Origin of the sequence: Fictibacillus arsenicus (genome assembly GCF_001642935.1) — a bacterium.
GTDB lineage: Bacteria > Bacillota > Bacilli > Bacillales > Fictibacillaceae > Fictibacillus > Fictibacillus arsenicus_B.
Window position 1 is genome coordinate 1,668,747 of the sequence record NZ_CP016761.1, and the last position, 57,671, is coordinate 1,726,417.

Genomic DNA, 57,671 nt, shown 5'->3' on the forward strand with positions numbered 1-57,671 from the left:
GAGTTTTTCCTAAAATTTTTGTAAGGATAAAAAGAGCCAGAAAGCCCACAATCAGTTCTGTAGTTAGTTGTCCCACATGTATGTCCATCAACCGTATCTCCTCATAATAAACGTATTACTGTTCAGTTTTGACGAGATAGGATGTTTATAAACTAAAAAAGTATTGATTCCGTCACTCGGACGAATTCAATACTTTTTTCATGGCTACATGAGGTATGTTGGCATCTAAAAATGGTTCTGAGGATGTGGTTTGATACCCCAGTTTTTTATAAAAGTCTTCTGCCTGAATTTGTGCATATAATATAAGGCTCGGAATAGATAGATCTTTAGCTGTCTGTTCCATAGCTATCATCAATTCTTCACCTAATCCTTTTTTTCGATGTGATGAAAGGATGCAAACCCGTTCAACTTTACCTTCACCATTAACTTCGCGGAGTCTGGATGCTCCAACAGGCTTGCTGTTTTCATCGTACAAAACAAAATGAGTAGCGGAATCTTCGTACTCATCGATCTCTTCGCTTTCGTCAATTTGTTGTTCCTGTACGAATACATCTCTTCTAACTTCTAATGCATCTCTATATCCTTGTTCATCAGATGTATACTTTTTAATCAAACTTATTAGACACCCTTTCCAAGACGAAATGTTTCATATACTGTCCAGTATCCATTCTCCAGCTGGTAGAGAAGCTGGAAACGATCGATCTGTTCTTCGTGTTCAATGTCAATCATACGAAGGCGCTCCAAAACATCTGAATGCTCTTCGTCTGATAGTTTTTGTCCCAATGTTAAATGGGGAACGAAATTATAAGGCTGCTGGTGATCAAGGGGACCTGAATACAGCTGATCGTGCAGTGACTTTAATTCTTCAGCTTCGTTTACTTTTAAGTAGATTACATTATTAACAGGATGGAACGAACCAACTTTGTTAATCTTAATTGAAAATGGATTAATGTTCTGAGCTACAGATGAGATATAGGAAATCTGATCCTGAAGCTCTTCTTCAGTCGCCTCAAATGGTTCCTTTAACGTGATGTGAGGTGCGATAAGGGCATAGTGTGGATCGTACCTTTTTCGGTATGAATTTACTTTGTCTTGTAGATTTTTTGATGGAAAAATAGCAATACCATATTTCATAATTCTTCCTCCCTCATCTTTTGAAATAGTATACCAAATATTCTTTTTATTTCCCACAGTTAGCGATTATTGTAAAGAAAAGTTAATGCGGGGACTAAATCTTTTTGCCAGTTTACCCAAAGATGATTACCCTGAAACTCTGAGTATTCATAATCCAGAGCAAAATTGTTTAGCAGCTTGTTCATTCTGCGGTTTGGTGCAAGGAAATCTTTTGTTATTCCTTCAGGATTAGTGAAGCTATGTTCTTCATCGCCAATGGAATGATAGATCGTTAATGTTTGCATTTGTTCGATAGATTCAACGGTTTGCAGCAGTTCCTCTGGAATATAAGGCGATTGCACAATCACTTTTCCAAAGGTATTCGGATATAAAAGACTAAGTTTCATAGCCACATACCCGCCAAGTGAATCTCCGATTAATCCCATGCCTGCGCCTAGCTGTAATGTGTTGAATTTCTCATTTAAATAGGCTGTCAATTCATATGCCATAAACCGTATATAATTCTCGTGTTTTTCACCTGATGGATCATATTTTGCTTTTCTGTCTTCAATTCCTTTATGGTTCACCCCAATAATTATACAATCTTCTATTTGGTGTTCTTCCATCAAGCGGTCAGCCGTTTTTGCCAGCTTTCCTAATTGAAAATAATCCCTGCCATCCTGTGCTATTAATATTGGATATTTTACTAGCGGGGTGTACCGTGATGGAAGATAGATTAGTAAATCTATTGTTTCATCTAAATATTTGCTCTGAATTTTATCGTCTGTAATGGAACCTTTAAGAATGGCCATAAACGGACCTCCTTTGCTGACATCATATTAAGTAAAAGCGTTTTCATTCGGCTCGTATAATTGTAACATATAATGCTATAATGAAAGAATCAATACGAATGACGATTAATAGTGAACATGAAGATGAGGTGAAGTCTGTTGAAAAATAGAGTGCACAGTAGGGAAGTCGAAGCGGCAGCTAGAAGGCTGCTGAATGAAAGAGGCGTCACCATACCTGAGATCGCAGAAATCGTTTATGAAATGCAAATTCCATTTTCACCAGGACTGACTAAAGAAGAATGTATCGAGAGCGTTGATGCAGTCTTAATGAAAAGAGAAATTCAACACGCTATTTTAGTAGGTGTAGAACTCGATATATTGGCTGAGCAAAAAAAACTATCAGAACCTTTGCAGAGTATCGTTGAACAGGATGAAGGATTGTTCGGGGTGGATGAAACGATTGCCCTCGGTGCTGTATTTGGATACGGAAGCATCGCTGTTACGACTTTTGGCCACTTAGATAAATTTAAGATGGGCATCATACAAAAGCTTGATACAAAGATAGCAAACGGAAAAGTTCATACTTTCTTAGATGACCTGGTTGCAAGTATTGCTGCCAACGCCTCAAGCCGGCTTGCACACAGACTTCGCGATAAGCAGGAGCGACTGACAGCTGAAGAAATCGCACAGCATGAAAATGAAGAAAAAATAGGTTAATAGAGGAGCCTCCGCGCTGGCGGAGGTTTTTTTATGTTTTGAGAGCAGAGTGTTTGTCGAAAAATCTATAAATAAACTTGAAGGACCATAAAATAATTTGAAGGCTCATAAAATCTGTTGAAGGACCATAAACTTTTTTGAAGGATCATAAAAATAAATGAAGGCTCATAAATGGTGTGCAGGCTGATAAAGTCAATTTTTTATTGACAGACCAGCTGCCCTGTCGTATATTTTTAATTGTTCCGAAAAAATAAAGATCCGATAGCTCAGCTGGGAGAGCGCCACCTTGACAGGGTGGAGGTCGGGGGTTCGAACCCCTCTCGGGTCACCATAACAAAGTATATTAAACTCTTTCTACAAAAGGGTTTTTTTCTTTTTATTTTCAAGAAAGTAGTGAACTCTCTTTATTTCACGATTGAAACTGTTATAGTCTTTCTTTATTAGGTACCTTGACAGGGGTTACAACCACTTTCGTGTCACCATAAACATATATTTGATTTTATGACTGTAATTCTTGTATCAAGGGTTACAGGCTTTTTGTTTATTAGGTAATCATTTTATTAATGTATTTCTTTTTTCAAGTTCGTAACGAGCAGGAGATATCTAACATAAAATATTATGTATTAAAAAATTTATAGTTTTAAGTTTCTCGATTGGACGGAAGGGCTGACGAAAAGGAATTAGTTCTTTAAAAATTTTTATATGAAAGTAATCATTTTTAGGAGGAAGTGGAGCGATGGCAGAAAAATTACTTATTTTTATGCATATCCCTAAATCAGGGGGGACTACACTTAATTCCATATTCAGAAATTGTTATAAAAATAATGAAATTTTTGATCATGTTGAACAGGCAGAAATGAGGGAACGATTTAATCGTTCAAGCATTCGGAATCAAAAGGCAATTAAGGCGGTGTCGGGTCACCACTATTATGGCGTTCATGAAATTTTTTCAAAACCTTTTTCTTACTTTACTATGATGCGTGAACCCGTAAATCGTGTAGTTTCTTTATATTATTTTCTTAAAGACTATCCCGGTTATTATCAAAATAATATGAGAAACATGTCTTTAGAAGAATATATCGAATGGGACCCACAGACAAAAAACGGACAGTCTATCCAAATCTGTGGTTCACAAGGAAATCTAACTCTGGAAAAAGCAAAAGAAAATTTAAAAACTTTCGATGTTGTCGGTTTAACAGAGATGTTTAATGAATCTCTCTATCTTTTTAAAAGAAAATATGGTTGGAAAAATATAAATTACACAAAGAAAAACATTACTAAGACCCGTCCATCAATTCAGGAAGTTCCTGCACATATTGTTAAAAAGATAGAACAGCAAAACCAATTAGATTTAGAAGTATACAGGCTTGTGAAATTAAACATTATGAATCAACTTAATTTACTTTCGCCTGCTGAATGGGAAGAAATCAAAAAAATAAATGCATGAAAGAAAAACCTTCTATATTTCTACTCGTTTTTTTAAAAAAAGGAGTAGAAATATAGTTTGCTAACCTATCCAGTCTTTCATTCTGAACATATAATATATCAATTCCTTAAGGAAGGAGATGTATGATATGGCTCAAATTGTAAGTTACAATGCTAGCGTACCTACAAATTTTAATGATAGTATATCTAGAACGGTTCCAACCACTCAAATTATACTAGCTGAATTTGGACTTACTATTCCTACAATCGATACAGATGTAGTTTTATCTGGTAGTGTTGGTTTAAGATCGGCTTTAGGTGCACCTGATGTTTTATTCAGAGTTCTTCGAGATAGTAGTGTTATTGCATCAACCATTTCTTCGCCATTAGCTATTTTGGAATTCCGTAATATTCCGTTAAGTTTTGTTGATCGAAATGTAACAACAGTATTCCACGTATATAGACTGACTGCTCAATTATCTACCTCATCTATCACGACAAATGCCACGGTGGTAGGACCTGTAAGTTTAATTGGAAATGCGATTCAAGACTAATAAAAGAGACTTCCAACCCCATTTTAATTATTTTGAAATGGGGTTTTAATTGAAGAACCTTCGTATAAAATGCACAAAAATTAGAAAGAAGCATACTGTATAGAAGGTGGCCAAGCTTAGTTAGCAATTGATCTAACTTTTTATCATTTAACGGGGTAAAAGCAGTCTGTTTTATAGGAATTGTCTCTAAGAGAAATTCTAATAAATTTGATATTAGAGTTTCAAGAATTGACTCTAATAAATTCTAATATTTAAAATTCTAATAGTATTTGAAAGAAGAGATTTAGATGTCAAAGGTATCTATTATCATTCCATTTTATAATTGTCCTTTTATTGACCAAGCAATTAAAAGTGCATTAGACCAAACCTATCATAATGTTGAAATAATTGTCGTGAATGATGGTTCAACAAAATTCATTGAAAAAATAAATCCTTTCCAAAACCAAATTCGTTATTTTGAAAAACAAAATGGCGGAACTGCAAGTGCTCTAAATTTAGGGATTAAGAAAGCCACAGGAGATTATTTTGCGTGGCTAAGTTCAGATGATATTTTTGATAAAAACAAAGTATCTACACAATTAGGCTTTATGAAAGAAAATAATGCTTATATTAGTTATACAAATTATTCGTTAATCAACACTCATAACCAATTAACCGTTAAAATGGCAGGAAAGTCTTTCAAGGATAAAATAGATTTATTGACAAATTTAAGATCTGAAAACCATATTAATGGCTGTACTGTTATGATGAAGAGGCAGGTGTTCTCGAGTATTGGATTTTTTAATGAAAAATTAAAGTGTACACAAGATTACGATTTTTGGTTACGTGCAGTACAAAATTATGAATTGTATTATTTGCATGAACCGCTGGTGAAATATAGAGTTCACGACCAAATGGGTACACGCAGGTTTACTGATTTATTACTTAAAGAAGTTCGATTTTTACAACAAAAATACAACCATAAACTAATCCAATTAATTAATCAGGAAAGAAAAGGGCAGATATAAAATATTTTGATAATCGGAAGAATTAAATAAAAATTTCTACTTTTAAGTTTCCTCTCCACACCAAATTTATATTTTCCCATGAAATCATTAAAGCTTAAATTTTGTTGCACAAAATTTAAGGTATTGTGGGTAAATTAACATGGGTTCCCCGAAAATACTCTGCACGTTAGTTTATTCAGAGGATTAACCTATCCGACGTACCAGTCTCTCCCTTATTTAATAAACGCAATAAAAATTACTAAAACACTTGGTTACTTGAATGAAAAAAATTGAACTCATAAACGGTATCCTTTTATCGATACCAACAAGAGGATGTTAAACAAAGTTAAAAGATTTGGAGAGATTTTCGTGAAAGATAAGAAGATTAAATTTACCTTCCCTATTTTATCCCTAAATAAGGGTGGAGCACAACGAATGCTTGTGGATATTACTAATTACCTTGTGGATAGAGGTCATGATGTAACGATTATTATGTTGAAAAACAGTATCAATGAATATAATGTACGAGCTAGAATCATCCATGGAAAAAGTGCAGAAAGACTATCAGCAAGCGATTATCCAAAGAGTGATATTATTGTTTCTAATTTCTTTACAACAGTTGAATCAGCTCATCAAGCCAGTCTAAATGGAAAAGGACTTCATATCCGTTTTAGTTTATGTTATGAACCTATATTCTTGCCTGATCAAAACCTTTCTTTTCATTCCTACTACAAGGCACCTTATCTTGTTATATTATCTAAATATCAACAAAAGTTAATCTCATTATTAACCGGATTAACCGGGCAAATTATTCCTATATATGTAAATCCGAATTTCAAGAATTTAAAAGTACGCCATCACAACCCTACCCTCCAAATCTCTGCGATTGTCAGAATGCCTGAAGGTGGATGGACATGGCATAGAGACCAGGATTATTTACTTCAACAATTAAACCTCGTTAAGAACCGATATCCTAACCTTCAATTTAATCTTATATGTCCACCTAATGAGTTCGCCAAATCTCAAATACTCCAAAATATAAAAAATGCAAAATCCTTTCGTTTTTTTACTCCAGCAAATGATCAGGAATTGTGTCAGCTTTATAGTCAATCTGATATATTTGTCACTTCATCTATTTATGAGGCTGCTCCCCTGCCAGGTTTAGAAGCAATGAGATGCGGGGCTGCCCTTGCAACTGTTTATGCTGGGGGAAACACTGAATACTGTAACCATGAAAGTAATTGTTTAATGTCTTATCGACATCAAAACAGGTTGGCTTCAGATATTATGCGGCTTATTGACAATCCAGCTTTAAGAATTAAATTAGCTTCACAAGGAGAACTGGACTCACAGCAATGGACATTACAACGAACTGCTTCTGCATTTGAACAAATTTGTAAGGCAGCTATTTGTGATATAAGCATATAAAGGATTAAATTATTTTATTAAAATTACCGCTGTGGACTTAGACCATATTCCAATTTGTAAGAATAGATTAATTTTTTATTATTAGCAGAAAAGTAATTTTGTAATTTGCTGAAAAAAACTTTATTTAAGATTATATATGCATGCTTTATTATAAGGTCGATGCATTTAGGAGGGTTTAATCCTTTTTAGGAGATAGAATGAATATATTATTTGTCTTTTATATACCTAGTGGCGGAGTTGAAACTTTGAACCGTCAAAGATGTGCTGCACTGAAAAAATTCAATATAAACTGTCATTGCCTTTATTATGAAGCGCGAAGAGAACTAGTTAATCATTTTGATGGTCCTTGTTTTATAGGTAAAGATCCAAAAATGATAAAAAATATTTTAGATCAAGGACAATATAGCGCCATTGTAATAGTGTCCGATTATAAGATACTTCCTTTATTCAGAAGGTTAGGATATAAAGGAAAACTGATCATTGAAATTCAAGGATTAGGCGCCAAAGATAAGGCGAGAGAATTCATTTTGGCTGGTCGATCAGAAATAAAACAACATGCTGATGCATTACTAAATCCAAAAACACCGCATATTGTTCAATTGCTTGATAACATATTTCCTGAAATACCGAAATTCAGCTTTAATAATTGTTTTGATACAAATCAGTTTGGTTATCAAGATGTTGCGAAATCTTCTCATCCCATTGTGGCTTGGATCGGACGTATTGAAGATAATAAAAACTGGAAAGAGTTTCTTTATATTGGCCAACGACTTATACAACAATTTAATCCAAATATACAACTATATATGTTTGAAGACCCGACACTTGCAGTTTATAAAGAAAGAATTGAATTTGAAAGATTAATTGTTAAGCTCGGACTAACTAAGAACTTATCAATATTACAGAATATACCGAATACTAAAATGGCTGAAATTTTTTCAAGAATAGGGGACTCAGGCGGGTTTCTGTGTTCCACTTCTAAAGTAGAAGGGGCTCCATATTCTATACTAGAAGCTTTAAGCTGTAAATGCCCTGTTCTAACTACCGATTCTGACGGAGTCAAAAGTTCTGTTATCCATAACCAAACCGGAAAATATTATGTATTAGGAAACATAGATCACGCAGTAACAGAAGCGAAAGAATTACTTAACAATCTTCAATTAAGAGAATATATCCGAGCAAACGGGTTAATTCATGTAAAATCAAAATTTAATCCTGAAACTTACAGTCAGAATTTCATTGGCATGCTTCGATCGTTAGGTATAGGCGTATGAGATATATTAATTTCGTTATGATTGTCATAGAAAAGTATATGAAAACCAAAACACCTTATAAATTAGGGTGTTTTTATATGGAATTGGACGAACTTTTTAAGTCGTCCTACATAAAATAAAGAGAAATATGATTAAAGATTTTGAAAGGAGAAGTCTTTTTTGTTTAAACGCCCTCGAATTTTCCCTAAAAAGGGAATGGGACCAATGGGACCAATGGGACCAACATTGGGAGCAATGGCACAAGCACCTCAGATGGGGAAGGGACCTACTTTGGGTGCAATGGCACAAATGCCTCAAATGGGTGGTTGCGGATATCCTCCAGTTTCACCATCGCAATATTACCCTCCGCAAGTTTTGCCTGCACAATATAGTCCTACTAACCAACAGATGCAATATAATCAGCAAGATGTATATGTACCAATGATTCATCCTACTCAAACAACACAGGTTAATCAGACAAACTATAAATATGTTCATTATTTCCCGCAGAACACGAATGTTGTTAACCAAGCAACTCAGCAGAACCTTTGCGGAACTACTTCACCGATAATGGCTAACCCTTGTCCGCCTCCATGTGTTCCATGTCCTCCGCGTCCGCCATGCGGCTGGAGAAAGAAGTAATTTAGAAGCTGCCGGCACCGTCGGCGGCTTTCTTTTTTTTGATTCTGTTGACGTAAAATAGGGAAAGAATAGTAGTGAAAAAATACGAGCGGAGGGTTAGCTATGAATTCTACTAAAAGTATTGTACTTATTACTGGAGCGGCTCAAGGCATTGGAAAACAAATCGCGGTCGATTTTGCAAAAGCGGGATGGATTCCTTCTCTGATAGATTTCGACCAGCAAGAGCTGGAGAAAACTTTAACCGAAGTCCGTCATATCGAACCGAAAAGTAATTCCATTACTTGCGATGTAAAAAAACCTGAAGAGATTATAAAAGCTGTGTCTGAAACAAATGATAAATTAGGCGGTCTCAATTGTGTCATAAATAACGCAGGAATTTCAATATGGAAATCTCCATATGAATTATCTGTAGATGAATGGGATGAAATCATACAGACCAATTTAAGGAGCGTTTTTCTATTTTCTAGAGAAGCAGCAAGATATATGGCAATAGCAGGCGGCGGTTCGATTATTAACATGGCATCAACGCGTGCATTCATGTCAGAACCGCATTCTGAAGCTTATGCTGCAACAAAAGGAGGCATAGTTGCGCTGACACATGCCCTTGCATCTTCTTTTGCAGAAGACCGTATTACGGTGAATTCAATTAGTCCCGGCTGGATCCATACGGGAAATTATTCTGAGCTAAGAAAAATCGATCATGAACAGCATCTTTCAAAAAGAGTAGGGAAACCATCTGATATTTCACGAGCCTGCTTGTTTCTTGCAGACCCTGAGAATAATTTTATCACCGGTGAAAACATGACGATCGATGGCGGGATGACGCGGAAAATGATTTACGAACACTAATTGTTTCCTATAGGGAAAAAGATTGCTCTAGACCCACCCGGAAACCATTCTTTATGATTAAAAAGGTATTACATATGAAGGAGAAGAGAGAATGCAAGCTGATCAGCAAAAAAGAGTGGAACGCGGTGTTTACTACAGTTTAGGAGCATATATATTTCTATCAATCGTTAAGCTTGTCTCAGGATTCGTTTACAATTCTGATGCACTTATTGCTGATGGATTGAATAACGCCACTGATATTATCGCATCTATCGCGGTTTTAATCGGTTTAAAAATTTCAAGAAAACCGGCAGACGAAGATCATCCCTATGGTCATCTTCGTGCAGAAACCATTGCCTCGATGGTAGCGTCATTCATAATGGTTGTAATTGGAATAGAAGTATTGATTTCTTCCATTAAAAAGATGTTTAAAGGTGTTGAAACAGAGCCCTCTTTAACAGCTGCTATTATCGCCTTATTTGGTGCAGCTGTTATGCTTGGAGTTTACTTTTACAATATGAAAGTTGCCAGAGAAACGGATAGCCAAGGATTAAAGGCAGCAGCACTAGATAACCGTTCTGACGCATTTGTAAGTATTGGAGCTGCAGTAGGTATTTTAGGCGCGCAGATCGGAATGGCTTGGCTTGATCCTGCCGCAGCTGTTTTAGTAGGCTTAATTATTATTAAAACTGGTTGGGAAATTTTCACCGAAACTTCCCATAACCTTTCAGACGGATTTGATTACGAAGAAGGCAAAGAGATGGAGCATAAGATTTTAGATGTCGATGGTGTTGAAAACGTAGGTGATTTAAAGGCAAGAAAGCATGGTAACCGTGCAATCATTGATGTAACGATTAAAGTCGATCCTTCTCTGAATGTAGTGGAAAGCCATGAGATTACAGAGAAAATAGAGGATACGATTAAAGAAGCTTATAATGTTGAAAGTATACAAGTTCATGTTGAACCCGAAGATGGAAAGAATAAATAAACCGTTTTATTCTGGTTCAATAAACTCAATTCGGTTGCCAAAAGGATCACGAATAGAAAAGCGGTTAAAACCCGGAATTGGTAACTCTTTTTGAATCGTGATTTCTTGAGCTGTTAAGTGATCTTTTAATTCACTCAGCCCCATCACTAAAAAGGCTGGATGATGTTTTCCTTTGAACACTTGATCCTCTACACCAATATGTAGTTCTTGGCTGCCGATCTGGAACCACATACCTCCGTTTTTCTTAAGAGCTTCCGGTTTAGGAATTTCTTTTAGTCCAAGGACATCTTTATAGAATATTTTTGCTTCTGATTCTTTGTCTGCAGGAATACATAGCTGCACATGATGGATACCCGAAATTTTCATTGAAACTACCCCCATTGAATGATTAATTGAAGAATAAGCATAACGGTTACAGTCCTCATCAGGATTGTAACTTGTTTTGTTTTTAGCTTAGGTGCGAGTTTAACGGCAACCTGTGCACCGCAAATACTACCGATTGTAAGAGGTATTGCAATATCCCACATATAATGACCCGCCAAAAAGTAAGTAACAACTGCACCCGTACAGCTTAAGAAAGTATTGAACCTGGTAAATGAAACGGTGCGGATGTAAGAAAAGCCATTTCTTAAGAAAAGCTGCATCTGCATGGTGCCCTGTCCAGGACCGAACATGCCGTCATACGCTCCGATTCCAAAGAGGAACGGATATTTTCGTGCAGGAAGCTGTTTTGCTTCGTTTTCGGGGCTGATATCTTTTTTTGTTTTAATAAAAGTTAAGAATAATGCTCCGCTTAATAATAGTAAAGCGATAATCGTTAAGTTTTCTCTCGAGATCGCTGATGCGATTAAGCCTCCGCTGATTCCGCCAATTAAACTTACTGCACCTGATAAAAAGTAAGGTTTAAGTTTCGCGTCATTTTTTCTTAATAGCACAAAAAAGCTTGAAAACGAGCTGAACATATTGGCAAACTTATTAGCAGCAATAGCAGAATGAACAGGTATTCCTAATAAAAGCATAATAGGAAAGTTGATCATACCGCCGCTGCCAGACAGTGTACCGATAAAAGTGGCAAAAAAGCCGACTACTATGAGGATATACATGGCGACACATCCTTTCATTTCTGTTTACATATATATCCTATGTTACGGTATACTTAAAATAAATTACATAAATTGGACGAAGGTATATAAGTAAAACTTATTGATTGAAAGAAGGCACACTATGCAATTATCCGAGTTTCGAATTTTACACGTACTGGCAGAAGAACTGAATATGAGAAAAGCATCAGAAAGACTGTATGTATCTCAGCCGGCCTTAAGCCAGCGGCTGCAATCCATCGAAAACAATTGGGGCACCATTATATTTATCAGATCGCAAAAAGGCTTGACGCTTACTCCAGCGGGTGAAAAAATAATTTCATATGTGAATGAAGTGCTGCAAAAAGAGGAAGCGGTTAAAGAAGAACTGCAATCTCTCTCAGAGCACGTTCATGGAACACTAAAATTAGCAGTAGCTTCAATCATCGGCCAGTATTGGCTGCCGCATGTTTTAAAGGAATATGTGAACCTTTATCCTCACGTTAATATTTCTCTTATTACCGGCTGGAGTTCTGAGATCATCAAGCATTTATATGAAGACCGCATCCACTTAGGGATTGTCCGCGGAAATCCCGAGTGGCGCGGCAGTAAAGAGCACATTTTATCTGATCATCTCTACTTGGTTGATACTGCGATTTCTTCCGTTGAAGAGTTGTCAGAGACATCCAAGCCTTTTATCCAATTTAAAAGCCATTCCACTTATTATCAAGAGATTCAGGATTGGTGGCACAGTCACTTTAAGACAACTCCGCAGAAGACGATCGTAGTGGACCAGATTGAAACTTGCAAACAGATGGCATTGAACGGAATCGGCTATGCTATTTTGCCATCGATCAGCCTGCGGCCAGAGGATGAGGTATTCAAAATACCCCTCACAGATAAAAGGGGAAATGTTCTTAAAAGAGATACATGGCTGATTCACCATGGTATGGGTTCTGAACTGAAACAGGTAAACGTGTTTATGGAATTGATTCAAAAATTAACAAGAGAATAACGTTTGAATGTTTCGATATTTAGTGGTTTAATACAATACAGAATGACTTTTAAGGAGGACATAACAATTATGAAAATGATGGATGCAAACGAGATTATTTCATTTATTCAAAACAGCACAAAATCTACACCTGTAAAAGTTTATGTAAAAGGAAATCTTGACAATATAGATTTCGGAAATGAAACGAAAGTATTCCCTTCTGGCAATACAGCAGTATTATTTGGAGAGTGGAAGGAAATCGAAGCTGCGATTCGCGCAAACGAAAGCAGTATCGAAGACTATGTAGTAGAAAATGACCGCCGCAATTCTGCGATTCCTTTATTGGATATGAAGAACATTAAGGCGCGTATCGAACCAGGTGCGATAATCCGTGATCAAGTTGAGATCGGAGACAACGCAGTTATCATGATGGGTGCTTCTATTAACATCGGTTCAGTAATCGGCGAAGGCACAATGATCGATATGAACGTTGTCCTAGGCGGACGTGCAACTGTAGGGAAGAACTGCCACATTGGTGCAGGAACTGTCCTTGCGGGAGTAATTGAGCCACCATCAGCAAAGCCGGTCGTTGTTGAAGACGACGTTGTAATCGGAGCAAACGCAGTTGTACTTGAAGGCGTTACAGTTGGTAAAGGTGCAGTTGTTGCCGCAGGTGCTATTGTTATCGAAGATGTAGAACCTTACACAGTTGTTGGTGGAACACCAGCTCGCGTTCTTAAGAAGATTGATGAAAAAACAAAATCAAAAACAGAAATCAGACAAGAACTACGTCAATTAAACGACTAATAAATTTAGGGGATGAGAGAAGATGAAACCATTAATTGAGATCAGAAAAGACCTGCACCGTATACCGGAGCTTGGCTTTCAGGAATTTAAGACTCAAAGGTATCTGCTTGAACTCATCTCCACTTTTCATCAGGGCAATCTTGAAGTGCACACGTGGGAAACAGGTATCTTTGTAAAAGTAAAAGGTAAAAATCCCGAAAAAACGATTGCTTATCGTACAGACATGGATGGACTTCCGATTACTGAAGAAACAGGCTATGAATTTACGTCAATGCACGATGGACTGATGCATGCTTGCGGACACGATCTTCATATGACGATCGCCCTTGGTCTTTTATCCCGCTTTGCAGAAAATCCGCTTGATGATAATTTGTTATTTATTTTTCAGCCAGCAGAAGAAGGGCCGGGCGGAGCGTTGCCGATGCGTGAGAGTGAGCTTTTTCAAAAGCTTAAGCCGGATCAGATAACTGCGCTTCATATCGCCCCGGAGTATCCAGTTGGAACCATTGCAGTAAAAGAAGGATTGCTGTTTGCGAACACGTCAGAACTTTTTATAGATTTAGTGGGAAAAGGCGGTCATGCTGCCTACCCGCATTTTAGTAATGACATGGTAGTCGCAGCAAGCCATCTTGTTACACAGATGCAGTCGATCGTTTCTCGTAATATCGATCCGCTGGATTCAGCAGTTGTTACCATCGGCAAGATCACCGGTGGAACTAAACAAAATATCATTGCCGAGAAAGCAAGACTCGAAGGTACAATTCGAACTTTATCTCCTGAAGCGATGGTTAAGGTGAAAAAGCGGATTGAAGCACTCGTTGAAGGAATTTCTCACGGTTTTGACTGTGAAACGATGATCGATTATGGTTCAAACTATCGTCAAGTAGATAATGAACCGGATCTGACTAGAGAATTCATGGAATTTGCAAAACAGCAAGAAACTGTAAATGTTATTGAATGCAAAGAGGCTATGACAGGAGAAGATTATGGATATTTTTTAGAAAAAATTCCTGGTTTCATGTTCTGGCTTGGGGTTGATACTCCATTTGGTCTGCATCATTCAAAATTAAAGCCGCAAGAAGAAGCAATTCAGCATGCGGTAGATCTTTTAATCCAATATTTCACCTTTAAAGGAAATAGAAATTAGAAAAACGGCCACTGCGGCCGTTTTTTTGTTTCACATCAGAGCGAAAAAGCTATCTCATTCCAAAAATAATAGCTGCCAATCCATATATTTTTGCCCTCAATCCAAAAGTTTTAGCCTTTAATCCAAAAGTTTTTGTGAATTATCCACGAGTCGACACACCCACCCATAAACCTACACACCCGCACCTGTTGCAATCACTTGATATGTACATTACATATTCCCTCTCAGAGTTGGAAACATTAACAAAAGTAAGGAGGTGGGAATATGGCTAGAATTGGTGTTGAACAATCATTAACGAATGTTTCTGAAGCTCTGAGAGCTGCAGGGCATGATGTAGTAGAACTTCGTCAGGAACAAGATGCAAATGGCTGTGATTGCTGTGTAATTTCCGGACAGGATGAGAATGTTATGGGCATGCAAGACGTGGTGACTCAAGGCTCTGTCTTGAACGCTCATGGTATGTCAGCAGAGGAAGTATGTCAGGCTGTTGAAAGCAGATTACAATCATAGCATTCCCGGGGACAGCCATGCTGCCCCTTTATTTCTGTTTAACGTATGTTTGAAAAGGGAAATAGTTGAGCAATCTTAATAAAATCTTGTGTAAATAAAGATGGGGAGGATCTTATGCCAATCTTCAACGTACTCATGATCATTTTACTCATCATTCTAACGGCGTTTTTCGTTGTAACTGAATTTGCAATCGTAAAAGTCCGCAAAACGAGAATTGACCATTTGGCTTCAGAAGGAAACAGCAAGGCATTAGCCGCTCAAAAAGTGCTGGGAAACCTGGATGGATATCTTTCAGCCTGTCAGCTTGGCATAACAATTACTGCATTAGGTCTAGGCTGGTTAGGGGAGCCAACGGTTGAAATATTTCTGAGACCTCTTTTTGAGCATGCAGGCTTATCTGAAGGGCTAACTCACACTTTATCATTTTCAATTGCATTTTTTCTTATCACATTTCTTCATGTTGTTTTAGGAGAGCTCGCACCAAAGACAGTGGCGATTCAAAAGGCTGAAGCCATGAGTCTTGCAACAGCTAAGCCGATTATCATGTTTTACAAAGTTATGTATCCGTTTATTTTTTTATTGAATGGATCTGCCAATTTGCTGACGCGGATTTTTGGAATCAGTCCAGCTAGTGAGCATGAGGTTGTACATACGGAAGAAGAACTAAGGCTAATCCTTTCTGAAAGCCTTCAAGGCGGAGAGATCAATCAGTCTGAATATAGGTATGTGAACCGGATCTTTGAGTTTGATGATCGAATAGCAAAAGAAATTATGATACCCAGAACGGAAATGGTCTGTTTGTTTATAGAAAATACATGTGAAGAAAACTTGGCTATTATGCGTGAAGAAAAATTCACAAGGTACCCTGTTGGGAAAGAAGACAAAGATCACATTGTAGGTCTCGTTAATATTAAGGAATTCTTTAATGAACATTTCAGTAATCAAGAGTTTGAACTTAAAGATTATATTCGACCTATCATCACTGTACATGAAACGATACCCATTCAAAAATTACTTGTGAAAATGCAAAAAGATCAAACGCATATGGCTGTTTTAGTTGATGAATACGGTGGTACAGCTGGTATCGTAACGGTAGAAGACATTTTAGAAGAAATTGTCGGGGAGATCAGAGATGAGTTTGATGTTGATGAAGAACCTGAAATACAGCAAATTTCAAAAACCAAAACGGTAGTAGATGGGAAAGTATTGCTATCACAAATTAACGACATGTTTGCACTTGATATTGATAACAGAGAAATTGATACAATCGGCGGGTGGGTTTTAACAAGATCCATCGATTTAGAAAAAGAGCACTCATTTAATTATGAAAGCTACCGTTTCACGATTATTGATCTAGAAGGCAGGCAAATTAAGAAAATAGGCATTGAAAAGTTACCTGATACAGAATTTGATGAAGCACAAAATAAAGACTCCTGAACAGATCAGGAGTCTTTACTTTTCCATTTGCCATCATCGTCTTTTTCATATTTGTTCTTTACAGCACTCCAGGCAACTTTATGAGCTGTTTCTTCTTCTTTATATTCTTCAAGTGCAGAGTTGAATGCTTCTTTGTAGATTTCCTGACCATGGTGAGGGAGGTTATCCCTGACTCTTTCAGGTAAATCTTTTAATGAATCATAAGGCATTTAAAAATGCACCTCCTTAATGTATGATTTCCCAAGCAATCCTCAATTTAAACGTTGTTATTGAGAATATAAACATGTTAATTTGAGCGGATGATTTCACATTTTACGTTTAACTTGCTATGATTAAGGAGAAATTAAGAAGTGGGGATAAAAGTCTTGTTTAAATTAATTATTATTTAATATTGACTAAAAATAAGGCTTGTACTATAATGAACCATGTAAAAAAATTAGTTTTTGGAGGGATTTTTACCTATGGCAGAACGTATGGTAGCAAAACAAGCACCTCGATTTGAAATGGATGCAGTATTACCAAATAAAGAATTTGGAAAAGTAAGTCTTGAAGAGAACATGAAGAACGACAAGTGGACTGTTCTTTTCTTCTATCCAATGGACTTCACATTTGTATGCCCTACAGAAATTACATCTTTAAGCGATCGTTTTGATGAGTTTGAAGATCTTGATGCTGAAGTTATCGGTGTTTCTACTGATACAATTCACACACACAAGGCTTGGATCAACACTCCTCGTGATATGAACGGTCTTGGAGAGTTAAAATATGCTTTGGCAGCTGATACTAACCACACAGTAGCTCGTGACTATGGTGTACTTATTGAAGAAGAAGGAATTGCACTTCGTGGTCTATTCATCATTTCTCCTGAGGGTGAATTGATGTACTCTGTTGTTAACCACAACAACATTGGCCGTGACGTTGAAGAAACATTGCGTGTACTTCAAGCACTTCAAACTGGCGGACTTTGCCCAGCAAACTGGAAGCCAGGTCAAAAAACTTTAGAAGTTTAATAATTAAATGTTATTAGAATAACCCAGGACTATGTTCTTGGGTTATTTTTCTATAGATAAATTTTTTCAAGCAGGGTTATAGGAAATGTTTATAGAAGTTTCCTTTATAAATGAAATACATATGATGCTTTTAAGCTGTGTTTTGAAATGAATATTATATGGTAAAATAAGGCTAGTACGGGAAACGGAGTGAATTCATTGAAAAAACAATTTGCTGTTATTGGTCTGGGACGTTTCGGGGGAAGTATGTGCAAGGCTTTGTCAGATCAAGGAATGGAAGTTTTAGCCATTGATATTGATGAGGACCGAGTAAACGAATTTTCAAATATCGTAACACATGCTGTAATTGCTGATTCGACAGATGAAGGTGTATTAAAAAGTCTTGGGATCCGTAACTTTCAGCATGTTGTTGTAGCGATAGGTGATAATCTTCAATCCAGCATACTGACTACACTGATTTTAAAAGAGATTGGTGTTGAAAAAATCACAGTAAAAGCCCAAAATGATTACCACGAAAAAGTGCTGCGAAAAATTGGAGCAGATAAGATCATTCATCCGGAGAGAGACATGGGTGTTCGTATTGCTCACCAGATTGTTTCTAACAATGTATTGGATTACTTGGAGTTATCAGATGAACATAGTATTGTGGAGCTGGTAGCAACACAAAAGATGGATGGAAAAACCCTAATTGAACTTGATATACGTGCAAGGTTTGGATGTAACGTCGTAGCTGTGAAAAGAGGTAAAGATATCTATGTATCCCCGCAAGCAGACCAGTCAATCAGGCAGGGCGATGTTTTAATTGTAATTGGCGGAGATAAGGATATTAACCGGTTAGAAAAACAAATGGCAAATGAAGAATAAAAAAACCGTTTCCCTATAAAAGGGGTAACGGTTTTTTGTTTGTTTATTAGATTTCCATAATGATCGGCAGGATCATAGGGCGTCTTTTTGTTTTCTCATATAGGAATGGTGCTAATGTATCTGTAATTTCATTTTTGATTTCAGACCATTGAGTCGTTCGTTTTTCGCTCATGATGTTCTGTAGATGCTTGCTTAATAAGCTTTGTGCATCATGGATAAGATCACCGGATTCACGCATATATACAAATCCGCGAGAGATGATGTCTGGACCTGCTTCTATCGTGAATTCCTTCATATCCATACTTACAACGACAACTACAAGACCTTCTTCTGAAAGAATCTTACGGTCGCGGAGTACGATGTTTCCAATATCGCCAATACCGCTTCCGTCTACATATACAGAGCCAGACGGGATTTTTCCTGCGATCATAGCATCGTTTTGAGAAAGAGCTAATACTTCGCCGTTATCCATAATAAATGAATTTTGCAGCGGTACGTCACAATCAGCAGCAAGTTTAGTATGCATTTTCAGCATTCTGTACTCGCCATGGATCGGAAGGAAGTATTTAGGCTTCATTAAACGAAGCATCAATTTTTGTTCTTGCTGGCCGCCATGACCTGAAGTGTGAATATCATTTAGCGAGCCATGAATAACTTCAGCACCCGCGCGATATAATTGATTGATTGTCTTACTTACACTAAGAGCGTTCCCTGGAATAGGTGAAGATGAAAACACAACTGTATCTCCAGGAATGATTTGAATCTGGCGGTGAGTACCGTTAGCAATTCTTGAAAGTGCCGCCATTGGCTCTCCCTGGCTTCCTGTACAAAGAATCGTTACCTGATTGTCAGGAAGACGGTTTATCTGGTTTGCGTCAACGAATGTGTTCTTAGGTGCTTTTATGAAACCAAGTTCTTGCCCAACTGTAATCGCTGAGTCCATGCTTCGTCCAAAAACTGCGATTTTACGGTTGTTGGCTACTGAAGCTTCCACAACTTGCTGAAGTCTATGAATATTAGAAGCGAACGTAGCGAAAATAACTCGTCCTTCCATTTTTCTGAAGATATCTTGGATGCTCTCACCAACACGTCTTTCAGATAATGTAAAACCAGGAACTTCGCTGTTAGTGCTGTCGGAAAGCAAGCAAAGCACGCCTTCTTTACCGATCTCAGCCATTTTCGTAATGTTCGCAGGTTCACCAACTGGTGTAAAATCGAATTTGAAGTCACCCGTATGCACGATATTTCCTGGAGGTGTCTTAACTACGATTCCGTAAGCGTCAGGTATACTGTGAGTTGTTCTGAAAAAGCTGAGAGACGTTTTTCTGAACTTAATCACATCATCTTCTGTGATCTCATGCAGCTGTGCACTGCGGAGCAGACCATGTTCTTCTAATTTGTTTTTAATAAGAGCAAGTGCAAGTTTACCGCCGTAGATCGGTATATTGACTTGTCTTAATAAATAGGGAATTCCGCCAATATGATCTTCATGTCCGTGAGTGATGAAGAGTCCTTTGATTTTTTCCTCATTTTTTACAAGATAGGTGTAATCAGGGATTACGTAATCAATCCCCAGCAATTCATCTTCAGGAAATTTAATTCCTGCATCGATAAGGATGATTTCATCCTGAAATTGAACGGCATACGTATTTTTGCCGATTTCCCCTAAACCACCGAGGGCGAAAACGGCGGCTTGATGATTTTTTACAAATTTCATATGTTACACATTCTCCAATTCCAATGAGTTCGTTTCTTTTTCATACTCAAGAAATTTACCGTTAATTTCTTGTATGTATTCAATATTGTACTTGCGGTCAGCTAGTTTTATACGAACATCATTTATAGTTTCTGCTTCTACGTAAACCGTTTGTGTATGTTCACGGATAGGTACTTCATTTAAGCTTGTTTGAAAAAATACTTTGAAAATCATGTTTCATGTCTCCTTACCGGTCTATAGTATTTGAGTATCTTCGTTCTATTATAAAGGAAAGTGACATGTTTTTCATGTGTTTTTCATTACTCTTCGTTTTTAACGGTGAAAAGTGAAAAATAATTACTGTTCGGGATGAGACTTTTACCCTTATAATGACATTAAAATTGTTTATTAGTTAAGGATGAGTTTTCCGTTATTATTTTGCAGTTTTACCCACTTTTTAAACTTTTTTAATAAACGTAATTTCTTTTTCATTTATTACCCTCCGTTCCATTTTTTATTACTTAGTATGTGTAAAATGGAAAATATTCAGAGAGGGAAATTGTGTCATTTATTTTTATCCGTAGGAGGATATCATGAAACTTTATTCAGCACTTTTTATTTTAAGTTTGATTTGGGGAATGTCTTTTCTATTTATTAAATTACTGCTGGATGTGTTCGACCCCTGGCAGATCGTATTCATAAGATGTGTGCTTGGCATCATTACGATTATCCCACTTTTTCTTATTAGTAAACAAAAAGTTAATTGGAAAGAACTGCCTCTTAAATCTTTAATAATTGTAGGATTGTTAAATGCTGGTCTTCCGTGGGGTCTGATCGCTTGGAGTGAAACTTTTTTAGACAGCGGCTATACTGCGATATTAAATGCAACTACTCCAATTTGGACAGCGATGATGGGGGTTTTATTTTTTTCTGTTAAAATGCAGTGGAAGCAATGGATTGGAGTCATGGTCGGTTTTATAGGAATTATCTTCTTAATGGATGCGGATGCACCAGGCTTAACTCAAGAACAGCTACTTTTAGGAATCGTGCTCATGCTCAGTGCTACTTGCTGTTATGGGTACAGTTCACAATATGCTAAAAAACATCTTCAAGAAACGACAGTCTGGATTACAGCTTCAACAACACTATTAACAGGTTCGGTTTTAAGCGGAATAGTCATGAGCTTTACTGGAGGGTGGCATCTGCCTGATAATGCTTTAGAAGGAAACGTGATTTTATCTTTGATAGGTCTCGGGATGTTTGGTTCGGGGTTAGCTTACTTATTGTATTATTATATGATCTCCGCAGGCTCAGCCGAATTCGCTACTCTCGTAACTTATCTAGTTCCTGTTTCCGCTGTAGTATGGGGGAGCGTTCTCTTAAATGAGAAGATACCGCCGATTGCTTATTTTGGTTTATTTTTAATCTTTTTCGGTGTTTATCTGACAGGAAGAAAAAAACGTAAGGCTACAATAAAAATAAAACAGAACCGAACGGCGTAAACACTCAGTTTAAAATTGAGTGTTTTTTTCTTTGTGTGATATAATGAAAACGCATTCAAAATATGCAGCTGTGTTTGAACAAAAGGAGGGAAAAGGTTGATTACATTCTTAATTTCAATTGTTTTATTAGTAGTAGGTTATTTTACGTATGGGAAATATGTTGAAAAAGTTTTTGGAATAAAGCAAGAAAGAAAAACGCCAGCTTATGCACAGGAAGACGGTATTGATTACGTTCCGATGGGAACTAAATCGAATTCCCTTATTCAGCTATTGAATATAGCAGGTGTTGGTCCAATCTTTGGCCCGATTATGGGGGCTTTGTATGGACCTGTGGCATTCCTTTGGATTGTACTAGGGGCAATTTTTGCAGGTGCCGTTCATGATTATTTAACTGGTATGATTTCGATACGAAATCGTGGTGCGCATTTGCCTCAATTAGCAGGTAAATTCTTAGGAAATGCTATGAAGCATGTAGTTAATGGGTTTACTCTATTATTGCTTCTTTTAGTTGGTACGGTTTTTGTAAGTGCACCTGCTGCACTCATTCATAATCTCACGGGTAATTGGATGAGCTTGGGTATTATTGTAGGTCTTATATTTGTTTATTACATTTTGGCAACGTTATTGCCGATCGATAAAATCATTGGACGCGTTTATCCGATTTTCGGTGCTCTTCTTGTAATAAGTGCGATTGGAATTGGTGGAGGGCTTGTGATTACAGGGGCACCAATTCCAGAATTAACACTTGAAAATATGCACCCGGATAATGTTCCGATTTTCCCGTTATTATTCTTAACGATCTCTTGCGGTGCTCTTTCAGGCTTTCATGCTACACAGTCACCAATCATTTCAAGAACAACAAAAAATGAAAAGGCAGGAAGAAAAATATTTTATGGCATGATGATTGCTGAAGCGATTATTGCCATGATCTGGGCTGCTGCTGCAATGAGCTTGTTTGATGGGAAATCTTTATCAGCGATAATTGCTAATGGAGGTCCTGCTGCTGTAGTTAGTGAAGTTTCAGTAACGATGCTTGGAGCTGTTGGAGGAACGCTAGCTGTGATAGGGGTAATCATTTTGCCTATTACTTCAGGAGATACTTCGTTTAGAAGTGCGAGAATGATCTTAGCTGATTATTTTAATATTGGCCAGAAGAAATTCTCTTCAAGACTTTGGATTGCAATTCCTATGTTTGTAGTTTCATTTTTACTAACAAAAATTGATTTCACTTTATTATGGCGTTACTTCTCCTGGGCCAACCAGTCTACGGCAATGCTGGCATTATGGGTAGGAGCGGTGTATCTGAAGCGTTCTAGAAAAAATCATTGGATTGCTACAATTCCTGCAATCTTCATGACTGTCGTCACAACAACTTATATTTGCAATGCTCCAATTGGATTAGGATTGTCGATGAATGTGTCTTACCTTATTGCTGGTATTGTAACTGTATTAGCAACAGTGCTGTTCTTTAAAAGTAAGTTTGATGAAAGAGAAGCATTAACAGTCGACGACGATCGTGAGGTTGCTTAATAAAAACGAAAAAGCTGAATTCTGCCTTTTAAGGGGCAGAACTCAGCTTTTTTATTTGGCTCTTTTTCTTTTAGATCATTTAGTTGATTATCTTCATTGACAAGTTGATTGGAGCGCAAGGTGCGAGACTCCTGCGGGACGAGCGGGACAGGTGAGACTCCTAATGGCCGCAAAGCGCCAAGGAGGCTCACCGCACGCCCCGCGGAAAGCGAGTACCTAGAGCGGCGGAAATCAACTACTTACATGAGCATTGTTTATAAAAACAAGATTAAATTTTATCTGAAAGTTGCTGAATTTGAAGGAGGCTCAAACGGCTGTTTTTCATTGATTCGATCATAGAACATAATCCCATCCAGGTGATCTAGTTCATGTTGAAAACAGATACCTGGGAGACCTTTTAATTTCAGCTCTACTAGAGAACCATCAGGTGTAAAGCCTTTTACAGTTACTTTTGCATAACGAGGTACTAGACCTGGCACATCTCTGTCAACGGACAGACAACCTTCGCCTCCATCTAAATAAGTCATTTGCACCGAGTGACTGATGATTTTTGGATTTATAAGTGCATAACTGTACAGTTGTCCCTGTTCATCCGTCACATGCATTGCGAATATTCTTTTTGAAACTCCGATTTGAGGAGCAGCCAGACCAATGCCAGGCCTTAAATTATATTTTCCTGCAATCTCGGGATCTTGGCTGTTTTTTACAAACTCCAAGAGCTTATTAGCTGTTTGAATATCTTCTTCTGAGAAGGGTGAGGATACCTCCGCAGCCTTTTGTCTAAGAACGGGATTTCCTTCCCTCACAATATCTTTCATCGTTAACACAAGCAAAACCTCCGTGCGTAAATTCAATAATTAGTAATTTCCTCTTATCATAACATAGAGAAATTTTATAGAAAAAGAACAGAAATTAATTTATCAGGTTATTTTTTTAGGTCTATTATGCAGTATATAGTTCATTTCAACTTATGACTAATACAGATTGTCGTAATTGGTGAAACAGTTATGTTTTACAGTGATTACAGGAATAGCCAGCCAGAGCTTCAAGTATACGTAAAACTATAATGATTCTATAGATTGACGGCGTTTAACAGGTGGTGTAAACTAATTTACGTGAAAAGGGTTGTTGTGTTACTATAAATACATATTTAAGTAATACAGTTAGGATGCCATATGATGGTTTAGCTCCTGTATACAAGGGAAAACTTGAAAAGGGACACAAAGGTACGCCTAATGGCCTTTTAAAAAATATAATCCTGTCTTAAAAATGTGGCACTTTGGGCAACCTGTTATGTATGTGTGTGTTTTTAAGATGAGGGTAAATTGACAGGGTAAAAGAAAGGAAGAGGTGACTTTTCATGACGAAAACAATTGATGCTGTTCAAGATCAATTTGAAACGTTTCAGATTCTTTCTGAAGATGGAGAAATAGTTAACGAATCGGCAATGCCTAAGTTGTCTGATGAACAGCTCCAAGAATTAATGCGCCGTATGGTTTATACGCGAATTTGGGATCAGCGTGCAATCTCTTTAAACAGACAAGGACGTCTTGGTTTCTATGCTCCAGTTGCTGGACAAGAGGCTTCAATGCTAGGGAGTCACTTTGCATTAGATAAAGAAGACTGGATTCTTCCAGGATACCGTGATATTCCTCAAATCGTATTTCATGGTTTCCCGCTATATCAAGCATTCTTATGGTCCCGTGGACACTTCCAAGGCGGACAAATTCCTGAAGGTGTAAACGTATTAATGCCGCAAATTATCATCGGTGCTCAAATTATTCAAGCTGCCGGTGTTGGATTTGGTTTAAAGAAACAAGGCAAGAAAAACGTTTGTATCACTTACACAGGTGATGGCGGAGCATCGCAAGGTGACTTTTATGAAGGATTAAACTTTGCCGGAGCCTATGCTGCTAACGCAATCTTTGTTGTTCAAAACAACCGTTTTGCTATCTCAGTTCCAGTAGAAAAGCAATCTGCCGCAAAAACAATTGCACAAAAAGCAGTAGCAGCTGGTATTGAAGGCATCCAAGTTGATGGAATGGATGTACTTGCTGTTTACGCAGCAACACAACAAGCTCGAGAACGTGCGATTGCAGGTGAAGGTCCTACACTAATCGAGACTCTTACTTACCGTTACGGGCCTCATACGATGGCGGGAGACGATCCTACACGCTACCGTACAAAAGATTTAGACAGCGAATGGGAAAAGAAAGATCCATTAGTTCGTTTCCGCAAGTTCTTAGAAAAGAAGAACCTTTGGTCTGAAGAGCAAGAAAATAAAGTAGTAGAAGAAGCGAAGGAAGATATTAAAGCTTCTATTAAAAAAGCTGATGGTGCGCCTAAACAAAAGGTTACTGACCTTATCAACTTTATGTTCGAAGAGCTTCCGTATAACCTTCGCGAGCAATTAGAACAATATACAGCAAAGGAGTCGAAATAATATGGCTCAAATGACTATGATTCAAGCAATTACAGACGCAATGCGCAATGAATTAAAAAACAATGAAAACGTACTTGTTTTCGGTGAAGATGTAGGTCAAAACGGCGGTGTATTCCGTGCGACTGAAGGTCTTCAAAAAGAATTCGGAGAAGATCGTGTTTTTGATACTCCGCTTGCCGAGTCTGGAATTGGGGGACTTGCAATAGGTCTTGGGCTTACAGGTTTCCGTCCAGTAATGGAGATTCAATTCTTTGGCTTCGTATTTGAAGTATTTGATTCAATTGCCGCTCAAATGGCTCGTATGCGCTATCGTTCAGGAGGAGTATATAACTCTCCAGTAACAATCCGTTCTCCATTTGGTGGAGGGGTTAAAACACCAGAACTTCACGCCGACAGCTTGGAAGGATTAATGTATCAAACTCCAGGGATTAAAGTGGTTATTCCTTCAACACCATACGACGCAAAAGGACTATTAATTTCTGCAATCCGTGACAACGATCCTGTTGTTTACTTAGAGCACATGAAATTATACCGTTCATTCCGTGGTGAAGTTCCTGAAGAAGAGTACACGATTGAACTAGGTAAAGCGGATGTGAAACGTGAAGGCAAAGACGTTTCTATCATTACTTATGGTGCAATGGTTCACGCTTCATTAAAAGCTGCAGATGAGCTTGAGAAAGATGGCATTTCTGCTGAAGTTATCGACCTTCGTACGATCAGCCCGCTTGATATTGACACAATTATTGCATCTGTTGAAAAAACAGGACGAGCAATCGTTGTTCAAGAAGCACAAAAACAAGCTGGAATCGGTGCGTTTGTTGTTGCAGAGATTAATGACCGTGCTATTTTGAACCTGGAAGCTCCTGTACTGCGTGTAACAGCACCAGATACTACGTTCCCATATGCCTCTGCTGAGGATGTTTGGATTCCGGATCATCGTGATATTGTAGACAAAGCAAAGAAAGTCTACAATTTTTAAAATATAATTGAATGTCAGCTGAAAGGGTAGTTCATTTATGACTGCTTCTTTCAGCCTTTTCACATAAACGAGAAAAATAGATTGAAAAATTGGAGGCGTTAATCGTGGCATATGAATTTAAGCTTCCCGATATTGGTGAAGGAATTCACGAAGGTGAAATTGTAAAGTGGTTTGTAAAAGCAGGGGACGCTATTAAAGAAGACGACATCCTGCTTGAAGTCCAAAATGACAAAGCCGTTGTTGAAATTCCCTCTCCTGTAGACGGTAAAGTTTTAGAGTTGAAAGTAGATGAAGGTACTGTATCTGTTGTAGGTGATGTCCTTTTAACGATCGAGGCAGAAGGTGAGATTCCTGCAGATGCACATGGCGGAAGCGATGAAGCACCAGAGCAGCCGAAAGCTGAAGAAGAAAAAGAAGTTACAGCTGATCAGGCAAAAGGAAATGACAAACCTGAAGCTAAAACAGATAAGACCGAAGACACTGCTAAAGAAGAGCCTGCTGATGATACGAAACGTGTAATCGCTATGCCTTCTGTTCGTAAATATGCTCGTGAGAAGGAAGTAGATATCCGTAAAGTACAAGGGTCTGGAGATAATGGACGTGTACTTAAAGAAGATATCGATAAGTTTGTAAGCGGCGGAGGGGAAGCTGCAGCAGAAGCGCCAGCGGCTGACAAAGAAGCACCTAAGGCTGATGCAGCTAAGAAAGAAGCTCCTAAAGCTATTCCTGCTGGAGAAATGGAAACACGCGAGAAGATCAAAGGCATCAGAAAAGCGATCTCTAAAGCGATGGTTAACTCCAAACATACAGCTCCGCATGTTACACTTATGGATGAAGTGGACGTTACTGATCTTGTTGCACACCGTAAGAAGTTCAAACAAGTAGCGATGGATAAAGGCATTAAGCTTACTTATCTTCCATATGTGGTGAAAGCATTAACTTCTGCACTTCGTGAGTTCCCAGTGCTTAACGCATCAATCGATGATGCAAACGAAGAAATCGTATACAAGCACTATTACAATATCGGAATCGCTGCAGATACAGATAACGGATTGATGGTTCCAGTTGTAAAAGAAGCAGATCGCAAGTCTATCTTCAAGATCTCTTCTGAAATCAACGAATTGGCTACAAAAGCACGTGATGGAAAACTTTCTGGTGAAGAAATGAAGGGCGGATCTTGTACGATTACAAACATCGGATCTGCTGGTGGACAATGGTTCACTCCAGTAATTAATCACCCTGAAGTAGCTATCCTTGGAATCGGCCGTATCGCTGAAAAAGCAGTTGTTAAAAATGGAGAGGTAGTTGTAGCTCCAGTATTGGCACTTTCTCTAAGCTTTGACCACCGTCTGATCGATGGTGCAACTGCACAAAATGCATTGAATCACATTAAGCGTTTGTTGAACGATCCACAACTATTAGTAATGGAGGCGTAATTCGATGGTAGTAGGAGATTTTCCAATTGAGTTAGACACACTTGTAATTGGTTCAGGTCCTGGGGGATATGTAGCGGCAATTCGCGCTGCACAATTAGGACAAAAAGTGGCTATTGCGGAAAAGGCAGAAATGGGAGGCGTTTGCTTAAACGTCGGATGTATTCCATCTAAAGCTCTTATCAATGCAGGTCACCGTGTTGAACATGCGAAGCACTCTGAAGACATGGGGATTAAAGCTGAAAACGTAACAGTTGATTTCAGCAAAGTTCAAGAATGGAAAGCTGGCATCGTTAAGAAGCTTACTGGCGGTGTTGAAGGGCTTTTAAAAGGGAATAAAGTTGAAATCATCCGTGGTGAAGCTTATTTCGTAAATGAAAACACAGTTCGTATCATGGACGAGAAGAACTCTCAGACATATACGTTTAAAAACGCGATTATTGCAACAGGCTCCCGTCCGATTGAAATTCCAGGCTTCAAATGGAGCGACCGTGTAATTTCTTCCACTGGTGCGCTGGCTCTTAAAGAAGTTCCTAAGAAGCTTGTTGTTATCGGCGGAGGATATATTGGAATGGAGCTTGGAACGGCTTATGCAAACTTCGGTACTGAAGTAACAATCCTTGAAGGCGGAAAACAAATCCTTCCAGGTTTCGAAAAGCAAATGAGTCAAGTAGTTTCTAAGCGCTTAAAGAAAAAAGGCAATGTGGAAGTATTTACTGAAGCAATGGCAAAAGGCGTAGAAGAATCGAAAGACGGTGTTAAAGTTACTGCTGAAATCAAAGGGGAGTCAAAAACTTTTGAAGCAGATTATGTTCTTGTAACAGTTGGACGCCGTCCAAACACTGAAGAACTTGGTCTTGAGCAAGTTGGTGTTGAAATGACTGAACGCGGTCTTATCAAAATCAACAAGAAAGCTCAAACAAGCGTTAACGGGATCTACGCAATCGGTGATGTTGTAGAAGGTCCAGCACTTGCACATAAAGCTTCTTATGAAGGTAAAGTAGCAGCTGAAGTAATCAGCGGACATGCGGCAGAAATTGATTACTTGGCAATTCCGGCTGTAGTATTCACAGACCCAGAACTAGCTTCTGTAGGTTATGATGAAAAATCAGCTAAAGAAGCAGGCTATGAAGTGAAAGCTTCTAAATTCCCATTTGCAGCAAATGGACGAGCTTTATCTATGAACGAAACAGATGGCTTCATGAAGCTTATCACTCGTAAAGAAGATGGACTTGTTTTAGGAGCTCAAATTGCTGGCGGAAACGCATCTGATATGATCGCAGAACTAGGATTAGCTATTGAAGCAGGGATGACTGCAGAAGATATCGCTATGACAATTCATGCGCATCCAACTTTCGGAGAGATTTCCATGGAAGCAGCTGAAGTTGCAATCGGACTTCCTGTTCACATCGTAAAATAAAACATTTAAACCCCCTTGTATACCGCGAAAGCGGCTTACAAGGGGGTTTTTTTTGATTTTCACATATAATATGAATCTCTTCATAACATTTAGTATAAAGATATACGTGGAGGATGCTATGAATGTATTGATGTGTATTATCATTCAAATTCTGGTATGGTGCGGATATTCGTTAGTTCTTTATCTGTCGCATCATGATCATTCTTTTTATGAAACGGTGCTCTTGGTTATGTTTTCTTATTTTAATTTTCTTATCGCTGTGAGGTTTATTTCAAATAAAACGACTGGGATAAATTTAACGATTTTCTTTACTGTCATTTATGTTGGAGGCAGAATAGTGTTTTTATGATTTTGGTTTTTCTTCTGACAAAGCTTTTTGCAGGGCAACCATCATAAATATCATGACAAAAGCAAAAGGAAAAGCTGCAATGATAGAAGCTGTCTGCAATGCTTCAAGTCCCCCTGAGTAAAGTAATATAGCTGCCGCTGCTGCTATAACCATTCCCCAAATGAACTTCGTCTTTGAAGAAGGATCTAATCTTCCGTGACGTGTTTGCATTCCCAGTACAAAAGTTGCTGAATCTGCAGATGTAATGAAAAATGTACTGATTAAGAATATAGCGAGTAACGACATAATCATACCGAATGGCAGATTTTCAAACAAAGCAAATAATGCAATTTCAGTACCTTTGTCTGTAATGATTTTATTTAAACCAACATTGTTGAAGATTTCTAGGTGCAGTGCTGCTCCTCCGAAGATCGAGAACCATAATGCCCCAAAAAGAGTAGGGACAAGCAATACGCCTAAAATAAATTCTCGGATCGTTCTTCCTTTTGATACCCGTGCTATAAAAGTACCGACAAAAGGTGCCCAAGCGATCCACCAAGCCCAATAGAATACGGTCCAGCCTTGTATCCAGCCAGCTTCACTTGGTCGGAAAGGACTGAGTTTCAAACTCATACTCGGCAAATATTGAAGGTAATTACCTAGAGATTGTACAAAAACATCCATGATGAAATTAGTTGATGAAGCGAACAGCAGGAATAGCATTAATATAACAGCTAGAATAATATTCAGATTGCTCAAATATTTGATTCCTTTATTAAGTCCAGTCTGTGCTGAAAGAGTAAATAATACGGTAACAACGGCGATGATGATTAATTGTGTGGTAAAGTTATTTGCAATATCTGTTACATAAGAAAGTCCGCCGCTAATTTGCACGGCACCTAGACCTAGAGAAGTAGCAACACCGAATATCGTTGCAAATACGGCAATGATATCAATAGTTTTTCCTATAGGTCCATTTACTTTATCTCCGATTAATGGAGTAAAGATTGCACTGATTAGACCCGGCGCACCTTTTCTAAATTTGAAATAAGCTAAAGACAATCCGATCAGCGTATAAATCCCCCAAGGGTGCAAGCCCCAGTGAAAAAAGCTGTAGCGCAAGGCTGCTTGTGCTGAGGCGGCGTTTCCTCCTTCGCCGCTAGGAGGGGTGTAAAAGTGGCTGATAGGCTCTGCTACACCCCAAAAGACGAGACCTATACCCATACCGGCACTAAATAACATTGCAAACCAGGTAATCGTGCTGTATTCTGGTTTATCATCCGGCTCACCCAGTTTAATTTTCCCGAATTTGCTGAATGCCAGATAAAGAACGAAAATTAAAAAGCTAGTTGCGGAAAGCAGATAGAACCATCCAAATTTTTCTTGCAGAAAATTTTGAACCGTCGTTGCTCTAGCCTGGAATTCTTCAGGAAATAAAAATCCTATGACAATAAAAACAATTGAAATGAGTAATGAAACGATAAAAACAGTATTCGTTTGTTTTTTCATTCCTTCACCAACCTTTCTGAGTATGTATCTTTTTTATTTTTCCCTAAGGGGCCGAAAGTTTACATTGTAGTTGAAATAAAATAGGAAGTCCAATCATATGATTGGACTTCCTAATGAAATGTACGTTATTCGGAGAAAAGGCTAGCTTACTTTTTAGAATAATAATACATTACCCTGCCGTTAAAAAGATGAAGTTCACCTTTTAATTTTGTCGCTAAAAACTTACAGAATTCATTTGCTTTTCCTTTATCTCCATGAGTTGAGATATCTGTAAGAGATACTTGAATATAGCATTGCTGATTTTCTGTAGAGTCTGTTTGAACCTCTATTTGTTCAAAGCCTACTCCAATCAGAATATATCTGTTTTTTCTTGGATCTGTACCTTTTAAACAGAACCATTCGTTGTTTGCTTCTTTCTCCTCAATGGTATAAGGAAAAGCGGCTTCAGAGTATCCCCATGAAAGCTGTTCCCCTGTTTTAGAAGTGATTGATTTGTAATAAGTGAACATATCTTTAATTTCGTCTATCGTAACAACTTGTTTTTCAGATGCAGGAACAAGCTTTATGTATGCATTTTGGGACATTCCAACTCACTCCAGTTAGTCATTTTTAACAATATTTGTTCATAGAATAGTTTATCATATTTCAAGAAGATTTTGACAATATAAGTTTAAAGTACATTTAAAAAGGGAATTGCTCTTACATCAATTTTGAACTTAACAGGGTATTCAGTCATTAAATACCAGGTTTGAACAACCCGATCGATGAACAATGTTTTATCATACGAGGAGGGATAACATGGAATGGTTTGAAAAATTGTATGACGAGAGTGAGTCCGTTAAGGTTAGGTTTGTAGGTTTTACAACAGATACGGTTAGATATGATTTTGGTATTGTGTACACAAATATGTTTTTCGGAAAACCGCTGGTCGTGTGTATGCAGACTGGGAGATCAGCCTTGCTTGACTCGAATGATATGCGAAACCTTGAGTATATTAAACAGGTATTTCATATAAAGAGCTTAAAAGAAGCTGAAGATTTAGCGCTTTTCTTTGAAGAAGCTGTTCCTCATCTACCTGTTATCGAACAATATGATTAATGAGCATATTTTTTTAATGTGTTATACTAAAAGTGTTGACAAACGAATTGTGACATAATATTATACAGATATAAACGTAAGCGCTTTCAAAATGCGAAGGGAGATGGAACGGATGGGAGTAATCATTTGCCAAACGTGTGAGACAACAATTGAACATTTTGAAGAGGAAAAGGTAACAACGTTGTATTCGAAAACATGTCCACATTGCCAAGAGCAAGCTAAATTACAAAAATAAAAAGAAGACCTGCCAAGGTCTTCTTTTTTTTGTAGTCTTACGCTAGAATGCTTCTTAATTAGCGGATCGCTACTTGCTCTTGAATAACTTTTAAATAATTTAAATTGGCATCTTCTGGACCTTGAACAGGCAACCCTGCTTCAAGGTTCTCTTTTATATATGCGAGGTTTTCTTTTGTAATGATTTCTCCAGGGATGAAGATTGGAATCCCTGGCGGATATACCATTACAAATTCTGCAATAATTCTTCCTGCTGATTCTTCAAATGGAACACTTTCTGTATTTGCATAAAAAGCATCACGCGGAGAGAGGGCAAGAACCGGAATGTCAGGGACGTGCACCGGCAAGGATTTAATCTCTTCCGTTTTTGAGGAGCTTTTTTCATTTGAAAGCTTAGTTAATGCTTCAACCAGGATCATAGTGTCTTTTTCATGATCAGCAGTAGTAATCAGACACAAGATGTTATATAGATCCGACAATTCAACCTCGATGTTGTAATGATCTCGAAGCCAAGTTTCAGCTTCATAACCTGTAATTCCAAGATCTTTTACAGAAATAAGCAGTTTAGACGGGTCGTAATCGAAGGTCGCAGAAGTACCAAGCTTTTCTTCACCTACACAATACAGGTTTGGTATTTCGTTTATTTTCTCCCTCGTTTGGTTTGCAAGGCGTATTGTTTTTTCAATTAATGTATACCCTTCAGTTGCTAAACGTCTGCGTGCAGCATCCAAAGAAGCTAAAAGGATATAAGAAGTAGATGTTGTTGTCATCATACTTAATATAGTTTGAACACGTTCTGGCGAGACAAGTCCTTCTTTAACATTTAAAATAGAACTGCCGGTAAGTGACCCTCCAAGTTTATGAACACTTGTTGCGGCCATATCGGCACCAGCCTGCATAGCTGACAGCGGCATATGGTCATGAAAATGAATAAGGACGCCATGTGCTTCATCAACAAGGACTGGTACATTAAAACGGTGAGCAACATTAACAATACCTTTTAAATCTGCTGCAAACCCAAAATAAGTCGGGTTAATTACAAGAACCGCTTTTGTGTCAGGATGCTGGTTCAACGCTTTTTCAACACTGTCAGGTGTAATACCATGTGAAATCCCTAATTCAGGATCGATTTCCGGGTGGATAAATATAGGTGTTGCACCAGAAAATACGATGGCCGTCATTATAGATTTATGCACATTCCTCGGTACAAGAATCTTATCTCCAGGAGATACGACGGACATGATCATCGTCATAATCGCTCCGCTTGTACCTTGAACAGAGAAAAAGGTATGATCTGCACCAAATGCTTGTGCTGCAAGATCTTGAGCTTTTTTTATCATACCTTTCGGGTGATGAAGGTCATCGAGTGGTGTGATATTTATAAGATCGATTGAAAGAGCATTAGGTCCAATGAAATTCTTGAACTCTTCATCCATTCCTTGGCCCTTTTTATGACCGGGAATATGGAATTGCAATGGATTTTTGTTTGCATGTTCACGCAAGCCAGTAAATAAAGGAGTTTCTTGTTGAGACAATTTTTACTACACCTCATCTATAATTAACTAAAATTAAAATCAATTATTTATAAAACAAAAGAAGTATAACAGAAAATGCATGAAGATGTAAGTAAATGATTTAATTTTCAAGGAGGAGAAGTCATATGTTTAAAACACGTGTAACAACTTTGTTAAATATTGATTTACCGATCATCCAAGGGGGTCTGGCATATTTAGCATATTCTGAACTTGCTGCAGCCGTTTCTAATGCAGGAGGACTGGGACAAATTACAGCTATGTCGCTTCCAAATAGTGATGCATTAAGAACCGAAATCAGGAAAACGAAGCAGATGACTTCTCGGCCATTTGGCGTCAATTTTGCAATTGGCCAGCATGGAAGAACATATGAAGAACAGCTGGAAACAGCTATTGAAGAAGGTGTAAAAGTTATCAGTATAACAGGCGGAAATCCTGCACCTGCTTTAAAAAGATTAGAAAATACTGGCATAAAAACACTTGTACTGGTCTCTAGTAAACGCCAAGCGATAAAAGCTGAACAGCTTGGAGCTGATGCGGTAATGGCTGTTGGTCAGGAAGGCGGAGGACATATCGGAAAAGAGGATACGGGCACCTTTGTATTGATTCCCCAAATAGCAGAGAGCTTATCGATACCAGTTATCGGATCTGGCGGGATCGTTGATGGAAAAGGAATGATGGCTGCACTGGCTCTTGGTGCAGAAGGAATAGAAATGGGGACAAGGTTCATTGCAGTGAAAGAATGCGTGCATGCTCATCCAGCGTATAAAAAATGGATACTCGAAAGTTCCGAAAACGATACGGTTGTAATCAAAAGAAAGTTAGGTATGCCAGGCAGGACACTCAATACACCTTTTGCATTAAAGATTGTTGAAGAAGAAAATAAAAACGGAACTTATGATTATCTAAAAGATTTTATCAGCGGGGAAGCGAACCAAAAATTTATTTATGAAGGAAAGAGTGACGAAGGATTTGGATGGGCAGGTCAAGGAGCTGGGAGGATTAAAGAGATTCTATCTGTTAGTGAATTGTTCCAGCAAATAAAAGAAGAAGCAAAAGCTGTCCATCAAAAATGGAACAGCCTTTTCTAACACTTTTCTTACAATAGTGATACATACCCATACATTTATGTGGTACGGCAATATACTAGTGGTAAGAAGCAGCTGAACTTCTGCTTCCTGCCACTTTTTTTATTACAGATGTTTCTTCAAGTTGTAAAGAGGTAAAAGGGTTTTAAATGTTTCAGAGATCCGTGTGTACCATTCGTCTTCCGACATAGCAATCGCTTCATCTTTAGAGATATGGACACCGCAAAGCAATTCGGCTTTTTTAACAGAACTTAGACGTTCAGCCATTTCTTTTAATCTTTTCTTTTTTACTTCGCTATGTTTATAGCTATCTGGCTTTGTATGATCGTCAGACCAAACAAAGGAATCGGGAATCTCCTTTTTTACCTTGTTAAGTTTCTTTAGAAAGGTTTTGCCATATGAATCCTTTATTGGTGATTCATATATAAGAGCAAACCAGATAAACACATGTGTTTCAAATAATCCAATCTGAAAATGTGGCAGCATTTTGTACCCTCTTTTATTTGGAGCAAAAGCTACCCATGTATCCTTTGGCGGATTTACAGTGCGTCTTGCATGTTTAGCTACATGATAGAACATTTCTTCTCCTGTTAACCCTGTAAGTTCATCAGCATACTTAGCGCCAAGCACCTCGAGTTTAGGTCGTATATGGGTAATGATTTGATCCATTCGCTGCTCAAGACCATCTGTCTTAAACACATTAAAATCCTGCTCATTAAATCCAGTGAATGTCATGAATGTTTCCTCCTGATTATAAAACGATACAAAAAAAGTTTATCACAGAAGCTGTTTTATAAAAAAATGTTTGCATTAGATTCCGCAAAGTGCCGTTTCACTATACCTCAGTCCTTCATAAAATATATAAAACATGAAAACGAAAAAAGAAAGGATGTGCCGGCGATATGAAACAAGTAATGAATACCTTAAAAAGAACGGATGCAGAAAGAAGAATTCCAGTATTAAAACTTGAGATTGATTATGAGTTAGCTACCTTGTTTGATGCCTTAAAATCAAAAGATCAGAAACAAATCAATGATTCTAAACGTAAGCTCGAAAGATTAAGGCTGGAGCTCGTGAGACTTGAGGCATGATTCAAAAAAATAGCGGGTAGCAAAAACGAATCCATCATGAACGGATGGTTCGTTTTTTTGTGAACAAGTAGGAATTGTCATATACTATAGGAAAGGCAAGGGGTGAAATGATGGAAAAAGAAAAGTGGAGAAAGATTGAACAGTTAGCTAAAGCTTGGACGATTGAAGCCGCAGAGCTGTTACAGAAGTCATTTGAAAATACATTAACGATTACATATAAATCACATATTGCTGACCTCGTCACAAATATGGATAAGAATATTGAAAAGTTTTTTATTGATAAAATACAAAATACATTCCCTGAACACAGAGTCCTAGGTGAAGAAGGGTATGGGGATGATATCCAAGATAAGTCTGGTATCATTTGGATCATTGACCCGATCGACGGGACTACAAATTTTATTCATCAGCAATCGAATTTTGCTATTTCTATTGGCATCTATGAAAACGGATCAGGAAAAATGGGTTTGATATATGATGTTGGAAGCAAAAATCTTTATTTTGCCAAAGATGGAGAAGGAGCTTATTTAAATGATTTAAAACTTTCTAAATTAGATAAGGCAGCACTTTCTGAAGCGGTTGTTGGAGTAAATGCAACATGGGTAGGTCCAAACAAAAGAATAAATCACGAGAACGTACAGGAAATCGTAAGAAAATCCAGAGGAACACGTTCGTACGGTTCTGCTGCAATTGAACTAGCTTATGTGGCATCAGGCAAACTGGATGCCTATATGACAATGAGATTGTCTCCATGGGATTTTGCTGCTGGTCTAATTCTTCTGAATGAAGTAGGAGGGATCGCAACAAAAACAAATGGCAAACCAATACAGCTGCTTGAACAAAACAGCATATTAGCAGCTAAGCCTGGTTTGCATGAAGAGATGTTAAAACATTTAATAAAGTAATGCTGTTTTCTAAAAGATTGTTGCTTATGGATAGAATTTGTGAGTAGTCTTCCTTGATCTGTTGATTGTAAAGGAAGGAGCGAGACTCCTGCGGGAGCAGCGGTACAGGTGAGACCCCGCAGGCGCAAGGAGCGCCGAGGAGGCTCACCGCACGCCCCGCGGAAAGCGAGCTCCTGGAATGGAAATCAACCACTTCATACATCAGCAAAGGTTACAAAACAGTCTATAATAAAAAGAAAGAGAGCCTTCTTTATGAACGCTCTCTTTGCTTTTTCTTTAATGAAAATCCAAATCCCATCAAAATGAAAATGGAAACGATGGATATGATAAAAATAAGTAAACTTTTTTCGCCGATAGCCACACCCACTCCGCATATGGCAAGAGCTGTAAGAAAGGCAATAATAAGGAAAACTCCGTTCATGATGACCTCCAAATGTAAATATGCTGCATAATAAGTGTAACGAATTTACATAAAAAGAAAAAGCCTTTTATAAATTTGTGATATAATAGTCAAGTTGAACAAAAAAAGATAAGAAAAAGAGATAGGATATAAGGAGAGAATAATTTTGAATAGAAGAGATGATTTACGCAATATAGCGATTATCGCCCACGTTGACCACGGAAAAACAACATTGGTTGACAAACTGCTTCACCAATCAGGAACATTCCGTGACAATGAACAGGTTAATGAACGTGCAATGGATTCCAACGACTTGGAACGTGAGCGCGGGATTACGATCTTAGCTAAGAACACAGCGATTAACTATAACGAGAAACGCATTAACATTATGGATACACCAGGACATGCCGACTTCGGTGGTGAAGTTGAACGTATCATGAAAATGGTTGATGGTGTACTACTTGTTGTCGATGCATATGAGGGATGTATGCCTCAAACTCGTTTCGTACTGAAAAAAGCATTAGAACAAAAATTAACACCAATCGTAGTTGTTAACAAAATCGATCGTGATTTTGCACGTCCAGAAGAAGTAGTAGACGAAGTGATCGATCTATTTATTGAACTGGGTGCTGAAGAAGATCAATTAGAATTCCCTGTAGTTTATGCATCTGCACTTAAAGGGACAGCAAGTATGGACCCTAGCAAGCAAGATGAAAACATGACAGCATTGCTTGATACGATCATTGAAACAATTCCTGCACCAGAAGATAACAGTGATGAGGCGCTTCAGTTCCAAGTTACAATGCTTGATTACAACGACTATCTTGGCCGTATTGGTATTGGTCGTGTGTTCCGCGGTACAATTAAAGTTGGACAAGCAGTATCTTTAATGAAGCTTGATGGATCAGTGAAAAAGTTCCGTGTTACTAAATTGTTTGGTTTCCTTGGTTTGAAGCGAATTGAAATTCAAGAAGCAAAAGCCGGAGATCTTATTGCAGTTTCTGGAATGGAAGAAATCAACGTTGGTGAAACAGTATGTCCAGAAGGCCAAGAAGAAGCACTTCCTGTACTTCGTATTGATGAGCCAACTTTAAAAATGACATTCTTAGTAAACAACTCACCATTTGCTGGTCGAGAAGGTAAATATGTAACGAGCCGTAAAATTGAAGAGCGTTTAATGTCAGAATTAGAAACAGACGTGAGCTTACGTGTTGAAAATACTGATTCTCCAGATGTTTGGACAGTTTCTGGCCGTGGTGAGCTTCACCTTTCAATTTTAATTGAAAACTTACGTCGTGAAGGATTTGAGCTTCAAGTATCAAAGCCTGAAGTAATCGTTCGTGAAATTGATGGTGTGAAATGTGAACCTGTTGAACATGTTCAAATCGATATTCCTGAAGAATACACAGGTGCAATCATGGAATCATTAGGTGACCGTAAAGGTGAAATGAAAAACATGGTTAACAATGGTTCAGGCCAAGTACGTCTTGAATTCATGGTACCAGCTCGCGGATTGATCGGTTATACAACAGAGTTCTTAACACAGACTCGCGGATATGGAATCTTGAACCATACGTTTGACAGCTATCAGCCAATGGTTGCTGGAAACGTTGGCGGACGTCGTCAAGGTGTTCTAGTTTCTATGGAGAATGGAAAAGCATCTCAATACGGAATCATGGGTGTTGAAGACCGCGGTACGATTTTTATTGAGCCAGGTACAGAAGTTTACATGGGAATGATCGTTGGGGAACATACTCGCGAAAACGATATCACTGTAAACATTGTAAAAGTGAAGCAGATGACAAACATGCGTTCAGCTAACAAAGACCAGACTGTAACAATGAAAAAGCCTCGTGTTATGTCGCTTGAAGAAGCATTAGAGTACTTGAACGATGATGAGTATTGCGAAGTAACACCAGAGAGCATTCGTCTTCGTAAAAAGATTTTAGATAAGAACGAACGTGAAAGAGTAGAGAAGAAAAAGAAACTTGCTCAAGGCTAAACTTAACTTTTAAGAAGCGGGAGTGGGAATCGTGAAAGAACAAGAAATTATGAAAGCGACAGGTGAAGATTCGTCCTCAATGGCTTTGCTGTTGGGTATTGAAAATGACCCTGTCAGAGCTTTCTTGCTGTTGTATTTAATCATTACAGTGCTAAGCATTATTGTTTTTAAATTAGGATTCGCAAAAAAACTGCCGCCATTAAAATCAGCATTGATTTATTTGTTTTTAATCATCGGCTGTATGCCTTTAGCGTTCTTTGGAATCGGACTTCCCGTAGCTGAAGGATTGATAGTGGCAGCTCTTATCCTGATTATTTACAAAGTAAGATTATATCAAAGCAAAAAAGAAACCAGCTAAAACAGGAGGTTCAACATGAAACTCGTCGATGCTCTTTCCAATTGGCTAAGCATAAAAAAAGTGCATGAAGAACGTCCTAACGATTTGGCTGCCGAGGATACCTTTGAATTTTTTAGTGAGATATTAAAAGAAGATCACCAAGTAAAAATACAATCTGTTTCCATTCAAGGACCGTTTTACATCGTCTTATTCGAAGTGAACGGCGTTGAACGCACAGAACGATTTTTTGTTGATGCAGTGGATGCTTTATACGAAGGAATTCAAAATGAACCAAGGTTTAACGAGGAGTGCTGAATTAGTAGCGCTCCTTTTTTTTATGCAGAATTGAAACAAAGTATCCGATTAGGACAGCAAATAAAAGGTGTCCGATAAACCAAAGTGTAAATGGCAAGATAAATGGAGGGTGGAAAGGCTTTGTAACGGCGATTTGATAAAGAGGAAAAAAGGTAAAGGACATAATTGTGTTAATGATTACAGAAATACCGATTGGATGATTAAATCTTGCAGACAGAATATCAATAACAGCGATCAAAATCACTGTTATCACTAAATGCGATATGAACTGTATCAGGTATGAATAAATAATGTAATCAGGTAATGGCAAAAAGTCAATATTCACCAAAAAAGTATAAAGATTAATTTCAAATCCTTGTTCTATTGCATAAAAAAAACAAGCCAGCAAGGCGCCGGCAATTGTACCAAATAAAGTCCAATCCGATAAACGGTTACCAGTCATTGTTCGTATCTGGACTTCTGTATAAAGTAAAATTACCTGTAGCTTCCCGCCGGGCTGTTTTTCTAGTGATTCGCTCTTTGCATGGTTCGCACATAAAGGTGTGTATCGGTCTATTTCGTAACTTCTTTGCAAGTGAACATTCATTTTCAATAACTTCAATATTATCGCATAATACGCATTTTACACGCATCGTATTTCACCTCTTTCAAACAGTATACCATAAAGAAAATTGTAAATTAAGTAAAGGAATCGAAGCACTATAGAGGAGCAAGGTGGTCATCGTATTTTTCAAGAGGACTTTTATTAAGGATGTGCGTCTGAAACGAACAAAATATAAGAAATCCTCGTTTTATTAGATGGGAAAAACTCAAATCACATAAAAAATAGTGTTCATCACATAAAAAAGGTAGAACATCACACAAAAATGACCCCTCATCATATAATTTTACAATTTAAGGGAGTTGTTTCCGCATGAAAAAACGCTTTGCTACTTTCTGACAGTACCTTCGTAAAGCGAGCATCAGTCAAAAAAACCTTCCATAAAAAAGACTGACAAAGGAAGTTATCGAATTCATCCCTCATCAGTCTTCATAATTTCAGCTTTCTTTTAAACGCTGCGGCTGATTTTTATCTGCTTTTTCTTGCTTTTGTTGGTTATTTTTCAGCTGACGTTCCTCTTTTTCAGAAAGCTGGCTGTTATTTGTTTCTGTTGGAGAAGGCTTTTCCGTTTGAAGGCTGTGTGGAACTTGCGGCATTAATCGGCCAACAATTCCAGCTAATTCATTAGCGATTCCTCCGATAGGATGCCCTTGGCGTATCTGTCTGCCCATTTGCCGCAGTCTTTCAACGACATCAGGATCTGCAGTTACAACTGCATTTTTGCCGTTAGGATCATTTTTAAGAGCTTCTGCAACGGAATATTTAATCGAACCAACTCGTGAATTATCAAGCTTCCGGTCTACATCTATACCAACAACGGCATATGGGCCTAATACTACAGCTGTAGCATCTTCAACACCAGGAATTCCTGTAGCCAGTCCGACAAGATGCCGTGATACTTCCTGAGAGCCTTTTGGCTGATCTGGTTTTTTGCTTTCTGCAGTTTGATTTACCTTAGTAAGACGTGGAGTATTTTTATCAGCTTGCTGTGCATTATCGTTATTATTTTCGTTCATGCAGCCAAATAGAACAAAGATTGCGCTTAAGACTGCAGCTATTCGTAGTGTTTTCAATGAATATCAGTCCTTCCAAGTCATTTCCGTTATTTTTTGTTCATTCTTCTAACTTTATTCCTTCATACATACATTTTTAGTAGGCAGTCCATAAAAATGCACTTAATAGATAGGATTACATTTAAGTCAGGAGGCTGAATGTTGAATAAACGATACGTCCTAGATACAAACGTGCTTTTGCAGGATCCTTATTCCATACAATCATTTGGAGACAGTGAAGTGATCATACCAGCTGTAGTTTTAGAAGAAGTGGATTCCAAGAAACGTTATATGGACGAAATTGGGAGGAATGCAAGAGAAGTTTCCCGATTAATTGACCGTGTAAGACAGAATGGCAAACTGCATCAAGGTGTTCCACTTGAAAATGGAGGCAAACTTCGTGTTGAGCTTAACCATAAATCTTTTCAAAGGCTTCAGGAAACGTTTGTTGAACCTTCAAACGATAATCGGATATTAGCTGTTACTTTGAATTTAAAACAAGAAGAAGAGGCAAAAAAGAGCGGTGTGAAAGTGATATTAGTTTCAAAAGATGTATTGGTCCGTGTAAAGGCAGATGCTTTAGGTATAGAAGCAGAAGATTTTTTAAGTGACAGGGTTATCGATAAGAATGACCAGACATATACGGGCTATAAAGAAATTTATGTACAAGGGGAACTTCTGAGTAAATTTTATGAGAAGAATGAACTTCAGCTCATCGAACTTACAGGGCACTCATTTTACCCCCATCAATTTGTCATCTTGAAAGATGTATTCAGGTCATCCGTTTCGGCTCTTGGGAAAGTAGACGAGTTCGGTAAAACCCTTAAGCACTTGCGTTATGATTCAGAGCACATCTGGGGAATCCGTGCTAGAAATGTACAGCAAAAGATGGCATTTGAACTTTTGCTTCGAAAAGACCTTCCGCTTGTTACACTGATTGGAAAAGCAGGAACAGGAAAGACCTTGATAACACTGGCTGCAGCACTGCTTCAGACAGAAGACTTGAAGGATTATATCAAATTGTTCATCGCACGCCCAATTGTACCCGTTGGAAAGGATATCGGCTATTTGCCAGGAGAAAAAGAAGAAAAACTTAAACCTTGGATGCAGCCTGTCTATGATAATCTCGAATACCTTTTCAATACAAAAAAGCAAGGGGAACTTGAAAAAATCCTAGCTGGCATTGGTTCCATACATGTTGAAGCACTCACTTACATCAGGGGAAGAAGTCTTCCGGATCAGTTTATTATTATAGATGAAGCCCAAAACCTTACTAAGCATGAAGTAAAAACGATTCTTACAAGGGTAGGGGAAGGAAGTAAAATTGTTTTGCTCGGTGACCCTCAGCAAATTGATCATCCTTATTTGGACGAATTTACAAACGGACTAACGTATGTGGTGGAAAAATTTAAAGACCAAGCAGTAAGCGGACATGTGCGGCTGGAAAAAGGTGAACGTTCTTCGTTGGCACAAATTGCAGCAGATCTGCTGTAAACAAAAAACAGCTCCAGAAAGAGCTGCCTTTTATCATTCCTGACTATTTTTTAAAAAAGTGTGATAGCTGTAATGCGCTTAATTGGGTTTTCTTTGTTACGTCCGTCACCAAAATAAAAGTGAACCGGCCCATCCGTTTTTAATGGTTTTCCGTTTTCGGAAAAAGCTAAGTAACCATCTTGAGCTTCTTTAATTGTGATTTCTACATTTCCGTCCCCTGATTCAATGAGTACTTTTTCTGCGTCAGGGTGCGGTTGTGCATTATAGATAAAATAAGATAAAGATATAGCAAAGGAACTTGTAAGAAGCGTTTCTTTTAAAGTTGTCTTCGGTTTTTGCTTATCTTTTTCAGAAGGAGGGATTGCACCTTCCTGCAATTCTCTGTCCCAGTGAGCAGAGACATCCTTTAAATATTTCTCTTGCTCGCTTTCTTTGTCTCCCTGCTTATCGAACAACGTGCTCAGATCCTCTTTTCTATCATCAAAAATCCAGACACCTGGATCTAAAGTAAGCGGGTAGTTAACCTTCCCATTAAGTGCAACTATAAATTCCATATGTACCTCCTTGATTTGAAAACGCTATTAAAAGCATAGCATGATTATGTGAATACTGTAATATGTTGATTTTTTTTAGACAAACCTTTATATTTAAAGGTAGAAATTCGTGCGAACGGAGGGATGATCATTGTCAGCTGAGATGGCAACTGGACATCGGGAAAGGGCATTTGAACTCTTAAAAGCAGATGCAGACAAAATCCTGAAATTGATTGAAGTTCAAATGGAAAACTTAACAATGCCACAATGTCCCCTCTATGAGGAAGTATTGGATACGCAAATGTTTGGTTTATCCCGTGAAATAGATTTTGCAGTCCGCTTAAATCTTGTAGAAGAAGATGCGGGGAAACAATTATTAGAATCGCTCGAAAAGCAGCTTACTGCATTGCATGATGCATCTATGAAAAAATGATACACAGCCAGTCCGAAAAACATTTGGACTGGATTTTTTTATATTTATGAAGAAGTAATATTTTTAATCAAAAACTGAAAAAACGTTACGAAATAATATATTTATAGAGATTGTCGCCGGGTTGAATCAATAAGAAAAAGATTTTATGTGTTACAATATCTAATAATTATGAATTTAGAGAGGAGAAAGGTGGACAACGTGAAAAAAGCAGTAAGACCCTATGACTATTCTCTTTTAGTGGCCGTACTATTATTGTGCAGTACTGGTTTAGTCATGATATACAGCGCGAGTATAGGGGTAACGATCAATAAATACGACTATAGCAGCAGTTTTTTCTTCACCAGACAGCTTATCTTTTTAATAGCAGGAATACTTCTCATGTACTTTACAATGAGATTCAACGTACAAATCTATAAAAAATTAATGCTGCCCATCGTACTGATATCCATAGGAGTACTTGTTGCCGTATTACTATTTGGCCGGGAAGTAAATAATGCAAAAAGCTGGTTATACATAGGACCTGTCGGAATTCAGCCTGCAGAGTTCATTAAATTAACTCTAGCCATCTACTTGGCCGCAATCTATTCAAAAAAACAAGGTAAAATGCATGACTTTAAAAAAGGAGTCATTCCTCCTCTTAGTATCTTTGCCATAATGTTTATATTGATTATTTTGCAGCCGGATCTAGGTACAGCACTGATTGTCGCGGGTGTTGCAGGAATTATCCTTTTTTGCTCAGGGATTAAATTTAAACATATTTTTTCAATGGCAGCATTAGCCGGAATTGTGGGACTCGGAATTTACTTTAAGCTAAGTGATGAACAGCTTTCACGATTTGATGCAGCTTATGCCCCCTTTAAAAATCCGGCGGGTGATGGATATCAGCTAGTTAACGGATATATTTCTATCGCCGCAGGCGGGTTAACTGGAAGCGGTCTAGGACAAAGCATTCAAAAGTACGGCTTCTTGCCTGAACCCCATACTGATTTCATTATAGCGATCATCGCTGAGGAATTAGGTTTCATAGGAGTGTTTTTAATTATTGCTCTTTTAGGGTATATCGTATTGAAGGGATTCTGGATCGGTATGCAGAGCGATGACACTTACACGAGCCTCCTTGCTTTTGGAATATCTGGGATGATTGGTATTCAGACAGTTGTTAACTTAGGAGCAGCAGTAGGTTTATTGCCTATTACTGGTGTACCGCTTCCTTTTATATCTTATGGTGGATCTTCCCTTCTCTTGTTTCTGACATCGATGGGGATTCTAATAAATATTTCTGCAAAAGTAAAACTGAATAAGAAAGTGCCTGACAAACAACCGAATGTAAAAAACAAAAGCTTAAAAGCGATTATGTAACGGTAAAAGGAGAGGAACTTGTATGAGCAGAAAAATCAGCAAAGTTTTAGTAGCAAACCGAGGAGAAATTGCAATCCGAATTTTCAGAGCATGTACAGAACTGGATATTCGAACTGTAGCAATATATTCAAAGGAAGATACTGGTTCCTATCATCGTTATAAGGCAGATGAAGCTTACCTGGTCGGAGAAGGAAAAAAACCGATTGATGCTTATCTCGATATTGAAGGTATTATTGAAATAGCAAAAGCAAACGGAATAGATGGGATTCATCCAGGCTATGGTTTCTTGTCAGAAAATAAAGAGTTTGCAGAGCGATGCCGTGAAGAAGGAATTATCTTTATCGGACCGGAAGAAAAACATCTTGATGTTTTCGGAGATAAAGTAAAAGCGAGACAAGCAGCTATCGACGCCAACATTCCGGTTATCCCAGGAAGTGATGGTCCTGTTAACTCTTTAGAAGAAGTTAAAACATTTGCAGAAGAAAATGGATTTCCGATTATTATTAAAGCTTCCATGGGCGGCGGCGGCCGAGGTATGCGAATCGTGAGAAGTGAAAATTCATTAGCTGAAAGCTTTGAAAGAGCCAAGTCTGAAGCTAAGGCGGCTTTTGGTAAGGATGAAGTTTATGTTGAAAAATTCTTAGATAAACCTAAACATATCGAAGTACAGATCCTTGGAGACTATGAAGGAAATCTCGTACATTTATATGAGCGTGACTGTTCTGTTCAAAGAAGACATCAAAAAGTAGTTGAGGTAGCACCAAGCGTTTCATTAACTGAGGAATTGCGTCATGAAATTTGTGAATCTGCGGTTTCTTTAATGGAGCATGTAGGATATGTAAATGCAGGTACAGTAGAATATCTTGTTACTCCGTCCGGAGAGTTTTATTTTATTGAAGTCAATCCTCGAGTTCAGGTTGAACATACAATTACAGAAATGGTAACCGGCATCGACATAGTTCAATCACAAATCCTTATCGCTCAGGGCTTCTCATTGCATAGTAAGCAATTAGGAATTCCTAAGCAACAAGATATTTATTGTCATGGGTATGCCATTCAATCACGTGTTACGACTGAAGATCCAGCAAACCAGTTTATGCCTGATACAGGAAAGATCATGGCATATCGTTCAGGCGGCGGATTTGGAGTTCGTTTGGACGCTGGTAATGGCTACCAGGGTGCAGTCATCACGCCATTTTATGATTCCTTGCTTGTGAAAGTATCAACATGGGCGTTGTCCTATGAACAAGCTGCATCTAAAATGTTAAGAAATTTAAAAGAATTCCGAATTCGCGGGATTAAAACAAATATAGCTTTCCTAGAGAACGTTGTTACACACCAAAAATTCTTATCAGGAGACTATGATACTTCTTTTATTGATACGAGCAGTGAATTGTTTGTGTTCCCTAAACGCAAGGATAGAGGAACGAAGATGCTCTCATATATCGGAGCGACTACTATTAACGGCTTTCCTGGCCTTCAAAAGCAAGAGAAGCCATTGTTTGATAACCCTCGCATACCTAAAGTGAAACACTATGAACCAATTCCTAATGGCACAAAACAATTGTTGGACAGTGAAGGTCCGGAAGCAGTTGCTCAGTGGGTTAAGGATCAAAAGAAACTATTGCTTACTGATACAACATTCCGTGATGGTCATCAGTCGCTGCTTGCAACACGTGTCAGAACGAACGATCTCCTTCATATCGCAGAGCCGACTGCAAGACTTTGGCCAGATATGTTTTCCATGGAAATGTGGGGTGGAGCAACGTTTGATGTAGCATACCGCTTCTTAAATGAAGATCCGTGGGACAGGCTTTTAAAGCTTAGAGAAAAAGCTCCAAATGTATTGTTCCAAATGCTTTTAAGGGCATCGAATGCTGTCGGATACAAAAATTATCCAGACAATGTCATTGAAGAATTTGTTAAAAAATCAGCAATGGCTGGAATAGATGTCTTTAGAATCTTTGATAGCTTAAACTGGGTTGAAGGCATGAAAGTTGCTATTCATGCAGTTCGTGAAACAGGAAAAATTGCTGAAGCTGCTATTTGCTATACAGGTGATATTCTAGACTCTAGCCGTACAAAATACGATTTGAACTATTATGTGAACCTTGCCAAGGAACTTGAACAAGAAGGTGCTCATATTCTTGCAATTAAAGATATGGCAGGTCTTTTAAAACCACAGGCTGCTTATGATCTTGTGTCAGCCCTGAAGGATTCAATTGATATCCCGATCCATCTCCATACACACGATACTAGCGGGAATGGTATTTATACCTATGCGAAAGCTGCAGAAGCCGGTGTAGATATTGTGGATGTTGCATTGAGTTCAATGGCTGGTCAAACATCACAGCCAAGCGCTAACTCATTATATTATGCGTTAACTGGAAACGAAAGACAGCCTGATTTAAACATTCAAAATGCAAATCAGCTGTCCGCGTATTGGGAAGATATTAGAAAGTATTATGCTGGCTTTGAAAACGACATGACTGCTCCAGATCCTGAGGTATATGAACATGAAATGCCTGGCGGCCAGTTCAGTAATCTCCAGCAGCAAGCAAAAGCAGTCGGATTAGGAGAACGCTGGGATGAAGTGAAACAGATGTACAGAAGAGTTAATGACATGTTCGGGGATGTTGTTAAAGTTACGCCATCTTCTAAAGTAGTTGGGGACATGGCACTTTATATGGTTCAAAACAACTTAACTGAGGATGAAGTATACGAAAGAGGAGAATCACTCGACTTCCCAGATTCAGTAGTGGAATTCTTCCAAGGTTACCTTGGACAGCCGTATCAAGGTTTCCCTCGAGAACTTCAGCAGATCATCTTAAAAGGCAGAGAGCCATTAACTGTAAGACCTGGTGAAACACTTGAAGCTGCAGATTTTAATGATATTAAAGAAACGTTATTCCATAAGATCAACCGTCAAGTGACAAGCTTTGATGTTCTCGCTTATGCATTGTATCCTAAGGTGTTCTTAGACCGTGAGAAAATGTATGCTCAATTTGGAGATGTATCTGTGCTTGATACGCCTACATTTTTCTATGGCATGACATTAGGCGAAGAAATTGAAGTTGAAATCGAACAAGGAAAAACGCTTATCGTAAAACTAGTTTCAATCGGTGAAGCTCAAAATGATGGATCTAGAGTTCTCTATTTTGAGCTAAACGGACAGTCACGTGAGATTGTAGTAATTGACGAAAGTGCAAAAGTAACGGTTACAGCTAAACAAAAGGTAGATCCTTCAAATCCTTCCCAAATCGGTGCGAGTATGCCAGGAACGGTAATTAAAGTACTGGTTGAGCAAGGTGAAAAAGTGAAGAAGGGTGATCACTTGATGATTACTGAAGCTATGAAGATGGAAACAACCGTTCAAGCACCATTTGACGGACGCGTTAAATCCATTTCTGTTCAAAACGGAGAAGGCATCAGCGCTGGTGATCTATTGATTGAATTGGAAAAATAACTACAAAAAAGGCGTCTCAATAAGAGACGTCTTTTTGTTGGTAAAGTTATGTTTCCGCATGTATACATGGTGATTTGTTAATGGGGGATGTTGTGAAGTTTCCGGTTCGCAATATATCTTGTGAAAAGGTGAAATTATAGACCAGATAGGTGAAATTGTAGGCCGGATAGGTGAAATTGTAGCCATTAAAGGTGAAATAATTGCATTATTTGGTGAATATATTATTGGATTTCGTCAAATTAAGTTAAAAATACCTCTGACTGTAAGGATTAATCATTTCTACGAGCTCTTCTCGCAAGGTGATTGTAGTGCAAGGTGCGTGCCAGCCACCTGATTATGCCTCTTGCAAGGCATGCAACGAGGAACACACTTAGTAAAGATTTACCTTGTAGACGCAGGAGCACACAAACTTCCTTAAATGTGAGACTCCTAATGGTGCAAAGCGCCGTGGAGGCTCACCGCACGCCCCGCGGAAAGTGAGCATCTGTAACGGAAATCAACTACTTTCAAGAGCAACAAAGTTTAAGATAACAGCGTTTTAAAAAAAATAGCTGACAGAAAAGTTCTATAGAAGAACCTCTGTCAGCCTTTTAATGAACTATTTTCGATAAACAATTAAGGCTACAAAACTAAGTGTTCCGAATAAGAAAGAAATAATTAATCCGTGTGATAAAGCAACAAATAAGTTTAAGTTTGATAAGACGATCATTGCGCCAGATATACCTTGAAGTAAAACAAATAACGCAGCAAACTGTAACCCCTTATTTAGTGCTTTTTGTTCTTTATAATGCTTTCTAGCGTGGTACCAGGAATAAATAATCCAAATTAATAGAACAATAGCTGCAATCCGATGGAGCAGATGTATGCTCGCTTGAGAACCTAAATCAGCTATCGTACCGCTGCACGACGGGAACTCTGGCCCGCATCCCATGCTTGAGCCTGTATGCCTTACAAGAGCACCTGTGTAAACAACTGCATATAGGTAAGCAAAGAGCCAATAGAGGTTCTTTTTAAATGCTTCGGAAACTCTAGCAACAAATGGATCTTCACGCTTTTCAAAAGATAGCAGTGCAAGAAGCAGCACACTGGCAAATGATACGAGTGAGAAACCAAAATGTGAAGCGAGTACAGCTGATGATTGGCTCCATATAACAGCAGCGGCTCCTAAAAGACCTTGAAGAACAATGAAAAATACAGCAGATCCTGCTAGTATTTTAACTTCTTTTCTATGAGGATCTCTTTTCCACGCCCATATTGCTAAAATAATTACTAGAATACCAAGCCATGCAGATACATAGCGGTGACTGACTTCAATGATCGTTTCCAGCTTTGGCTGAGTCGGCAGCAATTCTCCATAGCAAAGGGGCCAAGAATTACCGCAGCCGTCGCCTGAATCTGTTTTTGTAACAACTGCCCCCATAAGTAGAACGAGCAGCATGCCGAATGATGTAATAATAGAATAAATTTGATAAGCTCTTTTCAATTTCTTTCACCTGCTTTAAAGTTCAATAAACTTCACAAAATTGTAAAAAAATTTGCTAGTATTAAGGTCGGCCTGATAGTACAAATAATATAAGGTACTGTCAGTATTAGTCGAAGTATACAAAGTACATGTTTTGTTTTATAATGTTAAAGGACATTTTCTTTACTTTCTTTGTATAATCTTATCCTATCATATGGGAAAATCAATCTACTTTACATATTGTGAACAGATAAAGACAATTTTTAACCGTTGATTTTACTTACAAGCCCATATAGAATGAATGAGGGCTTATCTTACACTTGAAGAAAGAATTGGAACTGAATTTTTCCTTAGAAGGAGGTGTATCTGTGTTGAGCAAAACACCAACTGCATATGAAGCCGCTAACAAGGTTATGGAACCAGGACCTCTTTCAGAAGCAAATCCAACGGGTACTTGGAAAGACTTTTTAACCATCGCTAAACTTGGTATTGTAATGAGCAACCTGATTACAACTTTTGCAGGATTTTTCCTGGCTCTCAAGTATAACAGTTATTTGTTTACTGACAACATCCTTACATTAGTATTGTGTATACTAGGTGCTGCTCTAGTTATTGCCGGAGGATGCTGTTTAAATAACTATATTGACAGAGATATCGATCAGCTTATGGAAAGAACAATTGAAAGACCAACTGCTACAGGCCGTATTTCTGCCAGTCAAGTCCTTTGGGTAGGAATTATTCTATCTGCACTAGGAACAGTAATGCTTGCTATGACAACACCGACAGCAGCAGTAATTGGATTGATAGGACTCTTTGTATATGTTTTCGTTTATACATTGTGGCTAAAGCGCACTCATTCAATTAACACGGTTGTTGGAGGAATATCTGGAGCAGTGCCTCCGTTAATCGGCTGGGCTGCAGTAGATGCTAACCTTCATTGGGTAGCATGGATCTTATTCCTTATCATGTTCTTATGGCAGCCGCCGCACTTTCTGGCACTGGCTATGAAACGCTGTGAAGATTATCGAAAAGCAGGCATACCAATGCTTCCAGTTGTATCCGGTTTCGGAATTACTAAGCGTCAGATGATCTGGTATGTGGCTGCATTGCTTCCAGTATCACTTTACTTATTTGATTTTGGAATGTTGTATTTAATTCTAGCAGCTGTATTAGGTACAGGATGGCTGATCTTGGCTCTTTCAGGATTAAAAACGAAAGATGATATGAAATGGGCCCGTATGATGTTTGTTTATTCATTGAATTACATGACAATCATGTTTGTTGCCATGATTCTAGTTAATATATAAAAAGTATTGTTTACTCTGGAACAGCGTAATTTTGCGCTGTTCCTGTAATTGCCTTTACATAAAAGGGCTTTCACAAGCTATTTAGCTATTTCCATTCAAATATAATTATTTGAATTGAATAGAAAGAAGATCAGTCAAGACAGACTACAACGAGAAAGTGGGGTATATGTAGTGATGAAAAAATGGCTACAAAAAGGACGTCTGGTTTCCTTATTTGCCATGTTGGCACTCTTATTGATGGGGTGCGGAGATCCGACTCTATCGGCGTTAATTCCGCAAGGTGAAGTTGCTGACAAACAGTTCCAGCTAATGCTGATTTCAATTAGTATTATGATTCTGGTTCTAGTGGTAGTTTTCGTTCTTTATGCATTTGTATTATTAAAGTTTAGAAAGAAAAAAGGAGATACTTCAACACCTAAGCAAGTGGAAGGTAACCACATGCTTGAGTTGTTATGGACAGTGATCCCTATTCTTTTGCTAATCATTTTAGCGGTGCCAACTGTTATGAGAACGTTTGAATTTTCTGCAGATGCGAAACCAGCTTCAAAAAATGAATTGAGCATTAAAGTAACTGGACACCAATATTGGTGGGAATTTGAGTATCCAAAAGAAGAGTTAATTACTTCACAGGAATTAGTACTTCCTGCAGATACAAAAGTTCACGTGGAACTATCTTCAGCTGATGTTATCCACTCATTCTGGATTCCGTCATTAGCTGGTAAAACAGATACAAACCCTGGGGATAAAAACAAGAACTATATGTGGTTTGATACTGGAAGCAAGACAGATGTTGTTTACAAAGGCAAGTGTGCCGAGCTTTGTGGTGCATCACATGCTTTAATGGATTTCAAAGTAAGAGTTGTTTCTAAAGAAGACTATAAGAACTGGGTTGCAAGCTATAAGGCTGCAGACGGTAAATCTTCTGCTAATGCTAATGGACAACAAGTCTTTGAAAAGAACTGCTTATCTTGCCACGCTGTTGGACAAGAAGGCGGTAACACAGGACCAAGCTTAACTGGTTTTGGTGATAAAGACCGTGTAGCAGGTATCTTAGAACATAACAAAGAAAATCTGAAAGCATGGATAAAAGATCCTCAAGAAGTGAAACCAGGCAACAACATGCCAAAAGTGAATCTTTCTGATGAGGAAATTGATGCTGTTTCAGATTACTTGTTAGGTCTTAAATTGAAATAGTCTTAAGCATTGAAAAAAGGAGGTTACACCGTGGCAACTCACGAAAGTCACAAAAAGAGAAGTGGGCTAATGGATTGGCTCACTACCGTTGACCATAAAAAAATCGGTATTTTGTATCTTTTGGCTGGCGGGTTCTTCTTCTTAATCGGAGGACTTGAAGCCATCTTAATGCGTATTCAGTTAATGGAACCAGACAGCAAAATCTTCACTGGTGAACTTTACAATCAATTATTAACGATGCACGGAACAACGATGATCTTCTTGGCAGCGATGCCGATTATCTTTGGTTTTATGAACGCGATCCTTCCACTGCAGATCGGAGCGCGTGACGTAGCATTCCCATTTGTGAATGCAGTAGGTTTTTGGTTATTTTTCTTTGGCGGTCTATTGCTGAACCTGAGCTGGTTCTTAGGCGGAGCACCTGAAGCTGGATGGACAGCTTACGCACCATTGTCAACTGTTGCGGAAGATACTGGAGTGGATTTCTACGTACTGGGTCTTCAGATTGCAGGGGCAGGGACACTTGCTGGGGGTATTAACTTCCTGGTAACTGTTATTAATATGCGGGCACCTGGTATGACATTTATGCGTATGCCGTTGTTTACATGGGCTTCATTCGTAACCTCTGGACTTATTTTGTTCGCATTCCCTGCTTTGACAGTAGGTATTTTCCTACTCATGTTTGAACGTGTTTTTGAGGCTAATTTCTTTAATGCGGACATGGGCGGAAACGTATTAATCTGGGAGCATATTTTCTGGATATTTGGACACCCAGAAGTATATATTTTGATCTTACCTGCATTTGGTATTATCTCTGAAATCGTATCTACATTCTCTAGCAAGCGTTTGTTTGGTTACAGTGCAATGGTATTTGCGACAGTACTTATCGGTTTCTTAGGATTTATGGTATGGGTCCACCACATGTTTACTGTTGGTCTTGGACCGGTTGCGAACTCAATCTTTGCAGTAGCAACAATGGCAATTGCGATTCCTACAGGTGTTAAGATCTTCAACTGGATCTTCACAATGTGGGGGGGACAAATCCGTTTTACAACAGCCATGCTGTTCGCAGTTGGTTTTATTCCTACGTTCGTTATGGGTGGAGTTACAGGGGTTATGCTGTCTGTTCCCGCAGCAGACTATCAGTACCATGACAGTTATTTCGTAGTAGCTCACTTCCATTATGTTATCGTTGGAGGTTTGATTTTAGGATTGTTCGCCGGGTTATACTACTGGTATCCAAGAATGTTTAACCGTGTACTGAATGAAACTCTTGGAAAATGGAACTTCTGGTTGTTCTTTATCGGATTCCACCTAACGTTCTTTCCACAGCACTGGTTAGGATTGATGGGTATGCCTAGACGTGTATATACATATATGTCTGGTCAGGACCTAGATGGAGCAAACTTCGTTAGTACGATCGGTGCTATTCTTATGGGTGCCGGAACAATTGTACTTTTAATTAATATCGTTATTTCTGCTTCATCTAAATATGCAACAACTAAAGATCCTTGGGATGGGCGTACTCTTGAATGGGCAATGCCAGTTCCAACACCTGAATACAACTTTGCACAAACGCCGCTTGTACGCGGTCTAGATGCACTGTATGTAGAAAAAACAGCTGGTAATGGAGAAATGACACCAGCAGAACCTGTAGGGGAAATTCACATGCCAAATGGCTCGATTCTTCCGTTTATTATGTCATTAGGTTTGTTTATTTCGGGTTTTGGATTTATTTATGCGAATTGGATTGTTGCCGGGGCTGGTTTAGGAGTAGTATTAATCACAATGTTCCTTCGCTCTGTTATAGACGACCACGGATATCATATCCATAAAGAAGAAGTAGAAGCAGACATTAAAGGGGGTAGAGCTTAATGAATGCTGGAGAACGTTTAACAGATGATAATTTTCCTGCTCACCCTGAAAAAGCTACTCTTGAGGGTAAAAATAAATTTTTAGGGTTCTGGCTTTTCCTAGGTGGTGAGACTGTTCTATTTGCTACTCTTTTTGGAACGTATCTTGGTCTTAGAAATATGCATTTAGATGGTCCGTCTGGTGAAGAATTATTTTCACTGCCATTAGTATTTCTTGCAACCATGCTGCTTTTAACAAGCTCACTTACGAGTGTATATGCAGTTCTTTCATTAAAACAAAACAAAGTACGTTCTTTGCAAGGATGGTTTATCGTAACATTACTATTAGGACTTGGATTCTTGGGCCTTGAAATTTACGAGTTCATCCACTATGTTCACGAAGGACATACATTTACCAGCTCCGCATTTGGTTCTGCTTTCTATACACTAGTTGGGTTCCACGGAGGTCACGTACTATTCGGGATCTTATGGATTTCTACATTATTAGCTAGAAACTGGAACAGAGGCATCACATTAGCTAACGCACCTAAGTATTATTTGTTTGCACTATACTGGCACTTTGTCGATGTTGTATGGGTATTCATTTTTACAGTTGTTTATCTAATGGGAAAGGTGGGGTAAGCAATGGCTGATCACCATAAAACTACTGAACCAACCGTACATCGTCATGAGGAGATTCAGCGTAAACTTGCCTTAAAAGAGGAACGAAAGCACCATAACGTTTCCTTTGTTATGATGATTCTTCTTACGATCGTTGCGTTTTTCGCGATTTGGAGTGACAAGATCAGTGATTCATTCGCTGTCATCTTTATCCTTACTTTGGCTGTTGTGCAAGTGTTCTTCCAGCTGTATATCTGGATGCACTTAAGCCACAAAGGCCATGACTTCCCAATTTGGGGAATGGCAAGCGGTGTTTTAGTTGCAGCTATTACAGTAGCTTCCTTAATGGGAATGATCTGGACATCGTAATAATGTGAAGGGCTGCATCTCATGCAGCCCTTTTTTATATGTTACAAAATTAAGAATTGTCTCAGTTTTGCCATTACAAGACTTCCAAAGACTGTTATAGTAGAAACGGGTACTATCGATAAAGGAGATGACAAAATTGCATCATAATCATCATATGCCTACGAGTTTAAGTGAGTTTAGCTGGAGTGAGCTTTATCCGCCATCTGTATATATCATTTCAATCCTGCTTGCCATACTTTATTTCCGATGGATCATAAAAGGAAAAGACGGAAGTAATATCGCGACTAAGTGGAATATAGCTGCAATGATATCATCTATTGTTCTCTATATAGCTATAAAAGGAACGCCTATTCAGATATTAGGGCACCATTATCTCTTTAGTGTTCATATGGCACAAATGGCTGTATTATACCTGATGATAGCACCTTTGGTCATATTGGCTGTTCCAGAACAAAAATGGAAAAACTGGCTAGATAGAAGCCCTTTGATTTTAAGTGTTTTTAAAGCACTCACAAAACCTTTAATAGCATTGTTAGTATTTAATACTCTTTTTTCTTTTTATCATATACCGATAGTATTTGATGCTGCTGTATCAAATGTATTCCTGCATTATACTTATCACTTTGTTCTTATCGTGACTGCTTTCACGATGTGGTGGCCGGTTCTTTGTCCTGTAAAGGAGCTTGATACGCTTTCGGATATAAAGAAGGTAGGATATGTTTTTGCGAATGGAGTTTTGATGACACCAGCCTGTGCATTGATCATGTTTGCTGATTATCAGCTATATGAAGCTTATAGGAATGTTCCGCAGCTGTATGCTGCAATGACTCCATCCGAGGATCAGCACGTTGGCGGTGTTACCATGAAGATTTTCCAAGAAGTCATTTATGCATTTGTATTAGGCTTAATATTCTTCAGATGGGTGAAAAAAGAACGAGCCCGTGATAAAGCCGATTTAGAAATGATAAAAAGTCAAAATAACAGACTTAATCCCGAGATGAAATAACCAGCCTATGTTCTGGTTATTTTTTTGTCAAAAAAAATGGACGGCATGCTTTATGTAGAATGATATATAGAAGCCAATTGTGAAGGAGAAGAAAATTATGAGAATCAGCGCAAGACAGGCAGCAAGCAAATTTATAGAATCTTATTTTCCAAACTGTGAAATAGCATATTTGGCTGGCAGTGTCGTCAGAGGAGAAGAAACGGAAAGTTCCGATCTGGATATCATTATTATCGACAGCACTGTTGGAGAATCGTATCGCCAATCTTTGACTGAATTCGGTTGGCCAATAGAAGTATTCGTCCATAATATGTTTACTTACAAAAACTTTTTCAAAGAAAATATTGATAGAGCAAGACCGTCTCTTCCGCAAATGTGTGCAGAAGGCATCATTCTTCGTGATACCGGACATGCTTCCCGTATAAAAAATGAAGCACTTCAACTTTTAAAGGCAGGACCTACACCATGGAGATCTAATGAAATTGAGAAAGCGAGATATCATATAACAG

The 57,671-nt window shown here is 38.3% G+C and carries 62 protein-coding genes and 1 tRNA gene (2 of these 63 cut by a window edge); 43 read left to right on the forward strand and 20 right to left on the reverse strand.

Annotation, left to right across the window (positions count from 1 at the left end):
* From ABE41_RS08750 to ABE41_RS08765, 4 genes are all read right to left on the reverse strand, one after another.
* Positions 1–88: the 5' portion of a DUF421 domain-containing protein gene (locus ABE41_RS08750; RefSeq protein ID WP_066288913.1), read on the reverse strand. 608 nt of this gene lie to the left of the window's left edge; 88 of the gene's 696 nt are visible here — the first part of the coding sequence; the start codon lies at positions 86–88; its stop codon lies beyond the left edge, outside the window.
* Positions 89–172: 84 nt separating this feature from the next.
* Complete coding sequence (locus ABE41_RS08755; protein WP_066288916.1) at positions 173–613, reverse strand: GNAT family N-acetyltransferase; 441 nt, start codon at positions 611–613, stop codon at positions 173–175.
* 5 nt (positions 614–618) lie between these two features.
* Positions 619–1,134, reverse strand: coding sequence for a YjcG family protein (locus ABE41_RS08760; protein WP_066288922.1), 516 nt, complete (start codon positions 1,132–1,134; stop codon positions 619–621).
* 59 nt (positions 1,135–1,193) lie between these two features.
* Positions 1,194–1,925, reverse strand: a complete 732-nt coding sequence (locus ABE41_RS08765) for an alpha/beta hydrolase (RefSeq protein WP_066288924.1) — start codon at positions 1,923–1,925, stop codon at positions 1,194–1,196.
* A gap of 138 nt (positions 1,926–2,063) precedes the next feature.
* Here ABE41_RS08765 and ABE41_RS08770 point away from each other — a divergent pair, with 138 nt between their 5' ends.
* From ABE41_RS08770 to ABE41_RS08815, 10 genes are all read left to right on the forward strand, one after another.
* Positions 2,064–2,621 carry a phosphatidylglycerophosphatase A family protein gene (locus ABE41_RS08770; protein ID WP_066288926.1) on the forward strand — a complete coding sequence of 186 codons (558 nt, stop codon included), beginning with the start codon at positions 2,064–2,066 and terminating at the stop codon, positions 2,619–2,621.
* A 255-nt stretch (positions 2,622–2,876) separates the two neighbouring features.
* Positions 2,877–2,952 (forward strand) — tRNA-Val (locus ABE41_RS08775).
* Between the two features lie 405 nt (positions 2,953–3,357).
* Complete coding sequence (locus ABE41_RS08780; RefSeq protein WP_066288927.1) at positions 3,358–4,068, forward strand: sulfotransferase family 2 domain-containing protein; 711 nt, start codon at positions 3,358–3,360, stop codon at positions 4,066–4,068.
* 127 nt (positions 4,069–4,195) lie between these two features.
* Positions 4,196–4,600 carry a hypothetical protein gene (locus tag ABE41_RS08785; RefSeq protein ID WP_066288929.1) on the forward strand — a complete coding sequence of 135 codons (405 nt, stop codon included), beginning with the start codon at positions 4,196–4,198 and terminating at the stop codon, positions 4,598–4,600.
* 287 nt (positions 4,601–4,887) lie between these two features.
* Positions 4,888–5,607, forward strand: a complete 720-nt coding sequence (locus tag ABE41_RS08790; protein ID WP_066288931.1) for a glycosyltransferase — start codon at positions 4,888–4,890, stop codon at positions 5,605–5,607.
* 348 nt (positions 5,608–5,955) lie between these two features.
* The gene (locus ABE41_RS08795) at positions 5,956–7,014 is read left to right on the forward strand and encodes a glycosyltransferase family 4 protein (RefSeq protein WP_172827345.1); all 1,059 of its coding nucleotides are present in this window, start codon (positions 5,956–5,958) and stop codon (positions 7,012–7,014) included.
* Between the two features lie 197 nt (positions 7,015–7,211).
* Positions 7,212–8,288 carry a glycosyltransferase family 4 protein gene (locus ABE41_RS08800; protein ID WP_066288936.1) on the forward strand — a complete coding sequence of 359 codons (1,077 nt, stop codon included), beginning with the start codon at positions 7,212–7,214 and terminating at the stop codon, positions 8,286–8,288.
* Between the two features lie 159 nt (positions 8,289–8,447).
* A complete protein-coding gene (locus ABE41_RS08805; RefSeq protein WP_066288940.1) occupies positions 8,448–8,909 on the forward strand; it encodes a CotD family spore coat protein in 462 nt (153 codons plus the stop codon).
* A gap of 102 nt (positions 8,910–9,011) precedes the next feature.
* Entirely contained in the window at positions 9,012–9,758 is a 747-nt protein-coding gene (locus ABE41_RS08810; RefSeq protein WP_066288942.1) for an SDR family NAD(P)-dependent oxidoreductase, read from the forward strand.
* 91 nt (positions 9,759–9,849) lie between these two features.
* Positions 9,850–10,725 carry a cation diffusion facilitator family transporter gene (locus tag ABE41_RS08815; protein ID WP_066288945.1) on the forward strand — a complete coding sequence of 292 codons (876 nt, stop codon included), beginning with the start codon at positions 9,850–9,852 and terminating at the stop codon, positions 10,723–10,725.
* A 6-nt stretch (positions 10,726–10,731) separates the two neighbouring features.
* On the opposite strand, the gene ABE41_RS08820 is transcribed toward ABE41_RS08815, so the two are convergent.
* Complete coding sequence (locus tag ABE41_RS08820) at positions 10,732–11,091, reverse strand: VOC family protein (protein ID WP_066288948.1); 360 nt, start codon at positions 11,089–11,091, stop codon at positions 10,732–10,734.
* A gap of 5 nt (positions 11,092–11,096) precedes the next feature.
* Entirely contained in the window at positions 11,097–11,828 is a 732-nt protein-coding gene (locus ABE41_RS08825) for a sulfite exporter TauE/SafE family protein (protein ID WP_066288952.1), read from the reverse strand.
* A 121-nt stretch (positions 11,829–11,949) separates the two neighbouring features.
* Here ABE41_RS08825 and ABE41_RS08830 point away from each other — a divergent pair, with 121 nt between their 5' ends.
* From ABE41_RS08830 to ABE41_RS08850, 5 genes are all read left to right on the forward strand, one after another.
* The gene (locus ABE41_RS08830; protein WP_066288955.1) at positions 11,950–12,819 is read left to right on the forward strand and encodes a transcriptional regulator CcpC; all 870 of its coding nucleotides are present in this window, start codon (positions 11,950–11,952) and stop codon (positions 12,817–12,819) included.
* Between the two features lie 69 nt (positions 12,820–12,888).
* Positions 12,889–13,605, forward strand: coding sequence for a 2,3,4,5-tetrahydropyridine-2,6-dicarboxylate N-acetyltransferase (gene dapD / locus ABE41_RS08835; protein WP_066288959.1), 717 nt, complete (start codon positions 12,889–12,891; stop codon positions 13,603–13,605).
* Between the two features lie 22 nt (positions 13,606–13,627).
* Complete coding sequence (locus ABE41_RS08840) at positions 13,628–14,752, forward strand: N-acetyldiaminopimelate deacetylase (RefSeq protein WP_066288961.1); 1,125 nt, start codon at positions 13,628–13,630, stop codon at positions 14,750–14,752.
* Between the two features lie 264 nt (positions 14,753–15,016).
* Complete coding sequence (locus tag ABE41_RS08845) at positions 15,017–15,262, forward strand: YkuS family protein (RefSeq protein ID WP_066288967.1); 246 nt, start codon at positions 15,017–15,019, stop codon at positions 15,260–15,262.
* A 114-nt stretch (positions 15,263–15,376) separates the two neighbouring features.
* Positions 15,377–16,699, forward strand: a complete 1,323-nt coding sequence (locus tag ABE41_RS08850) for a hemolysin family protein (RefSeq protein WP_066288971.1) — start codon at positions 15,377–15,379, stop codon at positions 16,697–16,699.
* Positions 16,700–16,704: 5 nt separating this feature from the next.
* On the opposite strand, the gene ABE41_RS08855 is transcribed toward ABE41_RS08850, so the two are convergent.
* Complete coding sequence (locus tag ABE41_RS08855) at positions 16,705–16,908, reverse strand: ChaB family protein (protein WP_066288973.1); 204 nt, start codon at positions 16,906–16,908, stop codon at positions 16,705–16,707.
* Between the two features lie 252 nt (positions 16,909–17,160).
* Here ABE41_RS08855 and ABE41_RS08860 point away from each other — a divergent pair, with 252 nt between their 5' ends.
* On the forward strand, positions 17,161–17,709 hold the full coding sequence (locus tag ABE41_RS08860; protein WP_066288975.1) for a peroxiredoxin: 549 nt from the start codon (positions 17,161–17,163) through the stop codon (positions 17,707–17,709).
* 198 nt (positions 17,710–17,907) lie between these two features.
* Complete coding sequence (locus ABE41_RS08865; RefSeq protein WP_066288980.1) at positions 17,908–18,573, forward strand: potassium channel family protein; 666 nt, start codon at positions 17,908–17,910, stop codon at positions 18,571–18,573.
* Between the two features lie 46 nt (positions 18,574–18,619).
* Here ABE41_RS08865 and rnjA read toward each other — a convergent pair whose 3' ends face one another.
* Positions 18,620–20,290 carry a ribonuclease J1 gene (rnjA, locus tag ABE41_RS08870; RefSeq protein WP_066288986.1) on the reverse strand — a complete coding sequence of 557 codons (1,671 nt, stop codon included), beginning with the start codon at positions 20,288–20,290 and terminating at the stop codon, positions 18,620–18,622.
* A gap of 3 nt (positions 20,291–20,293) precedes the next feature.
* Complete coding sequence (locus tag ABE41_RS08875; protein ID WP_066288988.1) at positions 20,294–20,503, reverse strand: DNA-dependent RNA polymerase subunit epsilon; 210 nt, start codon at positions 20,501–20,503, stop codon at positions 20,294–20,296.
* Between the two features lie 359 nt (positions 20,504–20,862).
* On the opposite strand from ABE41_RS08875, the gene ABE41_RS08880 reads away from it, so the two are divergent.
* Entirely contained in the window at positions 20,863–21,771 is a 909-nt protein-coding gene (locus ABE41_RS08880) for a DMT family transporter (protein WP_066288990.1), read from the forward strand.
* A 96-nt stretch (positions 21,772–21,867) separates the two neighbouring features.
* A complete protein-coding gene (locus tag ABE41_RS08885; RefSeq protein WP_066288991.1) occupies positions 21,868–23,301 on the forward strand; it encodes a carbon starvation CstA family protein in 1,434 nt (477 codons plus the stop codon).
* A 275-nt stretch (positions 23,302–23,576) separates the two neighbouring features.
* Here ABE41_RS08885 and def read toward each other — a convergent pair whose 3' ends face one another.
* Positions 23,577–24,128 carry a peptide deformylase gene (gene def, locus ABE41_RS08890; protein ID WP_066288993.1) on the reverse strand — a complete coding sequence of 184 codons (552 nt, stop codon included), beginning with the start codon at positions 24,126–24,128 and terminating at the stop codon, positions 23,577–23,579.
* A 533-nt stretch (positions 24,129–24,661) separates the two neighbouring features.
* Between def and pdhA the strand changes: the two genes are divergently transcribed.
* The 5 genes from pdhA (at position 24,662) to ABE41_RS08915 (ending at position 29,925) form a co-directional block, all read left to right on the forward strand.
* On the forward strand, positions 24,662–25,744 hold the full coding sequence (gene pdhA / locus ABE41_RS08895; RefSeq protein ID WP_066288995.1) for a pyruvate dehydrogenase (acetyl-transferring) E1 component subunit alpha: 1,083 nt from the start codon (positions 24,662–24,664) through the stop codon (positions 25,742–25,744).
* Between the two features lies 1 nt (position 25,745).
* Positions 25,746–26,723, forward strand: a complete 978-nt coding sequence (locus tag ABE41_RS08900) for an alpha-ketoacid dehydrogenase subunit beta (RefSeq protein WP_066288998.1) — start codon at positions 25,746–25,748, stop codon at positions 26,721–26,723.
* 104 nt (positions 26,724–26,827) lie between these two features.
* Positions 26,828–28,159, forward strand: a complete 1,332-nt coding sequence (locus ABE41_RS08905; RefSeq protein ID WP_066289001.1) for a dihydrolipoamide acetyltransferase family protein — start codon at positions 26,828–26,830, stop codon at positions 28,157–28,159.
* A 4-nt stretch (positions 28,160–28,163) separates the two neighbouring features.
* Positions 28,164–29,576: a dihydrolipoyl dehydrogenase gene (lpdA, locus tag ABE41_RS08910; RefSeq protein ID WP_066289006.1), complete on the forward strand. Its 1,413-nt coding sequence runs from the start codon at positions 28,164–28,166 to the stop codon at positions 29,574–29,576.
* 118 nt (positions 29,577–29,694) lie between these two features.
* On the forward strand, positions 29,695–29,925 hold the full coding sequence (locus ABE41_RS08915) for an RNA-binding protein (protein WP_066289007.1): 231 nt from the start codon (positions 29,695–29,697) through the stop codon (positions 29,923–29,925).
* Here the strand turns inward: ABE41_RS08915 and ABE41_RS08920 are convergent.
* Both ABE41_RS08920 and ABE41_RS08925 read right to left on the reverse strand, forming a co-directional pair.
* Complete coding sequence (locus tag ABE41_RS08920; RefSeq protein WP_066289010.1) at positions 29,920–31,413, reverse strand: glycine betaine uptake BCCT transporter; 1,494 nt, start codon at positions 31,411–31,413, stop codon at positions 29,920–29,922. The two genes, ABE41_RS08915 and ABE41_RS08920, sit on opposite strands and share 6 nt — an antisense overlap.
* A gap of 146 nt (positions 31,414–31,559) precedes the next feature.
* Positions 31,560–31,997 carry a DUF1885 family protein gene (locus ABE41_RS08925; protein WP_066289012.1) on the reverse strand — a complete coding sequence of 146 codons (438 nt, stop codon included), beginning with the start codon at positions 31,995–31,997 and terminating at the stop codon, positions 31,560–31,562.
* A gap of 214 nt (positions 31,998–32,211) precedes the next feature.
* On the opposite strand from ABE41_RS08925, the gene ABE41_RS08930 reads away from it, so the two are divergent.
* Together ABE41_RS08930 and ABE41_RS20625 are read left to right on the forward strand one after the other, a co-directional pair.
* On the forward strand, positions 32,212–32,511 hold the full coding sequence (locus ABE41_RS08930; protein WP_066289017.1) for a DUF3055 domain-containing protein: 300 nt from the start codon (positions 32,212–32,214) through the stop codon (positions 32,509–32,511).
* A 112-nt stretch (positions 32,512–32,623) separates the two neighbouring features.
* A complete protein-coding gene (locus ABE41_RS20625) occupies positions 32,624–32,746 on the forward strand; it encodes a GapA-binding peptide SR1P (RefSeq protein WP_083207741.1) in 123 nt (40 codons plus the stop codon).
* A 58-nt stretch (positions 32,747–32,804) separates the two neighbouring features.
* Here the strand turns inward: ABE41_RS20625 and ABE41_RS08935 are convergent, their stop codons facing one another.
* Positions 32,805–34,280 (reverse strand): aminotransferase class I/II-fold pyridoxal phosphate-dependent enzyme, encoded by a 1,476-nt coding sequence (locus ABE41_RS08935; RefSeq protein WP_066289019.1) that lies wholly within the window; start codon positions 34,278–34,280, stop codon positions 32,805–32,807.
* A gap of 125 nt (positions 34,281–34,405) precedes the next feature.
* Between ABE41_RS08935 and ABE41_RS08940 the strand changes: the two genes are divergently transcribed.
* Positions 34,406–35,368, forward strand: a complete 963-nt coding sequence (locus ABE41_RS08940; RefSeq protein ID WP_066289022.1) for an NAD(P)H-dependent flavin oxidoreductase — start codon at positions 34,406–34,408, stop codon at positions 35,366–35,368.
* Between the two features lie 102 nt (positions 35,369–35,470).
* Here ABE41_RS08940 and ABE41_RS08945 read toward each other — a convergent pair whose 3' ends face one another.
* Positions 35,471–36,100: a YktB family protein gene (locus ABE41_RS08945; protein ID WP_066289024.1), complete on the reverse strand. Its 630-nt coding sequence runs from the start codon at positions 36,098–36,100 to the stop codon at positions 35,471–35,473.
* Between the two features lie 167 nt (positions 36,101–36,267).
* Here ABE41_RS08945 and ABE41_RS08950 point away from each other — a divergent pair, with 167 nt between their 5' ends.
* The gene (locus ABE41_RS08950; protein ID WP_066289027.1) at positions 36,268–36,456 is read left to right on the forward strand and encodes a hypothetical protein; all 189 of its coding nucleotides are present in this window, start codon (positions 36,268–36,270) and stop codon (positions 36,454–36,456) included.
* 107 nt (positions 36,457–36,563) lie between these two features.
* Positions 36,564–37,361 carry an inositol monophosphatase family protein gene (locus tag ABE41_RS08955; RefSeq protein ID WP_066289029.1) on the forward strand — a complete coding sequence of 266 codons (798 nt, stop codon included), beginning with the start codon at positions 36,564–36,566 and terminating at the stop codon, positions 37,359–37,361.
* A 250-nt stretch (positions 37,362–37,611) separates the two neighbouring features.
* On the opposite strand, the gene ABE41_RS21230 is transcribed toward ABE41_RS08955, so the two are convergent.
* Entirely contained in the window at positions 37,612–37,782 is a 171-nt protein-coding gene (locus ABE41_RS21230; protein ID WP_172827346.1) for a DUF5325 family protein, read from the reverse strand.
* Between the two features lie 145 nt (positions 37,783–37,927).
* Here ABE41_RS21230 and typA point away from each other — a divergent pair, with 145 nt between their 5' ends.
* From typA to ABE41_RS08970, 3 genes are all read left to right on the forward strand, one after another.
* Positions 37,928–39,763, forward strand: coding sequence for a translational GTPase TypA (gene typA, locus ABE41_RS08960; protein WP_066289031.1), 1,836 nt, complete (start codon positions 37,928–37,930; stop codon positions 39,761–39,763).
* Between the two features lie 79 nt (positions 39,764–39,842).
* Entirely contained in the window at positions 39,843–40,121 is a 279-nt protein-coding gene (locus tag ABE41_RS08965) for a YlaH-like family protein (RefSeq protein ID WP_066294741.1), read from the forward strand.
* Positions 40,122–40,136: 15 nt separating this feature from the next.
* On the forward strand, positions 40,137–40,415 hold the full coding sequence (locus ABE41_RS08970) for a hypothetical protein (protein WP_066289033.1): 279 nt from the start codon (positions 40,137–40,139) through the stop codon (positions 40,413–40,415).
* Between the two features lies 1 nt (position 40,416).
* On the opposite strand, the gene ABE41_RS08975 is transcribed toward ABE41_RS08970, so the two are convergent.
* The 3 genes from ABE41_RS08975 to ABE41_RS08980 form a co-directional block, all read right to left on the reverse strand.
* Positions 40,417–40,857 carry a hypothetical protein gene (locus ABE41_RS08975; RefSeq protein ID WP_083207742.1) on the reverse strand — a complete coding sequence of 147 codons (441 nt, stop codon included), beginning with the start codon at positions 40,855–40,857 and terminating at the stop codon, positions 40,417–40,419.
* Positions 40,847–41,047: a YlaI family protein gene (locus ABE41_RS20630; RefSeq protein ID WP_083207743.1), complete on the reverse strand. Its 201-nt coding sequence runs from the start codon at positions 41,045–41,047 to the stop codon at positions 40,847–40,849. Before ABE41_RS20630 ends, ABE41_RS08975 begins: the two co-directional genes overlap by 11 nt.
* A 406-nt stretch (positions 41,048–41,453) precedes the next feature.
* A complete protein-coding gene (locus tag ABE41_RS08980; RefSeq protein WP_083207744.1) occupies positions 41,454–42,089 on the reverse strand; it encodes a YhcN/YlaJ family sporulation lipoprotein in 636 nt (211 codons plus the stop codon).
* Between the two features lie 138 nt (positions 42,090–42,227).
* Between ABE41_RS08980 and ABE41_RS08985 the strand changes: the two genes are divergently transcribed.
* The gene (locus ABE41_RS08985; RefSeq protein WP_066289038.1) at positions 42,228–43,562 is read left to right on the forward strand and encodes a PhoH family protein; all 1,335 of its coding nucleotides are present in this window, start codon (positions 42,228–42,230) and stop codon (positions 43,560–43,562) included.
* Positions 43,563–43,612: 50 nt separating this feature from the next.
* On the opposite strand, the gene ABE41_RS08990 is transcribed toward ABE41_RS08985, so the two are convergent.
* Complete coding sequence (locus ABE41_RS08990) at positions 43,613–44,116, reverse strand: hypothetical protein (protein WP_066289043.1); 504 nt, start codon at positions 44,114–44,116, stop codon at positions 43,613–43,615.
* A gap of 142 nt (positions 44,117–44,258) precedes the next feature.
* On the opposite strand from ABE41_RS08990, the gene ABE41_RS08995 reads away from it, so the two are divergent.
* The 3 genes from ABE41_RS08995 to pyc all read left to right on the forward strand — a co-directional run bounded on the left by ABE41_RS08995 (position 44,259) and on the right by pyc (position 49,353).
* A complete protein-coding gene (locus ABE41_RS08995; protein WP_379837052.1) occupies positions 44,259–44,528 on the forward strand; it encodes an Fpa/YlaN family protein in 270 nt (89 codons plus the stop codon).
* A gap of 198 nt (positions 44,529–44,726) precedes the next feature.
* Complete coding sequence (gene ftsW, locus ABE41_RS09000) at positions 44,727–45,887, forward strand: putative lipid II flippase FtsW (RefSeq protein WP_253805465.1); 1,161 nt, start codon at positions 44,727–44,729, stop codon at positions 45,885–45,887.
* Between the two features lie 22 nt (positions 45,888–45,909).
* Complete coding sequence (gene pyc, locus ABE41_RS09005) at positions 45,910–49,353, forward strand: pyruvate carboxylase (RefSeq protein ID WP_066289057.1); 3,444 nt, start codon at positions 45,910–45,912, stop codon at positions 49,351–49,353.
* 598 nt (positions 49,354–49,951) lie between these two features.
* Here the strand turns inward: pyc and ABE41_RS09010 are convergent.
* Positions 49,952–50,836, reverse strand: coding sequence for a COX15/CtaA family protein (locus tag ABE41_RS09010; protein ID WP_083207745.1), 885 nt, complete (start codon positions 50,834–50,836; stop codon positions 49,952–49,954).
* A gap of 392 nt (positions 50,837–51,228) precedes the next feature.
* Here ABE41_RS09010 and cyoE point away from each other — a divergent pair, with 392 nt between their 5' ends.
* The 7 genes from cyoE to ABE41_RS09045 form a co-directional block, all read left to right on the forward strand.
* Entirely contained in the window at positions 51,229–52,122 is an 894-nt protein-coding gene (cyoE, locus tag ABE41_RS09015; RefSeq protein WP_066294745.1) for a heme o synthase, read from the forward strand.
* Positions 52,123–52,296: 174 nt separating this feature from the next.
* Positions 52,297–53,316 (forward strand): cytochrome c oxidase subunit II, encoded by a 1,020-nt coding sequence (gene coxB, locus ABE41_RS09020; protein WP_066289058.1) that lies wholly within the window; start codon positions 52,297–52,299, stop codon positions 53,314–53,316.
* Positions 53,317–53,346: 30 nt separating this feature from the next.
* Entirely contained in the window at positions 53,347–55,191 is a 1,845-nt protein-coding gene (gene ctaD / locus ABE41_RS09025; protein WP_066289060.1) for a cytochrome c oxidase subunit I, read from the forward strand.
* A complete protein-coding gene (locus tag ABE41_RS09030) occupies positions 55,191–55,811 on the forward strand; it encodes a cytochrome c oxidase subunit 3 (RefSeq protein WP_066289063.1) in 621 nt (206 codons plus the stop codon). The genes ctaD and ABE41_RS09030 overlap by 1 nt, the downstream gene beginning before the upstream one ends.
* A 3-nt stretch (positions 55,812–55,814) precedes the next feature.
* Positions 55,815–56,159, forward strand: a complete 345-nt coding sequence (locus ABE41_RS09035) for a cytochrome C oxidase subunit IV family protein (protein ID WP_066289065.1) — start codon at positions 55,815–55,817, stop codon at positions 56,157–56,159.
* Between the two features lie 136 nt (positions 56,160–56,295).
* The gene (locus ABE41_RS09040; RefSeq protein ID WP_172827347.1) at positions 56,296–57,165 is read left to right on the forward strand and encodes a cytochrome c oxidase assembly protein; all 870 of its coding nucleotides are present in this window, start codon (positions 56,296–56,298) and stop codon (positions 57,163–57,165) included.
* A gap of 97 nt (positions 57,166–57,262) precedes the next feature.
* On the forward strand, positions 57,263–57,671 hold the 5' portion of the coding sequence (locus ABE41_RS09045) for a nucleotidyltransferase domain-containing protein (protein WP_367642149.1). It continues 314 nt past the right edge of the window; the window shows 409 of its 723 coding nt (coding positions 1–409); the start codon lies at positions 57,263–57,265; its stop codon lies beyond the right edge, outside the window.

Excerpts from the sequence above, each read along its gene's own strand:
- lpdA (WP_066289006.1), top strand. The coding sequence starts at position 28,164 with ATGGTAGTAGGAGATTTTCCAATTGAGTTAGACACACTTGTAATTGGT.
- ABE41_RS08840 (WP_066288961.1), top strand. The coding sequence starts at position 13,628 with ATGAAACCATTAATTGAGATCAGAAAAGACCTGCACCGTATACCGGAG.
- ABE41_RS20630 (WP_083207743.1), bottom strand. The coding sequence starts at position 41,047 with ATGCGTGTAAAATGCGTATTATGCGATAATATTGAAGTTATTGAAAAT.
- ABE41_RS08990 (WP_066289043.1), bottom strand. The coding sequence starts at position 44,116 with ATGGAATTTATAGTTGCACTTAATGGGAAGGTTAACTACCCGCTTACT.
- ABE41_RS08860 (WP_066288975.1), top strand. The coding sequence starts at position 17,161 with ATGGCAGAACGTATGGTAGCAAAACAAGCACCTCGATTTGAAATGGAT.
- ABE41_RS08845 (WP_066288967.1), top strand. The coding sequence starts at position 15,017 with ATGGCTAGAATTGGTGTTGAACAATCATTAACGAATGTTTCTGAAGCT.
- pyc (WP_066289057.1), top strand. The coding sequence starts at position 45,910 with ATGAGCAGAAAAATCAGCAAAGTTTTAGTAGCAAACCGAGGAGAAATT.
- ABE41_RS08855 (WP_066288973.1), bottom strand. The coding sequence starts at position 16,908 with ATGCCTTATGATTCATTAAAAGATTTACCTGAAAGAGTCAGGGATAAC.
- ABE41_RS08785 (WP_066288929.1), top strand. The coding sequence starts at position 4,196 with ATGGCTCAAATTGTAAGTTACAATGCTAGCGTACCTACAAATTTTAAT.
- ABE41_RS08815 (WP_066288945.1), top strand. The coding sequence starts at position 9,850 with ATGCAAGCTGATCAGCAAAAAAGAGTGGAACGCGGTGTTTACTACAGT.
- ABE41_RS09035 (WP_066289065.1), top strand. The coding sequence starts at position 55,815 with ATGGCTGATCACCATAAAACTACTGAACCAACCGTACATCGTCATGAG.
- ABE41_RS08925 (WP_066289012.1), bottom strand. The coding sequence starts at position 31,997 with ATGTCCCAAAATGCATACATAAAGCTTGTTCCTGCATCTGAAAAACAA.
- ABE41_RS09030 (WP_066289063.1), top strand. The coding sequence starts at position 55,191 with ATGAATGCTGGAGAACGTTTAACAGATGATAATTTTCCTGCTCACCCT.
- ABE41_RS08760 (WP_066288922.1), bottom strand. The coding sequence starts at position 1,134 with ATGAAATATGGTATTGCTATTTTTCCATCAAAAAATCTACAAGACAAA.
- ABE41_RS08810 (WP_066288942.1), top strand. The coding sequence starts at position 9,012 with ATGAATTCTACTAAAAGTATTGTACTTATTACTGGAGCGGCTCAAGGC.
- ABE41_RS08850 (WP_066288971.1), top strand. The coding sequence starts at position 15,377 with ATGCCAATCTTCAACGTACTCATGATCATTTTACTCATCATTCTAACG.
- ABE41_RS08900 (WP_066288998.1), top strand. The coding sequence starts at position 25,746 with ATGGCTCAAATGACTATGATTCAAGCAATTACAGACGCAATGCGCAAT.
- ABE41_RS08920 (WP_066289010.1), bottom strand. The coding sequence starts at position 31,413 with ATGAAAAAACAAACGAATACTGTTTTTATCGTTTCATTACTCATTTCA.
- ABE41_RS08915 (WP_066289007.1), top strand. The coding sequence starts at position 29,695 with ATGAATGTATTGATGTGTATTATCATTCAAATTCTGGTATGGTGCGGA.
- ABE41_RS08830 (WP_066288955.1), top strand. The coding sequence starts at position 11,950 with ATGCAATTATCCGAGTTTCGAATTTTACACGTACTGGCAGAAGAACTG.
- ABE41_RS08955 (WP_066289029.1), top strand. The coding sequence starts at position 36,564 with ATGATGGAAAAAGAAAAGTGGAGAAAGATTGAACAGTTAGCTAAAGCT.
- ABE41_RS08945 (WP_066289024.1), bottom strand. The coding sequence starts at position 36,100 with ATGACATTCACTGGATTTAATGAGCAGGATTTTAATGTGTTTAAGACA.
- ABE41_RS20625 (WP_083207741.1), top strand. The coding sequence starts at position 32,624 with ATGGGAGTAATCATTTGCCAAACGTGTGAGACAACAATTGAACATTTT.
- ABE41_RS08875 (WP_066288988.1), bottom strand. The coding sequence starts at position 20,503 with ATGATTTTCAAAGTATTTTTTCAAACAAGCTTAAATGAAGTACCTATC.
- ABE41_RS08765 (WP_066288924.1), bottom strand. The coding sequence starts at position 1,925 with ATGGCCATTCTTAAAGGTTCCATTACAGACGATAAAATTCAGAGCAAA.
- pdhA (WP_066288995.1), top strand. The coding sequence starts at position 24,662 with ATGACGAAAACAATTGATGCTGTTCAAGATCAATTTGAAACGTTTCAG.
- rnjA (WP_066288986.1), bottom strand. The coding sequence starts at position 20,290 with ATGAAATTTGTAAAAAATCATCAAGCCGCCGTTTTCGCCCTCGGTGGT.
- ABE41_RS08790 (WP_066288931.1), top strand. The coding sequence starts at position 4,888 with ATGTCAAAGGTATCTATTATCATTCCATTTTATAATTGTCCTTTTATT.
- ABE41_RS08970 (WP_066289033.1), top strand. The coding sequence starts at position 40,137 with ATGAAACTCGTCGATGCTCTTTCCAATTGGCTAAGCATAAAAAAAGTG.
- ABE41_RS08780 (WP_066288927.1), top strand. The coding sequence starts at position 3,358 with ATGGCAGAAAAATTACTTATTTTTATGCATATCCCTAAATCAGGGGGG.
- cyoE (WP_066294745.1), top strand. The coding sequence starts at position 51,229 with ATGGAACCAGGACCTCTTTCAGAAGCAAATCCAACGGGTACTTGGAAA.
- ABE41_RS08800 (WP_066288936.1), top strand. The coding sequence starts at position 7,212 with ATGAATATATTATTTGTCTTTTATATACCTAGTGGCGGAGTTGAAACT.
- ABE41_RS08825 (WP_066288952.1), bottom strand. The coding sequence starts at position 11,828 with ATGTATATCCTCATAGTAGTCGGCTTTTTTGCCACTTTTATCGGTACA.
- ABE41_RS08975 (WP_083207742.1), bottom strand. The coding sequence starts at position 40,857 with ATGACTGGTAACCGTTTATCGGATTGGACTTTATTTGGTACAATTGCC.
- ABE41_RS08985 (WP_066289038.1), top strand. The coding sequence starts at position 42,228 with ATGTTGAATAAACGATACGTCCTAGATACAAACGTGCTTTTGCAGGAT.
- ABE41_RS08965 (WP_066294741.1), top strand. The coding sequence starts at position 39,843 with ATGGCTTTGCTGTTGGGTATTGAAAATGACCCTGTCAGAGCTTTCTTG.
- ABE41_RS08940 (WP_066289022.1), top strand. The coding sequence starts at position 34,406 with ATGTTTAAAACACGTGTAACAACTTTGTTAAATATTGATTTACCGATC.
- ABE41_RS08995 (WP_379837052.1), top strand. The coding sequence starts at position 44,259 with ATGGCAACTGGACATCGGGAAAGGGCATTTGAACTCTTAAAAGCAGAT.
- ABE41_RS08950 (WP_066289027.1), top strand. The coding sequence starts at position 36,268 with ATGAAACAAGTAATGAATACCTTAAAAAGAACGGATGCAGAAAGAAGA.
- ABE41_RS08820 (WP_066288948.1), bottom strand. The coding sequence starts at position 11,091 with ATGAAAATTTCGGGTATCCATCATGTGCAGCTATGTATTCCTGCAGAC.
- coxB (WP_066289058.1), top strand. The coding sequence starts at position 52,297 with ATGAAAAAATGGCTACAAAAAGGACGTCTGGTTTCCTTATTTGCCATG.
- ABE41_RS21230 (WP_172827346.1), bottom strand. The coding sequence starts at position 37,782 with ATGAACGGAGTTTTCCTTATTATTGCCTTTCTTACAGCTCTTGCCATA.
- ABE41_RS08880 (WP_066288990.1), top strand. The coding sequence starts at position 20,863 with ATGAAACTTTATTCAGCACTTTTTATTTTAAGTTTGATTTGGGGAATG.
- ABE41_RS08930 (WP_066289017.1), top strand. The coding sequence starts at position 32,212 with ATGGAATGGTTTGAAAAATTGTATGACGAGAGTGAGTCCGTTAAGGTT.
- dapD (WP_066288959.1), top strand. The coding sequence starts at position 12,889 with ATGAAAATGATGGATGCAAACGAGATTATTTCATTTATTCAAAACAGC.